This window comes from Ralstonia sp. PBBBR1 (assembly GCF_002256165.1).
GTDB lineage: Bacteria > Pseudomonadota > Gammaproteobacteria > Burkholderiales > Burkholderiaceae > Ralstonia > Ralstonia thomasii.
The window spans coordinates 57672-109370 of the sequence record NZ_NKIL01000016.1; the positions used below are offsets into that span (position 1 = coordinate 57672).

Sequence of the window (51699 nt, forward strand, 5' to 3'; positions counted from 1 at the left end):
TATATCTGGTCGAAGCGCTGCGCACGCTGCGCTTGCTGCACTACAGCGCCTGGTTGGCGCGTCGCTGGAACGATCCGGCGTTTCCTGCAGCGTTTCCGTGGTTCAACACGCAACGCTACTGGCAGGACCGGGTGTTGGAGTTGCGCGAGCAGATCGCGCTGTTGGACGAACCGCCGCTCTGGTGAAACCGAGCGGCGGTTTTTCTTTGAGGCTTGGGCTTAGGCGAACTTGCCGGCCTGGAAGTCCCGCACGGCCTGGAAGATCTCTTCTTGCGTGTTCATCACGAACGGGCCGTATTGCGCGATCGACTCGTTCAGCGGTTTGCCGGCCACCAGCAACACACGCGCCTCAGCGTCGCCTGCACGGATCACTACCCCGTCACTGCCTTCCGTGTTGGCGAGGATGGCCATCTGCTTGTCTTCCACGCGCTGCAGCCCCGCGTCGCCAGACGCTTCGGCGTCACCGACCAGCGCGCTGCCACGGAACACGTAGACGAACGCGTTGTGTCCGGCCGGCAGCCGCTGTGCAAACGATGCACCGGCCGGCAGCGTGATGTCGAGGTACAGCGGCTGTGTCGCTTCACGCGTCATCGCGCCTTGCACGCCGTGCGACTCCCCAGCGATCACGCGTACGGCCACGCCGTCTTCCGTCGTGAACTCGGGAATCTCGTTCGACGGAATGTCGCGGTACCACGGTGTCGTCATCTTGTCGCTGGCGGGTAGGTTCAACCACAGCTGGAAGCCTTCCATCACACCATCTTCCTGTTCCGGCATTTCCGAGTGCACGACGCCGCTGCCGGCCGTCATCCACTGCACGCCGCCGTGTTGCAGCAGGCCTTCATGGCCGGCACTGTCGCGGTGGCGCATGCGGCCCGCGATCATGTACGTCACCGTTTCAAAGCCGCGGTGCGGATGATCGGGAAAGCCGGCCAGATAGTCGTTCGGGTCGTCACTGCGGAATGCGTCCAGCATCAGGAACGGATCGAGCCGGCGTTGCAGGTTGTTCGTCAGCACGCGGGTGAGCTTCACGCCCGCGCCGTCCGAGGTGGGGCGGCCCGTGATGATGCGCTCGACGAGGCGGGCACGCTGCACTTGCGGTTGCACGAGGGTTTCCATGCGGTTCTCCTGAAATTGGGCATTTGTCATACACCAAATGTAGGGTAGTTGCCTCGTTTGCACTAGTCGGTTATGGTGGGAAAAAATGTTGCTCTATACGAGACAATAACAATCCGGCTGGCGCGCATCACGATAAGAGGAGGAAACCATGGATCTGAACCAATTGGCGTTGTTCGTGCGCGTGGTCGAAGCGGGGAGCTTCACGGCAGCGGCAACGCGGCTCGATTTGCCTAAATCGTCCGTCAGTCGCGGCATCGCTGCGCTTGAACAGGATTTGAACGTGCGACTGTTACAGCGCACCACGCGCACGCTCCATCTGACGGACGCGGGCCAAAGCCTGTATCAGGTGGCGTCGCACGCACTGGAAGACATTGAGCGCGCCACGACCTGCGCAGGCGAGCTGCAGGACCTGCCGCGCGGCAAGGTCCGGATCACGTCTTCCGAAGACGTCGGCCGTCTGCTGGTAGCGCCGGTGGCGGCGCGCTTCATGCAGCTGTATCCGGAGATCGATCTGGACGTCGTCCTGACGCCGCGCAATGTCGATCTCGTGCAGGAAGGTTTCGACCTTGCCGTCCGCGTTGGACGCCTGGCCGATAGTTCGCTGGTGGCGCGGTCGCTTGGCGTGTTGCGCATCGGCTTGTTCGCGTCGCCCGATTACCTGCAGCGCCGCGGTGCGCCAGACACCGTACAAGGCCTGGCCGACCATTGCTGCCTCGATTTTCGCGGCACCGGACGCGGCGAAACGCAATGGCGCCTCGTCGGCCCCGATGGGCTGAAAACCGTGGCAGTGCGCGCGCGCCTGAATGCCGACAGCCTGATTTACCTGGAAACGTTGATTGCTTCAGGCGCCGGTATCGGCCCGCTGCCGCTGTATGCGAGTGCCGTGGCGCGCGCCAACGCACCGCTGCCGCGACTCGTTCGCGTGCTGCCGGACTATGCGACCAGCGGTGAGCCGATCAACCTCGTCACACCCTCTGCTCGGTTCGTTCCCAGGCGCGTTCGCTTGCTGATCGACATGCTGACCGAGTCGATCCGGCAAGAGCTGGAAAACGCCGATCCCACCTGACGTGTCGCCGCAAAGAAGCTGGGCACGTTAAATGTTGTCACGACTGCTCCCGTTGCACGTATCGCACGGCATCATGCGCTCCACGTGTGCCGGACCAGTACGTCGGACCCTACATGACGTCACCCCCGTAAGCGTTGCAGTGCTTCCCCCCGGTGCACTGCGATGTGTCTGGCACATGCGACCCTTGGGTGTTTCTGATCCCGTCACATTGTTGTGGGAAGCACCGCCGCCCGGACATCATTGTCCGGGCTTTTTTTTCCGTTTGACGAATGCATGTCGCAACCGTGTTTCAACGGCCTTCACAAATTAGGACTCTTCTCATGGTTCGTACCAAACCTCGCCATGAAAATTGCAGCCACGTAACACATGCAACGGAATGCGCTGAACGCGCTTGAATAAGCGCCATCAATTCCGGCACCCACCCCCTACGCATGTGCGAATTTTCATGGAGCCGAACATGCGTATCGCCTTGCTTGAAGACGATCCCTTCCAAAGCGAAGTCATCGTCCAGATCCTGTCTCAGTCCGGCCACGACGTGGTGACCTACACCGACGGCTCAACCTTGCTGCGCATGCTGGGCCGGTCGTCGTACGACATGCTGATCCTCGACTGGCATACGCCTGGCATGCTCGGTATCGACGTGCTGAGCGTCGTGCGCAGCCGCCACAAGGATGTGTTGCCGGTCCTGTTCGTCACGGCTGAAGAGGGCGAGAAAAGCCTTGTGCGCGCGCTCACGCATGGCGCCGATGATTACATCGCCAAGCCGTTCCGCATTGCCGAACTGCGTGCGCGCGTCGACGCGCTGCTGCGCCGTGCATATCCCATTCCGTATGGCCGCCTGCCATTCGCGGTAGGGCCCTATCACTTCAATCCCCAGCGCCAGCAGGTCACCCTGCACGGCGAGCCGGTTACGCTGACGGGCATCGAGTTCCAGCTGGCGCTGCTGTTGTTTTCGAACGTGGGCCGCACACTATCGCGCGACCACATCTTCGGGCAGGTGTGGGGCCGCAACTCGTCGGAGTACACCCGCACGATCGATAGTCACGTATCGCGCATCCGCATGAAGCTGAATGTCGAACCGGTGAACGAGGTGCGCCTGGTGGCGGTGTACAAGCACGGCTATCGGGTGGACCACCTGAGGCCTGCGGACGACATGAATGCGCTGTCGGACATGGACGCTGCGTTCTACAGCACCTAAGCCCGGGTGGATCATTCGCACAGAATGGGGCGCCACCGCAGGAATGCGGCGGCGCCGTTTTTGTTGCTCATCGACTGGTATGCTCAGGGCTTCTCATATCTTGGGCGAGGCCGGCGTGCCGCTTGTCAATCTCAATGCCGAGGCCGACGCGCTGCCGCGCGCATGGTCGTCTCGCGTGCTGGAACGTTTTGGTGGCGGCAACTTCAAGGTGCTGCGCATGGATGGCACGCCGTATCCCAACGAGGTGCACGGCTATGCCGAAGGGTTCCTGGTCATCGATGGGCAACTGCGTTTGCGTATCGGCGACGAAGCGGTAACCGTTTCGCGCGGCGAGCTGTATGTGGTGCCTGCCGGCGTGTCGCACAGCGTGGACGCCGGCAGCGCCGGCACGCTGGTTATTCTGGACGTGCAAGAGGAGCGTCGTCTGCCTCCGCAAGCTGTTTGATCCGCTGCAGCATCATCCGGCGGATCAGCCCGCTGGGCATGCGGATCAGTATCCAGTAAGGCGTGAAGCGGCGCAGCGCCGTTGTGCTGGAGCAATGCACGCACGTGCGCGTGGTCAGCAGCGTGTCGGCGCCCTCGGGCCGAGCGACGAACGTCATGACCAGCTTGGCGATATCGGGTTCGGAGAACGTGCGAAATGCACTGGCTTCAACGTGGATGAGCCCGCCGGCCGATTCCCAGAAGCGACCCACCAAGCCGAGGGCGAATTCGTGATCTCCATTGCGGCCGAGCACCGTGAAATCGTGCAGGCCGAATCCAGCGTCGATCCGTCGCGCACTGGGCTTGCCCAGCGCGGCGGCGATGCGCGCCGGGATGGCGCGCAGATGCAGGAACAGCCTGGCTACCGGGAAATCCGTGACGTGAAGTTGCGAGGCCATGTCGAGCAAGCGCGCGGGCGATGCATTGACCCGTATGTGGTGCTGCTCGCAGAACTGATGCTCGGGAAGGAAGGTGTGCAACAGGCTCATGCTGATGGATGGCGTGGTGTCATGCCTGTGGCTTTTCGCTCGCGGCCGTGGAAGCCGCAGCCGGAGCGAATGCGGCGTCGCGTGCCGGCGGCTCTGCCAGGCTGCGTTTCATCAGCCAGGCGACACCCGGCACGCGCAAGCCGGTGGCAAACACCAGGTCTCGCATCCAACCGCCGTATTGCGCCTGGAAGCACGGTGTGAGCGCACGGCTCAGTGTCTGGTAGGCCTGCACGGTCCGCAGACGACGGGCGTGGTAGGCGAGGGCGCCATCAGCGGGGCCATGCACTTGCACGCACGCGGCGAGTGCCAGGGCATCTTGGGCGGCCAGGGTGGTCCCCAGGCCGAGTTGCGGGCTCATGGCGTGCGCGGCATCGCCGATGACGCAGTAGGGCGGTTTGGCCAGCGCGCGTGGCCATGTGTGGCGATAGACGGCGAAAGGCATATCGTCGTGTGAGCCGATCTGCTCCACCATGGGCGCGGCTTGCGGCCACAGGCTGAGGACATGCGCCTTCCACTGTGTGATGTCGGTCTGGCGCCAGGCGTCGACAGCATCGCCGGGCAGGCTCCAGAACATCGACAGGCGCGTGCAGTTGCCGTCCACTTCGGTGGGCAGCAGGCCCATCATCTCGCGCGTGCCGCGAAAGCGCTGCTGCAGCACACGTGGGTTCCACCCATCCACCCATCCTTGAAACCACAGCGTGCCCCATCGGTAGGTGCTCGACGGGCCGGCCAGGCCTGCGGGCTCACGCAGCGCAGAGGCCGCGCCATCGGCAATCACAAACAGGTCGAAGATCGATTCGCCCTGTGCGTATGTGACCCGCGCTCGCGGCCCATCGAGAAGCAATTGCTGGATTGCACAACCAAAGTGGAATGCTGCGCCTGCGTGCAAGCCGGCGTCGTACAGCATGGACGACAGCCCGTGGCGCGTGACGGCGCGGCCGGGCGTCTCGGCGTAGTCGATGTCGAGCAGACGCCAGCCGCGATGGCTCAGGCCGATCAGCCGATCGATCGGCGCGCCGATGCCCTCAAGCTCGCGGCACATGCCGAGTGCCTCCAGTGCGCGGATACCCTGCGGCTGGATCAGCAGGCCTGCGCCCATGGCGGTCAGCTGCGGGTGCTTTTCGAAGACGTGCACGTCGTGCCCCTGGCGAGCAAACGCGATGGCGGCGGCGAGGCCAGCGTTACCGGCGCCGGCAATGCCGATGGACAGCGGGCGGGGTGCGGACATGAAGGCGTGGCGGATCGTTTGCTCAAGATGATAACGATACGGCACGCACGTTAAGGCTGTTCGCGCAGGCTGCGGAGATAATGCGCAGACCTCACGCTCACCACAAAAGACCGGACGCGCCATGCAGATCAAATGGCTGGAAGACTTCAAGGAACTGGCCAAGACGCGCAGCTTCAGCCGCGCCGCCGAGAACCGCAACGTCACGCACCCCGCATTCGGCCGCCGGATCAAGGCCCTGGAGGAATGGGTGGGCACCGCACTGGTCGAGCGCAGCGAGCATCCCGTCACGCTTACCGCGGCAGGGCGCTTGTTTCTGGATGCGGCCGCCAATGCCGTCGACGGCCTGAACGATGCGCGCTTGCTGCTGCGGGAGGCGCAACTGCCCGTGGCGCTCAGGATCGGCACCGGGCGCACGCTGGCGCGCACGTTCGTCCCCGGCTGGTACGAAACGCTGGCGCGTCAGCGCGGTGTGTTTCCGCTCAGCGTGACGACGGGTGGCACGCAGGAAGGCGTGCTGGCCCTTGCCGATGGCACGGTCGATTTGCTGATCGCCTACGCCAGCCCACAGGCCGATGCGCTGCTCGATCCGCGCAAGTACGACCATTGCCTGCTGGGCAGCGAGACGCTCGTGCCGGTGAGTGCGCCCGACAAGCGCGGCCGCCCGCGCTTCACGCTGCCGGGCTCGGCTGCCGCACCGCTTCCATGGCTGGCCTTTGCGCGTGGGCTGACATTGCGGCAGATGCTCGACAGCCATCTGGCTGCCGCCGATCGCAAGGCGCATCTGCAGCCCGTGTTCCAGGCGGATTTTTACGAAGCGGTGGAAGAGATGGCCCTGCGCGGATTCGGCATGGCGTGGCTGCCGTATCGCCTGGCCAGGCCGCACCTGAACGCGGGTGAACTGCGCCCCGCTGGTGACGACGCCTGGCACATCCACGTCAACATCCGCATGATGCGCGTGCGCAGCAACCAGAGCGCGCTGCTCGACGAGGTGTGGCAACGGGCGGTCGACAACGCCAGCGGTAACGGCCGTAACGATCTCACCTGAGGCGCATCGCAAAAAGCCCAACCTTGTGCCGAAACGGCACAAGCCGCCTCGGCGCGGCACCTAGACTCCTCCGCAACCTTCGCCCGCCAGCGCCGTTCGGCAAAACAGGCGGATCGGCACAGACCACGGGGAGACAACCATGCCAGCCCACACCCTCAACGCGAGCAGCGCAGGCGCGCGCGCCGCCGACGCACATCGACATCCCGCACCCTGGCGAGCCGTTCTGGCCGCCAGCATCGGCAACGCGCTCGAATACTACGATTTGCTGATCTACGGCTATTTCGCCATCACCATCGGCAAGCTGTTCTTCCCCACGGGCGATGCGTGGAGTTCGCTGATGCTCTCCGTCGGGACGTTTGGCGTGTCGTTCATCATGCGCCCGCTCGGCTCGATGGTGCTTGGCAGTTATGCAGACCGCGTGGGGCGCAAGGCCGCGCTGACCTGGTCGATCCTGCTGATGATGCTGGGCACGGCGATGATCGCGTTTGCACCGACCTACGCGTCGATCGGCCTGTGGTCGCCGGCCATCGTGATCGTGGCGCGACTGCTGCAGGGCTTTTCGGCCGGCGGAGAATTTGGGTCGGCCACGGCGTTCATGATCGAACACGCCAGCGGCAAGCGCATGGGCTACAACGCGAGCTGGCAGGCCGCCACGCAGGGTCTTGCCACATTGCTGGCAGCGGGCTTGAGCGCGTGGATCACCTACGCGCTGCCCACCGCGCAGGTGGAGTCGTGGGGCTGGCGCGTGGCGTTCCTGTTCGGCTTGCTGATCGGCCCGATTGGCGTCTACATCCGCCGCCATACGCCGGAAACGCCGGAGTTCGTCGCCATGCAGGCGGAAGCGCCGGCTGCGCTGCAAGCGCGCTCGCCGCTGCGTGACACGCTCACGCAAGGTTTGCCAGGGCTGCTGCTGGGCGCGGGCGTGGTCGTGGCCGTCACCGCATTCAACTACGTGCAGAAGGTCTATATGCCGACCTATGCCATCAATCAACTCCACATCGCGACCAGTGCGTCGCTGGTCTGCACGATGATCACGGGCGCGATGCTGATGGTGATGGCACCGGCGTTCGGCCTGCTGGCGGATCGTTTCGGCAGCATCCGCGTGGTGTCGATTGCGATGGTGGTGATTGCGCTGTCGACGTATCCGATGTTTGCCACGCTGGTCGCACAATCGACGTTCTGGACGTTGCTGGTCATGCAGGCGATTGTGGGCGTGCTGTTGGCCGCCATCCTGGCGCCGCTGCCTGCGCTGCTCGCCGATATCTTTCCGACGCGTACGCGCGGCACGGGCTTGGCGCTGAGCTACAACCTGTCGGTGACGATCTTTGGTGGATTCTCGCCGCTGATCGTCACGTGGCTGATCGGTGTCACACACATCAAGACGTCGCCAAGTTTCTATGTGTTTGCGACCACGCTGATCAGCCTGGCCTCGCTGTGGATGCTGCGCGGGCGCGCTCGTGCGGATCGAACCTGAACAGACTTCTCGTCACACCGAAGGATTTCGTATGATGACCCTGGAGGCGCTGCGCGCCACGCTGCCGGTCTACCCGATCGAGTTGCACAAGCCTGATATCCGCCGTTGGAAGACCGGCACACACGGCATTGACTACGTCCATACGTCCGACAGCGGCGTGCCGGGCCCGCACGTCATGATCAACGCGCTCACGCATGGCAATGAGCTGTGCGGCGCGATTGCGGTGGATGCGCTGCTGGCGGCCGGCGTGCGCCCGGCACGTGGCCGGCTCACGCTGTCATTTGCCAACGTCGAGGCGTATGAGCGCTTCGATATCAACGACCCGGATGCCACGCGCTTCATCGACGAAGACCTGAATCGCGTGTGGTCTGCAGACAAGCTTGATGGCCCCGGCAACTCGCTGGAACTGCGCCGCGCGCGTGAGCTGCGGCCAGTGATCGACACGGTCGATTACCTGCTCGATATTCACTCGATGCATGAGAAGGCCGAGCCGCTGATGCTGACCGGACCGCACGCCAAAGGCGTCGCATTGGGCCGCCTCGTTGGCGCGCCTTCGCATCTGATGATCGATGCCGGCCATGCTGCCGGTCGCCGCTTGCGCGACTACGGCGGCTTTGGCGATGCCGCCAGTCCGAAGAACGCGCTGCTCATCGAATGCGGTCAACACTTCGAACGCGTGAGCCGGGATGTTGCGCTGGACGCGTGTGCGCGTTTTCTGGTGGCGCTGGGCACCGTCGATGCGTCAGCAGTATCGGAATGGCTGGGCATGGCGCCTGCGCTGGAGGTGCGTTGCATTCGGGTGACCGATCCGGTGGTCGCCAAATCCACGGCGTTCCGTTTTGCGGACGACTATCGCGGCATGGAGACCATCGCCCGTGCCGGCACCGTCATCGCTACCGATGGAGCGCTGCAGATCGTCACGCCGTACGACAACTGCGTGCTGCTGCAGCCATCGCTGCGGCATCTGGCCCCCGGCGTGACCGTGGTTCGACTGGGCAGGCTGGAAGGACCGGCCTAAACGCCCAGCATGGCGCGCAACGTGCCGAGCACGACTTGCCGGCAGTTGCGCACCATCTTCTCTTCGGGATCTCGATAGCCGGTCAGAAGCCACGCCGCCCCTACGTTGGTCAGGGCACCCACGAGTGCCAAGCCGAGGATGCGTTGGTCGGCGCGCTGTTCGGCGTCGTCGTCAAGGGGGGTGCCGGGCAGTTCGGCATTCGCCATGATCTGCTTGCCGAACTCCAGCAGGTTGCGCTGGTAGGTCGCGTCCGTTTCCGGGCTCACGCCCATCACTTCCAGCAGCAGCACGCGCGCCGCACACGGTTCACGCAAGAACACGAAAAACGCGTGCAGGCCGGCGTCGATACGAGCTTCCAGCGTGCCTTCCGCAGCGGCGGTGGCTTCATACACCTGCGCGCGCAAGTCTTCGGCATGCTGCTGATAGGTCGCACGCAGCAGGGCTTCGGTGCTGTCAAAGGCGGCGTAAAAGTACCGGTCGTTGAGCTTCGCTTCCTGGCAGATTGCGCGTACGGTGGCCTTGCGAAAGCCCACCGTGCCGAAGACGCGCGTGCCAGCACGGATCAGCGCATCGCGGCGCTCCGCTGCACGTGCCTCCGGCGCCACGCCGCCATACGGGCGGCCTTTTCTGACGGGGGCGTCGTCTGTTTCAAGTGTTTTCTCCATTTCGCTATTTGACGTCAGGACGCCTGAAAATTAAAGTGGTGACGAATCACACCACATTTAGAGCGAAATTTGCCACGCCTGCCCGCAAGGCTGCAAACAGGAGACCGCATGAATACGACGATGGAGCGAAGCGCCAGCCCCGGCGTGCCCCGCAACCGGGCAGCCGCGCCGGATACCGACCTCGACGTGCTCATCGTCGGCGCGGGCCTCTCGGGCATTGGCGCGGCGTATCACCTGCGCGAGCGCTGCCCGTCGGCGCGTTTCACCATCCTCGAAGGGCGCGAATCCATCGGCGGCACGTGGGACTTGTTCCGCTATCCGGGCATCCGATCGGACTCCGACATGTTCACGCTCGGCTACAGCTTCCGGCCGTGGCACAGCAACAAGGCCATCTCCGACGGTCAGACGATTCTCGATTACATCCGCGACACCGCACGCGTGTTCGGCATCGACAAATCCATCCGCTTCCGCCATAAGGTGACGGGTGCGAGCTGGGATTCCGCCGCCGCGCGCTGGACCGTGCAGGCGCTACGCTGCGATGGCTCGCGCGAGGAACCGGTGCTGTTCACCTGCAAGTTCCTCTACATGTGCAGCGGCTACTACGACTATGAAGAGGGCCACGCCCCGACGTGGCCCGCGATGGACACGTTCCAAGGCCGCATCGTCCATCCGCAGCATTGGCCGAACGATCTGTCGTACGCCGGCAAGCGCGTGGTGGTGATCGGCAGTGGCGCCACGGCGGTCACGCTGGTGCCCGCGATGGCCGGCACCGCGCAGCACGTGACGATGCTGCAGCGCTCGCCCACGTACATCGTTTCGCGGCCTGAGCAGGATGCCGTGGCCAACACGTTGCGCCGCTGGTTGCCGTCCGGCCTGGCTCACCGGCTGGTGCGCACGAAGAACGTGTTGCTGACGATGTACTTCTACAGCCTCGCGCGTCGCAAGCCGAAGGCATTCAAAGAGTTCATTATCGGCATGGCCGGCAAGCAGATCGGCCCCGGCTTCGACGTGCGCAAACACCTGACCCCACGCTACAACCCGTGGGACCAGCGCCTGTGCCTCGTGCCGGACGGCGATCTGTTCAAGACGATCCGCGCTGGCAAGGCGTCGATTGCGACCGACGAAATCGAACGCTTCACCCGCACCGGCCTGCAGCTCAAGAGCGGCGAGCATCTTGATGCCGATGTGATCGTCACGGCCACGGGGCTCAAACTAAAGGTACTGGGCGGGGCGGCCATCACTGTCGATGGACATGCCGTGAATCTGGCAGAAACCGTGTCGTACAAGGGCATGATGTACAGCGGTGTGCCGAACCTGGCGTCGTCATTCGGCTATACGAATGCATCGTGGACGCTCAAGGCTGAGTTGATCGCGCAGTACGTCTGCCGGCTGCTCAACCACATGCAGTCCAACGGCTTCGATACCTGCGTGCCGCGTCTCGATGACGAAGCCATGAGCCGCGAACCCGCCGTCGATCTGACGTCCGGCTACATCCAGCGTGCGGCGGCCATCCTGCCCAAGCAGGGCGACAAGCAGCCGTGGAAGTCATATCAGAACTACGCGCGCGATCTGATGATGCTCAAGTTCGGCACACTGGCCGACAGTGCCATGCAGTTCGAACGCCGTGCCCAGCCGACCGGCGCGGCGCAGCCCGCCTAACCGCCTCTCGCTTTGGGGACACTATGACCTACACCATTCTTGGCGTCATCGCGCTTGCCATCCTCGCGCCTGTTGCGTTCACGTTTTTCATCGCTCGCCGCGTCACCAAGTGGTTTCCGCCCGAAGGCAAGTTCATTGATATCGGCGGCGATCGCGTGCATTACACCGATCGCGGAACGGGCCCTGCCATCGTGTTCGTTCATGGCTTGTGCGGCAACCTGCGCAACTTCGCGTACCTGGATCTGGATCGGCTGACGCGCTCGCACCGCGTGATCGTGATCGACCGACCGGGGGCGGGGCGGTCTGTGCGCGGTGGGGATTCGCCTGCCAACGTCTACGCGCAGGCCCGCACGGTCGCGCAGTGCATCGAGCAGCTTGGGCTCGACAAGCCCGTGCTGGTGGGACATTCGCTTGGTGGGGCGATTTCGCTTGCGGTGGGGCTGAACCATCCGCACGTTATCCGCCGGCTCGCGTTGATTGCGCCGCTCACGCACGCAGAAAGCACGCCGCCGGGTGCGTTCAGGGGCTTGGTGTTGACGTCGCCGCTGGTTCGCAGGCTGGTGTCATGGACACTGGCGATCCCGCTGTCGATCATCAATTCCCGCAAGGCCATCGCTGCGGTGTTCGCGCCCGAGGCCATGCCGAAGGATTTCCCGTTCAAGGGAGGCGGCTTGCTGGGGCTGCGTCCGCACGTGTTCTATGCGGCATCGTCGGATCTCGTCGCTGCGCCGGAAGATCTGCCCGACATGGAGCGCCGCTATGCCTCGATGACGGTGCCTGTCGATGTGTTGTACGGCCGCGGAGACCGCATCCTGAACGTCAAGCGCCAGGGCGAAGCGCTCAAGCAGAAGCTCGACCGAGTGAACCTGCGCATCATCGACGGCGGCCATATGCTGCCCGTGACGCAACCGGTATTGACGACGGATTGGGTGTTGGCGGTGGCCGCCGAGGTGCCTGTGCTAGCCGAGGTGCTTGCGTAATGTGATGACCCTGGCGGTCGCCAGGGATGCAGCAGAAAAGCAAAAAGCCCTGCCGAAGCAGGGCTTTTTGGTGTTTGGTGGCGAATCAGGGATATACCTCCCCAGAACGCTCCAAGCCCCTGTTTACAAGGGTCTGCCAGTTCCGAGGGCTGGCAGGTGTCACGGTCAAAACGGGTCACCTAGCGTAACACGTTTGCCACCAAATTTAGTGTTACATGTGCCGCATACCGCCACTGTTGGTCGGGCGACGGGACATAATCGCTGGCCCAAAACGGGCAAGCCGTCACTGCAACCGAATCGCATTCATAACCTGCACCCCGAGCTGTCTAGTGTTCAAGTTGTTGCCGTTTGCATTCTGCAACGGAACACCCAGCTGCTCGGCAAGTTTCCGGAGGACGGGCTTCACCGGCTGTACCTGCGTACCGTCCTGCTCAACCTCAATAGCGCCACTTTCGCATTGGCGTATGAGGTACTCGCCATAAACGACTTCGTCCGTTAGCGCTGTAGCTGGCGAGTAGCTGACCAGCTCCTTGTTCGGCATGAGGCGGAGGATGTTTTCTATTGCTTCGAGGGTTCGTGCGCCCCACTGATTCGAGAGAGCGTATGTATTTCCGTCTACGTGGAACAGATCGTCATCGGCGGTGAAATAGCGCAATCGTTTTGTCCCCAATACCGTTTGGAGCGCCGCCTCGTCGAGTTGACCATCTGCGGTCGCGAAGACATTTCCCCGCCACGGCACAGCTTCGGCAATTCCGGTCAGCGGTACCCTCTGCCTAAGTGCCTCCGCGACGATCTCGTAGATCAGGCGGCGCTTAGGCAAGCTACTGAATGAGGCATCACCTATTGAAAGGTCGTAGCGGGTGGTGTCTCGGTCGGATACGCGTGCCGCATCCTGCTCCATCGACTTTTCACGAACGGCCACTTGATATTGCGCTGCCTCCGGTAGCGGAATTACTTGGTGGATATCCAGTAAGACGCGATCCTCGATGAGGTGCGGTCGCATCTGTACGCACCGGATATCGAGCCCTTGTTTGTTGAGCCACAGGACGGTCGTCGTTAGCTCCTGTTGAAATTCGGATGAGGCCAAAACTATTCGCACCGTTTCAGACAGTGCTACCGGTCCTTCTTCATGGTCAAGGAATTCGCGGATCGCCTGCTCTGGATCGTCGGTCGATCCTATGGAGAGTAAATATTTTCGATGCGCCTCGACTGCTTGGTCAAACCGCATGGTCGACACCATCGCCGCATACCGTAAAGCTTGTAATTCCATGTGAGCAGAATCGTCACGTTTCAGCTCAACAACGACCAGACGAGCATTCTCGTCAAGGCATAGTAAGTCGATGCGCCTGTTCGCTCCAACCCAGTCGCCGAACTCTTCCGCGAGAACCATTGTCTTGACGCCAGGTGTGATCGCTGCGATATGGGTACGGACCGCGCGTTGAATATTTGCTCGCTCTAGCAGCCCCAGCGACGTGAAGGTTTTCCGGGTAATTGGCTTAAGGCTTTCACCGGTGATTTCATAGAGGGCCATCTGGTTTCACCCGACGTGCAAACGAGATGACGAGCATATCAGTGAAAGACAGCTACGAGCCGACCGCTATACCGACTACTCCGCCTGCTCCGCGTAGACGGCCGGATATGGCGTTTTATTGCTCGGGATGACTTGACTTCGTCCAAAAAATTTTGTTTGTTGTGTACCGTCACAACGAACAAGAAGGATGGAGCAGGCACGATACGATTTTTACACTCACCTCAACGAAGCCGTCGTCACCACGAACGATTTTTCTGAAGGCACCAAATTCCGCAAGCGCGAGAAGGTCGATCAGTTCGCATACTGCGGCCTCAATCCAATGTATCGGAGCTATCTGAGCTTCGACCTCGACATGCCAGGTTCGGCATTCCGCTTCGAGGATGCGCATCTGCCTCCGCCCACGATCATCACGATCAATCCCGAGAACGCGCATTGCCACATGCTGTACCGTCTGGTGACACCCGTGGCTTTTACGAAGAACGCGCGGAGCGGTCCGCAGGATTATTTCGCAGCGATTCAGCGCGAGATGGAAAGACGACTCGGCGCTGACACCGCGTACAACCACACGATCACCAAGAATCCGCTGCATCCTCGCTGGAAGGTCATCACTCATCCTGCCGCGAAATACCATCTCGGCGATTTTCTCGAGTGGATCGATCTCCCGGGCACTCGTATCGCTGCTCCCAGCAACAAGGTCTACAAGGGTAGAAACCACCAGCTATTCGACACGCTGCTTCGTTGGGCATATGGAGCTGTCCATGCTCACGCCGACGAACAGCGCTGGTATGCCGCTGTGCAGGCGAAGGCTGAAGAGATCAACGCCATCTTTACACAGCCCCTTGGCTTCTCCGAAGTCAGGGCCACCGCTAGATCGACGGCCAAGCGGGTATGGCAGCGTCGTCACGAGCCACACCATTCCCGTCCACGCATATTGACGTTTACCGATGAATCGTCGGAAGAGCGCATGCGTGAGGGAGCAGCCTATACCAATGCACTTCGCCGCGAGAAATCGCTACAAACGCTGCAAGAAGCGTTCAATGCCTTGCGTATCGAGCATGGCGATCAGATCAGCGTCCGTCAGCTCGTGGACCACACGGGTATGAACATCAAGACCGTGCGCAAGTACCTTCCCCAGATCGTTCGATAGAGGCCGACGCCTCATTCCTGAGATGGAGGCTACCGTGTCGAGACCATTACGGCGTACAACAGGTAATTAGCCGATATCGCTGCCGACGCGATAGCGCGCCACAACCGAAAACATCATGCGCCAGCCAGATGATGGGCGATAGCCGATAGGCTCGGAAACAAGAAGAAGACCAAGGCGCAACCGTCAGCGCAGCGAACAAATCCACAAAAAGCGAAAAGAAGAAACAAAAATGGCGGCGAGCGATTTTCACGCATCAGCCGACCATGTTTGGGAACTGCTTGAGCTACATCGCCTTGGTAACCGACCATGCGGTAGACAACGGCTAAATCTTGAGTTGTTTTGCGGCAGGACGATTTACATTCAGTTTGGCTTCCAAAGCCGCACGCAGATTTTTCTTCTCAAGCGAAGTGAAGTACTCGTCGTCGCAGGGCGAGAGAACATCTCCTTCGTCAAGGTGAAGGAATACGGGTTCTTTAGGCCACTCGAATTCAAGGATAAATGAGCCCGACTCCTTGTATTGGGCGGACAGAATCAAGCGCCGCATCTTGGTATACGCATTGTTTCGCGTATATGCGCCGCGACCTGCCCGAAATCGTAACGTTGCGGCAAACATCTCGAACAGATGCTTGTCCTCCTCCTTGCAGTGAACAACAAAGTCAAGAACGCCTGGGGCAATGCCAGAAAATATGATTGGCACCTCGCAAGGGAATTTGCCCTTGATGATTTCGCGTTTTTTGTTTGTATCCATATCGATCTCCTCCTGTTATGCAATGACTACGCGTGGACGACCACCATGGCGAGGCGTGTCACTATCATCGTTGGCAGCGTCTGGCATGGCATCGGTATCGACCACAACCTCGACGCCAGCCTGCACGATCTCGCCATTGCCACATTCGTTGCCCCAGCCCGCCCAGCCAGTGCGAGGCTCGCCACGGCAGAACAGCTCGATCTTGTTAAGCTCTGGATACATCGCCTCGATCATTTCATACGCGCAGTCAGGCTTACGGCTGTGCTCACGGCGTTTTTCTGTAAACACGGAAGCGAAACGAACCGTGCCTGGAACCTCGGGAATATTGCCGCGCGTAGCGATCATCAGATGCTCGTGTTGGATGCGGAAATACGACCCCATGCCCGGATTCACCTTGTCCCAGATTGCCTGCGTCTTGAAGGTGAATCCCCATGCCTTGATCACGTCAAGCGCCTCTTGTGGGAGAGAAGCCGAGCACCAAAGGAACAGCACCGCGTCTTCGGCAGCAAGCTCGTTGACAGGCATCTCGCAAATTGCTTCGAGCGTCATGGTGGTATAGCCCAACTGCTCCTCACGGATGTAGTCCCATGGTGGGTCAGCGTAGATCACACTGAATGGCCCTTTGGTTGGGTCGAGTGGCTTGCTGTTGGCACGCTTGACTGCAAGTGCTTCGAGACATTGCTCACGGCGTTCGGCAGCGATGGCTTTGCGGATCTCCTTGGCCTCCTTCAGAATGCCCTTCTCGACGTCAGACATGACTTTGCGTTGAGATGGATGAGGTAGCTTCGCCAGATCGGCACCATTGCTGACATCGACCTTGCCTGCATCCACGGCCTGGATCAGCTCGTCCGTACCGCGAGCGAGAACAGACTTGGCGCGCTGCACGGAAGGGACGGAAACATCCAGATCGTCAGCGGCTTGTTGCTGTGATAACCCGCCCGTATGCTGGTTGCCCCCAAGGCTGATGTTGGCAAGGCGGGCTGCAATCATGGCACGCTGGCTCTCGATCAGATGGCGGCGGTGCTGGTTAAGGCTGATGACCAGACGCTCGATGGATTGCTCAACTGGTACCTCTTCCATTTTGGGTTCAATGCCCAGCTCGCAGCAGGCACGATAGCGGTGACGGCCATCGATCAGTTGCCCGTTCTGTACGAGAATGGGAACCTGCTGCCCATTCTGGCGGATGTCTTCCTTGAACTCCTCGAACTCGGCGTCGTTCATGGCAGGAAACAGATTGGCGGCAGGATGAATGGCGAAGCCGCCGCCAAGTGTTGTTGTGTCGATTGGTGTATTCATAGCGGCTTCTCCTTGTTATTGTTTGTCGGTCACGTTAATTCCAAACACGGCGTAACCCTTGCGGCCAAGCATTTCAGGATGGTGAAGAGCGATCATCATGAACGCAGCTAGGTGAGGTGGAACCTCCACACCCTCGTAGTACTCTGGCTCTTCAACGATCTCAAGTTCGCCAGGAGAGGCATGAAGTGCCTCAAGGGTATGTAAGTGCTGCTTTGCAACGATGCCGATGCCAGTCATCTCACGCGTATTGGCCACAAGGATCGCCTCGAATTTGGCAGTTGGCGTGATGTAATGAGCAATCGAGAAGGCGTTGTCGCCGATTTTTGCCTTAATCTTGTACTGAATGACAGTACGGTTACCGAAATTTTCGTCCTTTGAAAAAGGGATAACTGATTTGAATTTTTTCATCGTGATTTCTCCTTTAAGTGATGAATTGTTTTATCGAATTAACTTCGTGTTGCGTTTGATTCGATAATGCCATTTTATATAATTGGTATTTTTTTAAAACGGACACTTATTTCGAATTCCGAGACGGACGATGGGTATGGCAGAACGGAACGAGGCAACTGAGAATGGCGGCGAAGGTGAGGCAGCAAACAAGCCCAAGAGCAACGCAGGAGCGCCAGAGCGGCCGATCCTGAGCATCATGCGTTCGCGTGCCTATATCTACGAGCTGATCCGCCGCAGAGGTGTGCCGACGCCCAATGCACTCGCAAAGGTCATGTACCCAAAGATCGATTACGGGAAACCTGAGTCGCGTGGGACAGACACCGTGCCCGACCTCAGCAAGCATTTGCGAGGGGAGCGTGCGGTTTCGGAGCAGATGCTCAATATGGCATCTCAGATTCCGGTTCAGGCGACGGCGCGGCGGGTGTTTGAGATCGGCCCGGAAGAGGGCGGCAACAACGTTCCGCTCTGGTCCATTTTCGAGGATCGGTTCTCAGAATTCGAAGACATCATCGAGTCAGGGCTGCGGCAATCGCGCCAAGGGGCAGACACTGGACTGAAGCGCGCTGATCGCGTCGCGCTGCTATTTCTCCCTGCCGATCAATGGCATCAGCTTCAGACAAATTCCGACGTGGCGGCTGGCCTAAACCTCGCTCAGCAGGCGCATGGCGCGGGCTATTTCAAGGCTGACGTTCGAAGGCTCGCAGCCATGCTTGCCTGCTGGCGTCTATGCCTGCAAGGGCCTGAGGAGTGGGGACCCACGGAGACGCTGCTCGATTGGTTGATTACCGGGCCGTATGCCCAAGTACTGGCGAACCTGGGCATCAGTGTGGAAATGCGCGATCTGCTGCGTGCAATTGCGGAAGATCACCACCTCGGGCGAGGTAACGTCGCCGCTGCGGCACGAGCACTGACCCGTTTTGGGGGAGGCGACAAGCGGATCGATCCGTTTGGCTAGGCGGGTTGCTTGCGGGGCTTTGCAGCCTTGCTGTCGAGCGTGCTTTCCAGCTTGCTGCGCAATGTGTGGGTGTTGAGCACGCCACAGAATTCGCTTCCTGTTGAATATTTTCCCTGCACAACCTCGCCGATGCCCAAGGCGGTCAGCCCGCCGTAATTCTCGATCTCTACATCGAGGCCTCGCTCCAGCAGGCCGCAAAGCAGTTGCTCGTAGATCGGCATGCCAAAACCCACTCGCAGATTCAGCCTGAAGTGATCGCCATACGTGTCGGCCAGCAGATGTGCCGACGTGCCGTTGAAGACCGGATAGCCAAAGGAATCCTTGTACCCCTTGACGGTATTGATGCTGATGTCTTGCTCACCGGCGAACGTGAAAGCGGACAGAAGCGTGTCGGCGTTCAGATTGCGGAATTCGTGATTGAGCAGAAGCTCCCAAAGCCAGCAGCCAAGATGCCATCGACTGCGCAGAAGCGCCTCATCCAAGCTGGCGAGGATTTCCATCGCTACGTCGTAGTCGTGGCCGATGGCGGCGAGGAAGAACTGCAATGCCAAGTCGGGTGAGATCTCATCACGGATGCCACGCCAAGTTGCCATGGCCTGACTCGGTGACGTGGAAAGCTGTTTGGCGAAGACCGCCAGCGCCTGATAGCCCGCCATGAGATTGGCGGATTGTCTGGGCGTGAGTCGTGCCGTCTCAAGCGCGCGCAAATCGTCGCCTTGGACGATCACGTACCCTTGAGGCTCCATCTCAAGATGGAGGCTGCGGAAGAACCCGATCAGGTGACCATCGACTTCCAGTGCTGGGATCAGGCTTGTCCTGCATGCTGCCGCAATGCGGGCGACATCCTCATCGGTGTCCGCTTCGGAGCCCATGAGCGTGACCATATGTTCGTCCAGCCAGTCAACCACAGCCCCAAGGCGATATGGCTGCTTGCTGGTGGCACCCAGCCGCCAACCTTCTACGGTGCCGACAGGCTCGCCCAGCCATTGCGCCAAGACGGCTTCGTCGGTCCATCGCTCACGTTGCCCAACATCACCATTTGGTTGGCGAGCCAGAACGCTCGACAGCATTTCAAGCGCGGCAGCGACGTGTGGCAGGCTCAGCGGCGTCGATGCAGGAAGCTGGCGAAGTCTGGCCAGGAATTCAAGCGCAGTCATGGGAGATCGAGAGATTCATGTCCACAAGCCTGTTGGCATAGTGGGGAGCATGGCAATATACAGCCTGCCCACTGCCTACAGCATCTGTAATCAAAATGACAGCCGAAAATCGGGTAGAGCAAGATCTTATCTCCAAGCTCAGCGACCTAAAATACACTTATCGGGCAGACATTCGGGATCGCGCCGCACTGGAAGCGAACTTCCGCGAAAAGTTCGAGGCCCTCAACCGGGTGCACCTGACCGACAGCGAGTTCCAGCGCCTTCTGGACAGCGTGATCACGTCGGATGTCTACAATGCTGCCCAGACGCTGCGGAACATCAACAGCTTCGAGCGCGACGACGGCACGCCGCTGAATTTCACGCTCGTCAACATCCGCGACTGGTGCAAGAACGACTTCGAGGTGGTCAACCAGTTGCGCATCAACACCGACAACAGCCATCACCGTTACGACGTGATGCTGCTGATCAACGGTGTGCCTGTTGTGCAGATCGAACTGAAGACACTGGCCGTCAGCCCTCGCCGGGCTATGCAGCAGATCGTCGATTACAAGAGCGACCCTGGCAATGGCTACGGCAAGACGCTGCTCTGTTTCATTCAGCTCTTCATCGTCAGCAACCGCACCGACACCTGGTATTTCGCTAACAACAACGCGCGCCACTTCAGCTTCAATGCTGACGAGCGGTTCCTGCCTGTTTACCAGTTCGCAAGCGAGGACAACAAGAAAATCACGCAACTGGATAGCTTCGCCGAGAAGTTCCTCGCCAAGTGCACCTTAGGCCAGATGGTCAGCCGCTACATGGTGCTAGTAGCCAGCGAGCAGAAGCTGCTCATGATGCGGCCGTACCAAATTTATGCCGTCAAGGCCATCGTGGACTGCATTCATCAGAACTGCGGCAACGGCTACATCTGGCACACCACTGGCAGTGGTAAGACACTCACCTCGTTCAAAGCATCCACCTTGCTCAAGGACAACCCGGACATCGACAAATGTCTGTTCGTGGTGGACCGCAAGGACCTGGACCGCCAGACCCGCGAGGAATTTAACCGCTTCCAGGAAGGCTGCGTCGAAGAGAACACCAACACCGAAACGCTGGTGCGCCGCCTGCTGTCTGACGACTACGCGGACAAGGTTATTGTCACCACCATCCAGAAGCTGGGTCTCGCTCTAGATGGCACCAACAAGCGCAACTACAAAGAACGCCTGGAGCCGTTGCGCAACCAGCGCATGGTGTTCATCTTCGACGAATGCCACCGTTCGCAATTCGGCGAGAACCACAAGGCCATCAAGGAGTTCTTCCCCAACGCCCAACTGTTCGGCTTTACCGGCACGCCCATCTTCGAGCAAAACGCCAGCTATCAACAGATCGAGGGGCAACAGGCCAGCTACCGCACCACGGACGACCTGTTCCAGCGCTGCCTGCACCAGTACACCATTACCCACGCCATCGAAGACCGCAACGTTTTGCGCTTCCACGTGGACTACTTCAAGCCCGAGGGCAAGAATCCGCCCAAGCCTGGCGAAGGCTTGGCCAAGGCCAAGGTCATCGAGACCATCCTCGCCAAGCATGATGCCGCGACCAACGAGCGGAAATTCAACGCCGTGCTGGCCACTGCTAGCATCAACGACGCTATCGAGTATTTCGAGGCGCTGAACACCCTTCAAGCTGAAAAACAGGGTGAAGATGAAACCTTCCAGCCCCTGAACGTAGCCTGCGTGTTTTCTCCGCCCGCCGAAGGCAACAAGGATGTGCAGCAGATTCAGGAAGACCTGCCGCAGGAAAAGGAAGACAACCAGCAGGACCCGGAGGGCAAGAAGGACGCGCTCACGCGCATCATTGCCGACTACAACGCTCGCTTTGGCACTAACCACCGCATTGGCGAATTCGACCTGTACTACCAGGACGTGCAAAAGCGCATCAAGGATCAGCAATATCCGAACGCCGATCTGCCCCACACCGAGAAGATCGACATCACTATCGTCGTTGACATGCTGCTCACTGGTTTCGACTCCAAGTACCTGAACACCCTGTACGTGGACAAAAACCTCAAGCATCACGGTTTGATCCAGGCTTTTTCGCGCACCAATCGCGTGCTGAACGATAGTAAGCCATACGGCAACATCCTCGACTTCCGTCAACAGCAGAAACCTGTGGAAGATGCCATCGCGCTCTTCTCTGGCGAGAAGATCGACAATCCGCGCGAAATCTGGCTGGTAGATCCGGCACCCAAGGTCATCGATAGCCTGCAAACCGCCACCCAGAAGCTGGCCGATTTCATGAAATCACAGGGGCTGGAAAACGCCCCTGAAGAAGTGGCTAACCTCAAGGGAGACGCTGCGCGCAGCCAGTTCGTCAACCTGTTCAAGGAAGTGCAACGCCTCAAGACCCAGCTCGATCAATACACCGACCTGAGTGAGGAGCAGAAAACGCAGATCACGCAGATTGCGTCGCCCGACCAGTTGCAAGGCTTCAAAGGCGTGTACTTGGAGACCGCCAAGCGGCTCAAAGAGCAACAAGACAAGCAAGGTGACCAGGCTCCCCTTGAGGTACAGCAGCTCGATTTCGAGTTCGTACTTTTTGCTTCCGCTGTCATCGACTACGACTACATCATGGGGCTGATTGCTCGCATGACGCAGCAAAAGCCCGGCAAGCTCACGCTCAACCGTGAGCAGCTCATCGGCCTGATCCAGTCCGACGCGAAGTTCATCGACGAGCGGGAGGACATTGCCGAGTACATCCGTGGTTTGCCCGTGGGTGAGGCTTTGGACGAAAAGCAAATCCGTGCTGGTTACGAGCGCTTCAAGGCTGAGAAGAAAACCCGCGAACTCACCGACATCGCCGTCAAGCATGGGCTGGCCGCCGATGCACTACAAATCTTTGTGGATGAGGTCCTGCGCCGCCGCATCTTCGATGGAGAAGCTTTGAGCGAGCTAATGACCCCGCTGGGCTTGGGCTGGAAGGCGCGTACGCAGAAAGAACTGGCGTTGGTGGAAGACCTGACGCCGCTGCTGCACAAGTTGGCCCAGGGGCGCGAGATTTCGGGGCTGAGTGCGTATGAGCAATAAGTATTCGAGCGCAATGAACGAAGCGAACAATGAGAAAAAGGTGATGGTGCCACGGCTGCGGTTTCCCGAGTTTCGGGATGCTGGTGAGTGGGCTGTCCCCGAGCTTCAAGAGATTTCTATGCCAGTCGATGAGCGTGTGGGCGATCGACAGCTTACTCCCGTAAGCATCTCTGCCGGAATCGGTTTCGTGCCGCAGGCAGAGAAATTCGGGCGAGACATCTCAGGAAATCAGTATCGGCTATACACCTTGGTTCGGGATGGGGATTTCGTTTACAACAAAGGTAATTCCCTCAGGTTCCCGCAGGGATGCGTTTATGATTTGCAAGGCTGGGGTGAAGTCGCTGCGCCCAATGTATTCATCTGTTTTCGCCTGAAATCAGGGTACGAGAACGTTTTTTTTCGGTATTGCTTCGAAAAGAACGCTCATGGCCTGCAACTCAAGAAACACATTACAAGTGGCGCGAGAAGCAATGGACTGCTGAATATCAGCAAGGAAGCATTTTTCGGCGTTAGGATCCCGACCCCGAAACGCAAAGAACAAAAAAAAATCGCCGACTGCTTGTCTTCCCTCGATGAGGTGATCGCTGCGGAAAGCCAGAAGCTAGATTCCCTCAGGGCCTACAAGAAAGGCCTGATGCGGCAGCTTTTCCCCCGCGAGGGCGAAACTGTTCCCCGCCTGCGGCTCCCTGGGTTCCAACGTGATCCTCAATGGACTTCAGCTACGCTGGGGGATATCGCGAACGTTCAATCTGGTGGCACGCCGGCTCGCACCAACCCCGCGTATTGGAACGGGGATATTCCTTGGGTGACTACTTCACTTATTGATTCGAGCATCATCCTCAAGGCGGATGAATATATTACTAAGGCCGGTCTTGAAGAGTCGTCAGCAAAAATCTTCCCGAAGGGTACCTTATTGATGGCTATGTACGGGCAGGGAAAGACGCGGGGTAGAGTTTCGGTGCTTGGCATTGATGCAGCCACAAATCAGGCTTGCGCGGCAATTATTTTGAAGGGTCGTGGAATTTCGACAGATTTCGTTTTTCAGAATTTGGCTTCAAGATACGAGGAAATACGAAAGATCAGTAATTCGGGGGGGCAGGAAAATTTAAGCGCTGGACTTATCGAAGGTATTTCCTTCTCATTCCCAGAGAACGAAAGCGAACAAGAGTGTATCGCTAACACCTTGTCTTCGATCGATGGGTTGATCACTGCTCAACGCCAGAAGATCGACGCCCTTGAGATCCACAAGAAGGGCTTAATGCAGCAGCTTTTCCCGGTCATGGCTGAGGCGCTGGCATGAAACCGGGCCAAGCTTTTACCGACCTGTCCGCATTGGCCATGCAGTTGCGGCAGGAACTGGAGACCAAGAAAACCATCCTGCTCTATGCCTACAATGGTACGGGCAAGACGCGGCTTTCGATGGCGTTCAAAGACATCGGCAAGCAGGGCGATGCTCGCGACACGCTCTATTTCAACGCCTTCACCGAAGACCTGTTCCACTGGGACAACGACCTAGATGGTGACAGCGACCGACGACTCACGCTCAATGCGACCTCGCGCTTTTTTGTTGGTTTGGCCGAGCTAGAGATGGACAACCGCATCCGCCCGTTGCTGCAACGCTATGCGGATTTCGATTTCCGAATCGACACCCAGGAATGGGTAGTGCGCTTTTCCCGCGCTGTGAGCGGGCAAACCGTCGACAACATTAAGGTGTCGCGCGGCGAGGAAAACATCTTTATCTGGTGCTTCTTCCTTGCCATCGTCCAGTTGGTGCTGGATGGTGCGGAAGCTTACCAGTGGGTGAAATACATCTACATCGACGACCCCATTTCGTCGCTTGATGAGCACAATGCCATCACCGTAGGCAATCACCTGGCGCAATTGTTGAACAAGGCGGACAACCCGTTGAAGGTGGTGATCTCATCGCACCACCCTCTGTTCTTCAACGTGATGCACAACGAGCTGGATGCGCGCAAGTCAAGGAAGGTGTCAGCGTATTTCCTGTCGCGCTCCAAGGCTGATGGCTCTTACTCACTGGCCTATACCGGCGCAACACCGTTTTTTCACCACGTGGCCGTGTTAACCGAACTGTACAAGGCTGAACAGTCGGGCGAGTTGTACACCTACCACTTCAACATGCTGCGCTCGGTGTTGGAGAAGTCGGCGAGCTTTCATGGCTTCTCGAATTTCTCGGCCTGCATCCCAACGGCGGATGCGGACGACCCGGACGGTGTGTTGCACGCACGGCTCATCAATATCCTCAGCCATGGCAACTATTCCTTGTTCGAGCCCCAGCCGATGCTGGAAGAAAACAAGGCTTACTTCAAGAAGATTTTGGACGCTTTCCTGAAGCGCTACCCCTTCAACACCGATTTATTCCCTCAGCCCGCTGGGGCAGCAGCAGGCACACCATGACCGATCTCGAAAAACAAAAGCTGGGTAAGACCCTCTGGGCGATTGCTGACCAACTGCGCGGCGCCATGAACGCGGACGACTTCCGCGACTACATGCTGGCGTTCCTCTTCCTGCGCTACCTGTCCGACAACTACGAGGCTGCTGCAAAAAAGGAGTTGGGGGCAGACTACCCGCAGCAGATCGATGGCTCGGTGTCCACGCCTCTGCAACTCTGGTACGAGGGCAACCTGGGTGATGTCCCGGAATTCGAGAAACAAATGCGTCGCAAGGTGCACTACGTGATCGAGCCGCAGTTCCTATGGGGCAACATTGCCGAGATGGCACGGACGCAAGATGCAGCGCTCCTGAAAACCTTACAAAGCGGCTTCAGCTACATCGAGAACGAATCCTTCGCCAGCACCTTTCGGGGGCTGTTCTCGGAGATCAACCTAGCATCCGACAAGCTCGGCAAAACCTATGCCGAGCGCAATACCCGCCTATGCAAGATCATCAAGGAAATTGCTGACGGACTGAAGCAGTTCTCTACCGACAGCGACACGTTGGGTGATGCCTATGAGTACCTGATTGGTCAGTTTGCGGCTGGATCGGGTAAGAAGGCAGGCGAGTTCTACACTCCGCAGCGCATTTCGGACATTCTATCGGCCATCGTGACGCTCGATAGTCAGGAGCCTGCTACGGGTAAGCGTTCCCATCTCGACAGCGTGATGGATCTGGCCTGCGGTTCAGGTTCCTTGTTGTTGAACGTTCGCCACCGTATGAAGGAAGCAAAGGGCACGATCGGGAAGATTTATGGTCAGGAAAAGAACATCACGACCTATAACCTGGCGCGCATGAACATGCTGCTGCACGGGGTGAAGGATTCTGAGTTCGAGATTTTCCATGGTGACACCCTGCTCAACGAGTGGGACATGCTGCGTGAAACCAACCCGGCCAAGATGCCGAAGTTCGACGCGGTCGTAGCCAATCCCCCCTTCAGCTACCGGTGGGAGCCTACTGAGGCACTGAGTGAGGACGTGCGGTTCAAGAATTACGGCTTGGCACCCAAGTCGGCTGCGGACTTTGCTTTCCTGCTGCACGGCTTCCATTTCCTGAAGCAAGACGGGGTAATGGCCATCATCCTGCCCCACGGCGTGCTGTTCCGTGGCGGTGCCGAAGCACGCATTCGTACTAAGCTGCTAAAGGACGGCCACATCGATACGGTGATCGGTCTGCCTGCCAACCTATTCTTTTCCACCGGCATTCCTGTGTGCATCCTGGTGCTCAAGAAATGCAAGAAGCCCGACGACGTGCTGTTCATCAACGCAGCCGAGCATTTCGAGAAAGGGAAGCGACAGAACCAGATCCTACCTGAGCACATCGATAAGATTATCGACACCTACCAGTTCCGAAGGGAGGAGGCTCGCTATTCGCGGCGCGTGGGCATGGAAGAAATCGAGAAGAACGATTTCAATCTGAATATCTCGCGCTACGTGAGCACGGCGGAAGCTGAGGAGCAGATCGATCTCGCGGCAGTGCATGCGAAACTGGTTTCGTTGGATAAGCAAATCAAACTGGCTACCGAGCGGCACAACGAATTCCTCAAGGAGCTGGGACTGCCACTGCTGCCATGATGAGCATAGCCAAGGCCAAGACAGGTCTTGGCTCCCAGCCTAGATGAGGGAAGATTCACACACTTGCCTCAATCTCGAGACGTACCCACGATGCGTGTCTCCGTTTATCCGTCAAATTGGCCGTCTATCCAAACGACCTTGCTATCTATCGGCTTTGCGGTAAGGTAGACAAAGCTGAAGAGCAAAACACAAGCAAGGTTAACCTGGCGCCGTATAACGCGGTCAGGATATTCTGGGGCTCGCCCCAGTCCCCTTGAGAAAGCGCATCGCTGCGCGACACGTGTCGCCTCGGCCCAATAAAAACAAGAACAAGGAGCCGTCATGGAACAACAATTCGAGCAGGCCGTACCTGCCACATCATCAAACACCAATCAGACCATCGCCGAGCAACGACGCAAGCAGCGTATCGAACTGCGCGTGACCTCCATTGAGCGCGCGCAACTGGAAGCGCTTGCATTGACATCAGGCTATACCAATCTCGCACAGTATCTTCGTGAAACCGGGTTGCATACCGGTCGAGCTTTGCCACCCACCGCCGACTATCAGTTGCAATTGCAATGGCTACAAGCCATCAATCGCATTGCCGATCATGTCCGAGAAATCGCGGATCAGATCGTCGGTGGCCGTCAGCCTGACGACGACATGCTCTATTACGTGCTCCAGGTCCACGAGATAGCCGAGGACATCTGGAAGGAGGCCAGGCAGGACAGCAAGCCAGCAGGTGATGCATGATCGTGCGCATCTTCAAAAGCGGAACCTCGGGTGGCGAGTCTCCAGTCCGCTACCTGTTGAATGACACCGACCATGCCGGGCAGAAGCGTTCCGTCGATCCTGAAGTGCTGAGCGGCAGCCCTGATCTGACGATTGCCGCGATCAACACCATAACGCGCAAGCACAAGTACGTGTCCGGTGCCATCGCCTTCCGCGATCAAGAGCAGCCCAGCCACGAGCAGATCATGAACATCATCGGCCGGTTCAAGGAGACTGTCTGCCCTGGTCTTGATGCGCGCCACTACAACAGTCTGTTTGTTCTGCATCGAGACAAGGGCAACACCGAGATCCATTTCGTGGTGCCCAGCCTTGAGCTGACTACGGGACGCCGACTATCGATTCATCCGCCTGGCCCCCGCAATATCGCACTCTACGATGCGTTCACCAAGGTCACGAATCATGAGTTCGGTTATGACCAAGTCATCCCCGATCCATTGAAGCTGGCGTTGTCGGATTTCGAGCGCAAGGTGCCAGAGGGGCAGCGAGACCGCAGCAACAAGCTGCATCTGCACAAGCATCTTGCCCGCTCCATTCGTCGCGGCGAGATCACGAACCGCGATCAGCTTTGCCAGCACCTCGAAGAGCAGTTCGGCGTGACCATCACCCGCAAGGGGGCCGATTACATCTCGGTCAAGTTTCCCGACAGTCAGAAGGCCAAGCGCATGCGCGGGCCGCTATATCGAGCCGATACCGACTATGCGCAACTGCTGGAACAATACCGCCGTCCGCCACCTGCCAAGCTGACAGATACCGAGTACCGCCAGCACAAGAGCGTGCTCGCCGAACTCGTTGCCGAACGTAAACAGTTTTTCGCGGCGGCGTATCTGCAACCCAGGCAACTGCGTGCTCATAAGGCCAGAGTCGCGTTACGCCCAAGTCCAATGCGACATCGCCCATCAACACCCCATAACTACAAGGAGACCAAAACCATGCACCTAGAACTGAATGCCATCAAGCGCATCGTGTCCAATTCCCTATCCGTTGCACGCCAAATCCGTGCGGAGCGTCCTGTATTCACACCAGCCCATCGTGGTGCCGTTGCCGGCCGCATCCGACATCTGCGTGATCAGGCATACCAATCCAGCAAGAGCGATCTCAGCGAATATGTGGCCATGAATACAGTCCATGAAGTCGAGGGTGCGTTGGGCGAGATTGAATCCGATATCAGTGCAGCTACCGCCGACGTGAACCATGCCAAGACACCCGAACAGCGCAGAAAGGCCGAAGAGCGCGTGTCCAAACTGATTGCGCAGAAGAACCGCTTGTTGCAGCAGCTTGCGCAGGCCAAGCTTCGTCAAATCAACGCTAGCGCGAAGCGTCAGCGTATCTGACGCGACATATCCGGGTATCTGTTGTCCTCCTGCATTGGCATAGATATACGAGCTTTCGGTGTATTCGACATTCCGCGAGGCAGTTTCCGTAGCGATACCGAAGCCGGAAACATCACGGAAGGCGAGGCGACCTTCTCCTCCGCCAAAAACCGTCTTGCCGCGCTTGTTGAAGATGATGCCCTCCGGCTTGACGGTGATACTCGTCGTTTTGCTGAACAGCTTCTTGTACAGGAACACGACGCCGCCCATAAGGAGGATGCCCGCCACCATGCCGACTGTGAAGTCTTTCGCAATTGCGCCAATGACGAGGAAACTGATGAGCCAGCCGAAGAACACGATCCCCGTGTTGAAGACCAACATGGCAGCCTTGAAGTGCGCTCCATGACGAGATCCTTTGTAGGTCAGCTTGATGGAGCCGTCGGGTAGAGTTTCTTTTTCGTACTGGCGTTTGAACGTGCTTTCCATATGCTGCCATTCCAATGAACTGATTTTTCGGCTGCGATGCGGACATGCGTTGTCCGGCTGTCTGCTATTGAACTGTGCTGACTACCCACAGGCGGTTCTCGTGGAGATAGTCGACAGTCAAATCGAGCCCCATGCTCATCAGAAGATGGGCAAACATGAAGCTTGCTCGTGAGTTCGCCGTGTCGATGATGATCGACCGGGACGGGAATGATTTCAGCGGCGGATTTGGCCCGAATGTCCTTGAGGCTCCGGTGTTTTTTCCACCGTTCTTCGGCATCTGTGCCCACCCGAGCAGCGTGAAGGTGTAGTCGTCGGTGATGTCGCGGACCTTGGCATCACGCCCGCAGTAAGGAATGTGGTCGAACCGTTGCGAGGATTTTTCGCTCTTCCAGACCACGGCAGAGATCGTGATGCAGTAATTGGCGGGCGCGACCGCAACGCTTGCTGCGGGGACCGGAGCGGCACGCCATTCAAACCAATTGTTCTGCGCATCTGCCGGCATGTTGTCGATGGTCAGCGCAACGCGAGGCCATTTGCTGGCCGGGTCGGTTCCTTTGAATACGTTGGCCAGTCCTGACTGGCTGAATGCGGAAGGGCCGCTCGGGACCAAGGGGCTGGAGACACTCTGGCCGAGCTGTCGCAGGTTATCGGCAACCTGATCCATTTGCTGGGGCAATCCGGCGCAGGCGGTGAGCATCGTGCAGGCTGCCGCCAGTACGGCGGCGCGATATGAATGGCGCATGGAGGGTCAATCTCAAGAGGGAGGCTCACGGGATGCGCAGCACCCCGTGCATGGCTATTGAACGATCAGCGGCAGGTGGCGACCGACTGTGCGGCGTCGCGCTCGACAACAAACATGCTGGACGACAGCGGCAGCAGGATCACGCCTGAGCTGGGGGCTTGGCCATTCACGACCGAGGTCGCAGCGCCATTGACCGCAACCAACCCGGTGTTGGTGCTGATGTCGTTGAAGTACAGCGTTTCTGCCGTGGAGACACCAGAGGTGTCTGCGGTCTTCACTGTGGTTCCGTTGATCGTCACCGTACCGATGGTTGTGCCATGGTCGGTACACGTCCACGAACCGTTGAGTTCGGTGCCCGCGAGCACCTGCTGCTTGCTTGCGTAGATCACCCCGGTGCGCAGGACCGGCGTCGCCGACTGGCTGTAGCCAAAGCGGTCGATAACCAGCACCGGGCCACGGTCACCTGCCTGGAAGCTCAGAATGCCGAGATCCGAGCCGCTCCCTTGAACGTGCGTCAGGCCATCGGTGGTGTTCTTCACCAGCTTGAACGCGAACTGCTGGCTCGGCGAGCTCGAACCTGCAACGGCATTGCACGTGCCCGATGCGTTGATCAGGCCGCTGTCGCACCACGTGACGTCCGTGCCGTTGGCCGCTACACGGAACGTGCCGCCCAAGAACGACGGCGAGCCGCCATCGCTGGCATTGCGGGTTGCGCCGATATAGAAGTAGTCGCCGGCCAGCGTGGCCGTGTTGGCAGGAACGGAATAGCCCGAGCCTGCAACGCTGGAGCTGCGCGTGCGGAGGACAACGTTACCGCCCATGATATGGGTGCGCGTGTCCAGCTTGAGTGTGAAGCTGCCGTTCGTGCTGGTGCCCGTGTACGTCGTGAAGCTACCGCTCGTCGATTGGGTATAGGTGCCCGAGATGTCGGTCAGACCGTATTGCGTCGACAACACCTTGATCGTGAATGAGCCGTCCTGGTTCAGCACCAGACGCCACGTGTCGCCGATATCCGCCGTGAGATCGAAGGCTTGTGCAGTGGAGGTCGTTCCGGGCACGGCAGTTGCACCGGTCTGAGCGACAAGCGCGGTTGAAGATTGGCTGACGGCATCCTGTTGCGGCGTTGTGGTTGTGGAGCCCCCTGACGTCGACGTATTGCTGCTGCCGCTTCCATCACTGCCGCCACCGCATGCCGCCAAGGCGATCGCAACGGTGCTGAGGGCAACGATGTTCTGGAGGGAGAGCGCGCGTTTCTTGTAGGCCAAAATCGTTTTCATGTGGTTGGTTGCCTATGACGGACGTGTGGTTAAAGGTGCGCCAAGTAGTCTTGGTGTTCTAAAATGGGTCGTAAAGACCGTGGCCGTAAACTGATCATAGCGTGACGATTCCGTCATGCCAAGGGTCTCTTTCAAAACGGATAAGGACGGTCAGCTCGCGCTGATCGGCGCGGCAGTGCGTGCCCGGCGCAAGGCCATTCCACTGTCTCAGGAGGCATTAGCCGACCTCGCCGAGATTGATCGTTCTCATATGGGTAAGATCGAACGCGGGGAACGCAACGTGACGATGCTCAACGTCCTGCGCATTGCGCAGGCGCTCGGCTGCCAGCCGTCCGAATTGCTAGCTGACGCCGGTCTGTAAGCGGATTGGTTGCATGCTGACTTCCCCCGAAGAATGTGTTGATTTGGGGGAGATTGTCGCGGCGAGCTCCCGGGGGAGGTAGCTGTAAGAAGTTATAGGGTGCTCAAGGAGCAATCAGGCGAAGACTGATTGCACGAGCCACCGCCTGACGACGGTTTGTGGCACCGAGCTTCTTCGTCGCATTCCCGATATGGAAGATCACCGTCCGTTCGGAAACGGAGAGGATGTGTGCGATTTCCCACGAGGTTTTGCCCGCCGCTGCCCATTGCAGGCATTCTTTCTCGCGTGACGTCAGCGAAGGGATCGGGGCGTTGGACATCGACGCATCAAGTCGCCGTACCGCTTCATGCAAATGCAGGGCAGTCAGTACCGCGAGGCCGGATATCGCGTCGGTGTGGCGTTGCGAACGTTCTGGAGCCTGATCGGACGTCACGCTAAACAAAGCCCGAGTGTGGTCGAAACCGTTGATCGGTATCGTGATACCGGTTGCCAGCCCGTGCTCACGGGCCTCATCAAACACGGGACTCCGCGCTGCCTGCAAATCGTCGGCATCCCAGTGAATCGGGAGGTTGCTGGTCGTGATTAGCTTGACGACAGGATCGGCGGCGACATGTCCGGCTTCCTGATAGCGGCGTATCCAGGAGGCCGGGTAGGTCGAGAAGATATTTTTCGTGTACAGCATTTCTGCTGCGACGACGTTGTGATCGTCCTTGAAAAAGTGCCGGGCATCACCGGCGACGAGCAGCGGCGAGTAGAAGAATCGGCCATAGCCGAGGTTGCCCGCATGGCGTTCCATGAAGGCTGCGATCTCCGCATGTGAGCCGGCAGTTAGCAAGCCCTCGAACGTGTAGAGCGGCGATACCATGACCTTATTTCAGAATCCCGGATAACGCCTTGATTGCGCTGTCGAGGGAGTTCTGGGCATCCAGTTTCCGGTCTTTCAGCAGCGGAAAGACCTTGTCGAGCTGAGACATCGCCCACCAGAGGCTGTCTTCTTTCAGTTCATCGACGGCCTTCCAGTAATGCCGCCATACTTGATCGTCCTCATATTTCAGTTGGACGCTGTACTTCTCATCTTGGTATCTGACTCGGCAGCACCGCAGATAAGTCGACGGATAGTACAGACCCTTGTGATTCGGGGGATCGGCGTTGATCGAGACGAGCACGAGCTCGCCAAAAATTTCCACCTGCGGCCTGATCTCCTCGAACAGGTCTTTTCCCCATTTGCTGCGGTATTTCACCTCGACCAGGAATTTGTCGTCCTGGTCCTTCGTCATGACGGTGAAGTCTGGCAGACGGCTCATGGCATCCGGGTAGGCCAGCTTCGCATACTCGAAGCTGGACATGCAGGAGAGCTCCCGAATGACTTTCTCAATGCCCGAGTCGATCACGCGATACCCCGCGTCTTCGAGGATCGCCTTGACGATGCCCTCGGTCATTTCCTTTTTTATTCGGTTCTCGAAATCCATGGCACGAAAGCGGGCAGGGCACAACGGTAATATTCTGCCGACTGCGTTATCTCCAGTCAGTGGAACTGCTGCCGAGGGGCAGGGCGGTGAAGCGTTACCAGAAATGCTTGATCGGGAATTCCAGCCGGTCAATGGTCTGCTTCAAAACGGATAACGGCTTCTCGTGCTGATAATTGACGACGTGCGGCGCAGAAAGATCCACCTTCGCCTGCGCATAGTGCCCCACCATGGACATGACCAGCACCGGGTGGACGTTCAATTCCGTCATACGAGTAATGAACGTGTGGCGGAACGAGTGAAACACCTTGCGGGAATCGCTGATCTTCAGCGAGTCGAGGTAAGCCCCGAATCGGCGCGACATATTCTTGCTGTAGCCGTTCTTGCCCGCTGTCAGGTGGGGAAACAGCATCGTCGCACCTTGAGCGCGCACGCTGTCCACGTAGGCCAGGAATCCCGAGGTTTCGATCTGCCGGTGTAGCGGGATTTTGCGGATCGAATTGAGGTTCTTGGCTTTCTCGATCTCGAAGTAGTGAATACCGCCATCCTTCTTGATCTGGTTCAGCGACAGGCTTGCCAGCTCCTCGACCCGAGCACCCGTGTAGAGGGCAAGCAGCGGCAACCAGTGATAGTCGGGCTTGTTCATGAACTCCCGATACGGTGCCTCGGCGAAGATCAGCTTGAGATCGTCGTCCGTGAATTCTCGATAGGATTCCACTTGTTGTTTTAGCTTGGTTTTGCTCGAGACGCGGACCTTCTCGAACGGGTTGGTGGTGAAGTACAGGTTATTGTTGATTGCGTATGCGAAGAGATCCCTCAGGAACGAGGTCTTCGCATTGATTCGGCTGGCCGACGCATTGGCGGCGAGCAGCCGGTTCTTGTAGGCGATTGCGGTATCGGCATCAAAGGCGTTGATATCGCTGTCCTGGAAGAACCCCTGGAACTCGGCAAAGGTGCGCTCCTTGTCCTCCAGCGTTTTCGCCACGTTGTCGAGCTTCTTCTCAGCGAGGTAGAGCGCAATGACGTCGGAGAGGGGTTTACTCTTCGGCTTCGGTGGCTCCATGCGCTGGGGCTCTGGGCCAGCGAGCAACCTGGCAACTTCCGCAGTCGGCATCGCGGCAAGCTGTTCACCTGTCACGCCGAGCTTGTCCAGAATGTCGAACAGAATGCCCTTGTCCTCGGGCTGGATATTCGTGAGCTTGACCCCGTTCGGCAGCGCGATATCGAGGTGACGGAACATCTCAGCATCAAGGCGCGACTTGCTCATCTCAACGTGCACGTTCAGTAACAAAGCGGACAGTTTAGCCCGCTGGAAATCTTTTGTGCCGAGAGAGCGACGAGTGTCGGTTTTGCCGTGCGTGAGGCGCAGGTAGTAGACCCCATGACGGGAGCAGGTCAGGCGGGGGATTTTGTGCATGGTCGGGTATCTGGGACACCGACCGGGACACCACAAGAAAAAAGCCCTTGAACTTCTCGCGAAGTATCAAGGGCTTACAGCATTTGGTGGCGAATCAGGGACTCGAACCCCGGACCTGCGGATTATGATTCCGTCGCTCTAACCGACTGAGCTAATTCGCCGAAGAAGCGGGATTCTACCGTCTTCGGCGAATATGTCAACCCCCTGCGTCAGTCGTTGCGATAAATATCCACATCCTTGGTCTCGCGCACGAACAGCACACCGATCACGAAGGTGATGGCCGCGATCCAGATCGGGTACCACAAACCGTGATAGATATTGCCGTTCTGGGCCACGAGGGCGAACGAGATGGTCGGCAGCAGGCCGCCGAACCAGCCGTTGCCGATGTGATACGGCAGCGACATCGACGAGTACCGGATGCGCGTCGGGAACATCTCCACCAGCATCGCCGCGATCGGGCCGTAGACCATGGTCACGTAGATCACCAGGATCACCAGGATCACCAGCACCATGATCGTGTTCATCTGGGCGGGATCGGCCTTGGCCGGGTAGTTGGCCGCCTTGAGCGACTCGCTCACCTGCTTCTTGAAGTCGGCGATCTTGGCCTTGCTGTCGGCGTCGAAGTTCTGGCCGTCTGCCGTGCGCGTGGCGTTGAGCGAGCTGATCTGCTTACCCGCGATCGACACCGAGGCCACCGTGCCGGCCGGGCCTTCGACCGTCTCGTAGCTGGCCGACGCCTGCGCCAGCGTACGCTTGGCGATGTCGCACGACGAGCGGAAGTCCACCTCGCGGGCGATCGGGCTGCCCTGGAACGAGCACTCCTTCGGATCGACCGTGATGGTGATCTGCGCGGTCTGCTGGGCGCGCTCCAGCGCCGGGTTGGCGTAGTGCGTGAGCGCCTTGAACAGCGGGAAGTAGGTCAGCACCGCCAGCAGGCAGCCGGCCATGATGATCTTCTTGCGACCGATGCGGTCCGACAGCGAGCCGAAGAACACGAAGAACGGCGTGCCGATGGCAAGCGCCACCGCAATCAGCACGTTGGCCGTGAATGCGTCGACCTTCAGCACCTGCGTGAGGAAGAACAGTGCGTAGAACTGGCCCGTGTACCACACCACAGCCTGGCCGGCGGTCAGGCCGAGCAGCGCCAGGATGACGATCTTCAGGTTGCGCCATTGGCCGAATGCTTCTGTCAACGGGGCCTTGGAGGTCTTGCCTTCGGCCTTCATCTTCTGGAATGCGGGCGATTCGCTCATCGACAGGCGGATGTACACCGACGTGGCGAGCAGCAGGATCGAGACCAGGAACGGGATGCGCCAGCCCCAGTCGTCGAACGCCTTGCCGGTCAGTTCGCGCACGGCCAGGATGACGACCAGCGAGAGGAACAGGCCCAACGTAGCCGTCGTCTGGATCCACGATGTGTAGGCACCGCGGCGGCCGTGCGGGGCGTGCTCGGCGACATACGTGGCGGCGCCGCCGTACTCACCGCCCAGTGCCAGACCTTGCAGCATGCGCAGCGCGATCAGGATGACCGGCGCAGCAACGCCAATCGTGCCGTACGACGGAAGCAGGCCGACGATGAACGTCGACGTACCCATGATGACGATGGTGACCAGGAACGTGTACTTGCGCCCGATCATGTCGCCCAGACGGCCGAACACCAGCGCGCCGAACGGGCGCACCAGGAAGCCGGCGGCAAAGGCCAGCAGGGCAAAGATGAAACCCGCCGTGGGGTCCAGGCCCGAGAAGAACTGCTTGGCGATGATGGCCGCCAACGAGCCGTAAAGATAAAAGTCGTACCACTCGAACACCGTCCCCAGCGACGAGGCAAAGATGACCTTCTTCTCCTCCCTCGTCATGGGCGCGGGCTGCACACGCCCGACGGGCGCGTTCGGTGCACTCTGCACGGTTGCCATGTTGTCTCCTGTTTTTTTTCGTAGGTCGTCCCGCTGGGCACCGACATGACAACGCAAACGCTTTTCGCCCGCGGAAGTGTCACCGATTGTGGAAGCCGAAACTTACGGCGTTCTGACGGGCATGTGCCTTCCGATGCACGCGATTGGCGGTGACGATTTCAACGAAATCAAGCCCTTGGGTGCGCGCGGCGCATTGATCCGGCCGTTGCCGGCTGCGTGCGCTGCATCATCCAACCGCCCGTTTGTATATGCAGTGCCAGACGGCATGCGCACCTTCTGCGAATGTGCATACGCACAAGAGGCAGGCGGTTACCGACGTCGTTTTGGGCGATGGCTGTCGCTTCACGGCCGATTTGCCGCTGGATGTCGCGCACCGTTTCTTACGTTGTTGTGCGGCGCTAGGGAAAACCACTATCGCAGTAAACCGCCGCGGACGGCCTGAGTAAGAGTTCAGTCAGTTTCGCTATCCAGAATCGCCGCACACATTCCAAGAGCAAACCAGGAGACAGGCGATGCAGGATGGATTGGTAGGAAAAATCGAAGCGCATCCGAAATATGCGCAGCTCAAACAGAGACGCAACAGGCTTGGCCTCGTTCTGACAGTGCTGATGCTGGCCGTGTACTACGGCTACATTGCGCTGATCGCCTTCGATAAGGCATTTCTCGCCAAGCCCGTGGGTACAGGCGTGATGAGCGTGGGCATGCCCGTCGGCATGGCGGTCATCATCTTCACCGTCGTCATTACCGGCATCTACGTGCGCCGCGCCAACAGCGAATACGATCAACTGACGCAGGACATCCTGAAGGACGTCGCCAAATGAAGAAGATGCTTTCGATCCTGCTGGTGGCGCTACTGGCCGCTGGCGCCTGCGGGGCGGCTCTGGCTGCCGGCGGCGATGTCGGACAGACCGCCAAGCAGGAAACCAACACCACGGCCATCGTTCTGTTTGCTCTGTTCGTGGCCGGCACGCTGTGGATCACGAAGTGGGCGGCCAAGCGTACGCGGTCCGCGGCCGATTTCTACACGGCGGGCGGCGGCATCACCGGCTTCCAGAATGGCCTGGCCATTTCGGGCGACTACATGTCGGCAGCGTCCTTCCTCGGTATTTCCGCGGCCGTGATGACCTCCGGCTACGACGGCCTGATCTACTCCATCGGCTTTCTGGTCGGCTGGCCGATCATCACGTTCCTGATGGCCGAGCGGCTGCGCAACCTTGGCAAGTTCACCTTTGCAGACGTGGCAGGCTACCGGTTCGAGCAAGGCCCGATCCGCAGCTTTGCCGCGGTTGGCACGCTGGTGGTGGTGGCGTTCTATCTGATCGCTCAGATGGTGGGTGCAGGCCAGCTCATCAAACTGCTGTTCGGGCTGGATTACTGGATCGCGGTGGTCATTGTCGGCGCGTTGATGATGGTCTACGTGCTGTTCGGCGGAATGACCGCAACCACCTGGGTGCAGATCATCAAGGCGTGCATGCTGCTGGCCGGCGTGACGTTCATGGCCATCATGGTGCTGGCGCAGTACGGTTTCAGTCTGGAGGCGTTGTTCGCCAAGGCTGTGCAGGTCAAGACCGCCATTGCAGCCAATGCCGGCAAATCGCCCGATGAGGCCGCCAAGATCGGTCTGTCGGTGATGGCGCCGGGTGGCTTCATCAAGGACCCGATCTCGGCCATCTCGTTCGGCATGGCGCTGATGTTCGGCACCGCCGGTCTGCCGCACATCCTGATGCGTTTCTTCACGGTCCCGGATGCCAAGGAGGCGCGCAAATCGGTCTTCTGGGCGACCACCTGGATCGGCTACTTCTACATCCTGATCTTCATCATCGGCTTTGGTGCGATCACGCTGGTGTTGACGAACCCCGAACTGTCCGACGTGGCCAAGGGTGTCATCAAGGGCGGCGCGGGCACGGCCAACATGGCTGCGGTGCTGGTGGCCAAGACGGTGGGCGGCGATGTGTTCTACGGCTTCATCTCGGCCGTGGCGTTTGCCACGATTCTGGCGGTGGTGGCAGGGCTCACGCTGTCGGGTGCATCGGCGGTGTCGCATGATCTTTACGCCACGGTCTTCAAGCACGGCAAGGCCAACAGCGCCGACGAGCTGAAGGTCTCGCGCATCACCACGCTGGTGCTGGGCGTGATCGCTGTGCTGCTGGGCATCGCTTTCGAGAAGCAGAACATCGCGTTCATGGTGTCGCTGGCGTTTGCGGTGGCGGCATCGGCCAACTTTCCGGTGTTGTTCCTCTCGATGCTGTGGAAGGGCTGTACCACGCGTGGTGCGGTTATCGGCGGGTTCCTGGGGCTGATCTCGTCGGTGGGTCTGACGATCGTTTCGCCGTCGGTGTGGGAGGCCACGCTCGGCTATCCGAAGGGCTCGGCGTGGTTCCCGTACACGTCGCCCGCGCTGTTCTCGATGACGATCGGCTTCGTGGGCGTGTGGCTGTTCTCGGTGCTGGACAGCAGCGTTCGCGCCAAGAACGAGAAGGCGTCGTTTGCCGCGCAGCAGGTCCGCTCGGAAACGGGCCTCGGTGCGGCTGGCGCATCGGGCCACTGATCGGCCACTGCCCACGCTGACCGGAGGCGGGTGACGCATTGCATCGCCCGCCTTCAGGCAACCATGCCCAGCGCTTTCAACGTCGCCGTCTGGCCGTTCGATTGCCTCAATCAGGACGAGCAGCGCCTGGTGCGCGATGCGGTCGACATCGGCTATTACCCAGAAGGGCAGACCATCCTCGATGCAGGTGCCGCACCGCTGCACCTGTTCGTGATCATCAAAGGCCGTGTTGCCCAGTATGACGGCGACGATCTGATCGCCACCTTTGGCCCCGACGATTGCTTTGACGGCCGGGCGCTGGTGGCCGGCAAGGCAAGCAGCCGCTTCGTCGCTGCTGAAGAAGTGGTGGCTTATCAGGTGGCACGTCAGGCGGTGCGCGACCTTATTGCCGCCAACGCCACCTTCGGTGCGCTGCTTTTTTCCGATCTCGGCAGCAAGCTCAGCGCCATTGCTCAGCGGCAGAGCATGGAGACGATGCAGTCGCTGGCTGTCTCGCACGTGAGCGATGCCTTCATCCGGCCTGCCCATTTCGTTGATGCCGGCACAGACGTAGTCTCCGTGGTGAAGCTGTTTCAGGCACAGAACACCTCGAATGTGCTCGTGCGCGATGGCACCGCCAGCCCGCCGCGCGTGGGCATCTTCACACGCAGTTCGTTGCAGCGCGCCGTCCTGCAAGGCACTCCGCTGGATCGTCTGCCGGTTGGGCAGATGAGCCAATTCTCGCTCATCACCGTACCAGCCTCTGCGCAGATCGGCGACGCATTGACGCTGATGCTGCGCCATCGCGTTCACCGGCTGGTCGTCACGCGCGGAGATGAGATTCTCGGTTTGCTCGAATCACTGGATGTGTTCAGCTTCCTGGCCAACCACTCGTATCTGCTGACAGTGCAGATCAACCTGGCGCAGGACTTGGACGCGCTCGCCCAGGTGGCAGCGCAGATTACGCGGATGGTCGCGTTGCTCACGCGTGGCGGCTCGCGCATTGACCACGTCGCCAGTCTCGTGCGCGAAATCAACGCGTGCCTGTTTGAACGCGCCTGGCAGATGATTGCGCCCCCCGAACTCGTTGAAAACAGTTGCCTGTTCGTCATGGGCAGCGAAGGGCGCGGCGAGCAACTGCTCAAGACCGATCAGGACAACGCGCTGGTACTGCGCGATGGTTACGTGCCACCCCCCGACCTGCAGCGCATCGTCACGCGCTTCTCCGATGCGCTCGCCGCATTCGGCTACCCGCCTTGCCCCGGCGGCATCATGCTCAGCCGGCCCGAGTGGTGCATGACCGCGAGCGACTTCGCGCGGCGCATTCGCGAATGGCTGATCCTGCCGAGCCCCGAGGGCTTGATGCATCTGGCCATCTTCTTCGATGCCCATGCGGTGTGCGGCGATGCCGCCTTGCTCAAGCAACTGCGGCGGACGTTGCTGGAGCTGACGATCGACAATGACGCCGTACTCGGCCGCTTCGCCGCAGCCGTTGAAGCCTTCAGTGCCGCGCCGGGCTGGCGCGATCGCCTGCTCGGGCTTGGCGATCCCGATCCGGTGCTCGACGTGAAGAAGGAGGGCATCTTCCCGATTGTCCACGGCGTGCGCAGCCTCGCGCTCGCCCATCACATACTCGACGAGACCGGCACCGTGCCGCGCCTTAATGCACTGGTGCGCGCCGAGGCTCTGGACGCCCACATGGCTGCCGAGTTGAGCGAGAGCCTGCACTTCCTGATGACGCTGCGGCTCAAGGCCGGGTTGGCGGAGATCGATGCGCATCAACCGGTGTCGTGTGACGTGCATCTGTCGCGCTTGTCGTCGCTGGAGCGAGATCTGCTCAAGGATGCACTGAGCGCGGTCAAGCGGTTCAAGGCGTTGCTGCGGCAGCGCTGGCGGACCGAGTGGATGTGATCATGGGCGGGTGGTCATGAGCGGGAGGCTCTCCGACTGGCTGCGGGCACTGCAAAGGCGGCGCCTGCTGCGCAGGTTGCGCGATCCGGCGTTCCGCTTCCTGTTTGAGGTACCGCCCCCGGACGAGTGGGTTGCGCTTGACTGCGAGACCACCGGCCTGGACGTACGCACCGACGAGATCATCTCCATCGGTGCCGTCCGTATTGTCGGCAATCGTATCCTGACCAGCCAGCGCCTTGAGTTGCTGATCAGACCGCAAGGGGAGATGCGCCCGGAAAGCATCTGCGTGCATCGTCTGCGCAATCGCGACCTGGACAGCGGTGTATCGATCGAGCAGGCGGTTCATACATTGCTGCACTTCATCGGCAGTAGGCCGCTGGTCGGCTATTACCTTGAGTTCGATGTGGCGATGCTCAATCGGGTGGTGGTGCCCATGCTTGGCATCGGCTTGCCGCAGCCCAAGATTGAAGTGTCCGCCTTGTACTACGACCATCAGTTCGCCCTGCTGCCGCCATATCGGCAGCAGGGCGATCCCGATCTGGACCTGCGCTTCGCCACCGTCATGAAGGAACTGGACTTGCCGACGTGGGACGCGCACGACGCGCTCAACGACGCGGTGATGGCCGCGTTGGCCTTTGTGAAGCTGCGCCATCTGGGTGCAGCGTAACGTCCAGGTCAGATGGACGGCGGCAGGTGGGATGACTCCGACGCATCGCGCTGCGCCGCTTCGTCGTGTTGTGCGGCTGCATCTGCAGCACGGTTCGTGCGCCACGCATACAGCACGGTAATCAGCACATAGACGATGGGCGCCCCCTGCGCGCCGACCCAATAGGCGAAGGTCCAGTCCGAGTTGAAGAAGTGCTGCGACAGGTCGCGCGCAAAGAACGCGACCACGAACGTCACCACAAACCACACCGCGAGCAGTGCCGCGATCCAGCGCATATTGGCGATCCACCGCCGGCGCGCGGGCGTTCCAGGCGTGATGCTCATGCGTTGGGTTCCTCGCTCGGCGAGCAGCGGTGCAGCGTGATGCGAAAGCGCGCCCCCGCCAGCCGCGGCGACACTTGATACACGTTGTCGAGCACCTCGATGTCCCCGCCGTGCTGCTGCACGATCTCGCGCACGATGGCCAGGCCCAGCCCGCTGCCCTCGGCTTGCGTGCCGAGGATGCGGTAGAAGCGCTGCATCACGCGTTCGCGCTCGGCCACGGGGATGCCGGGGCCGGTGTCATCCACGTCGATGAAGACGAACGGCTCGAACGGTGCGGTGGTCACGCGCACGGTGACATGTCCGCCGTCGGGTGTGTAGCGGATCGCGTTGTCGAGCAGGTTGTTGAGCATCTCGGCGAGCATCGTCGCATTGCCCGAAATCGTGACGGGCGGCCCCGGCTCCTCGAAGCCGAGGTCGATCTGCTTGGCCCACGCCTTGGGCAGCCAGTCGGCCACCACTCGGCGCGACAGCGCGCAGATATCCAGCGGCACCATACCGTCGGTGGCGCCCATGTTTTCCATGCGTGCCAGCGAAAGCAACTGCTTGACGAGGTGCGCGGTGCGATCCGAGCTGTCGGCGATATGTGCGAGCGTGCGGCGCAGCTCGTCGGGCGACTGCTCGCGCTGTGCCAGCTCTGCCTGCATGCGCAGGCCGGCCAGCGGCGTCTTCATCTGATGCGCGGCATCCGCAATGAAGCGCTTCTGCGTGTGCACCGATTGCTCCAGCCGCCCGAGCAGATCATTGAACGATGCCACCAGCGGCGTCAGCTCCTGCGGCGCCGCGCCTTCGTCGATGGGGCTGGTGTCGCCCGGGTTGCGAGCGCGGATGCGTTCCTGAATCGCATTGAGCGGCGCCAGCCCGCGCGTGAGGCCAAACCACACCAGGATCACCGCCAACGGCAGGATCACAAACTGCGGCAGGATCACGCCCTTGATGATTTCGTTGGCGAGTTGTGCGCGCTTGTCGAGCGTCTCCGCCACTTGCACCAGCGCGGGTTTGCCGCCGGAGCCCGGCCGCTGCACGAAGGTATACGCAACACGGATCTCCGCGCCATGGATGTGGTCGTCGCGCAGTTGCACGAGGCCGCCGGCGTTGGCGTCTTCTTCGGGCGGCAGCGGGAGGTCGCGGTCCCCGGAGACAAACTCGCCGTTGGTGCCGAGCACCTGGTAGTAGATGTTGTCGGTTTCGTCCGCACGCAGGATTTCGCGCGCCGAGATCGGCAGTTGCAGCGTCACGCGCCCATTCACCTCGCGCAGTTGCTGGCTGAGCACGATCGCGCTCGATTCCAGTGCGCGGTCATATGGCGCATTCGCAATCGACTTGGCGACCAGGTACGTCACCGCAATGCTCATCGGCCACAGCAACAGCAGCGGCGCAAGCATCCAGTCCAGAATTTCGCCGAAGAGGGATCGGGCGGCGGGCCGCGTGGCGTCGTCTTCGAGGTGGGGGAGGGTGTCGGCGAGGTCGCCGCCGCCATCGCGGCCATCGCGGCCGTCGGCTCCGGGCACCGCGTCGGTGCGTTCGCGCAGCGATGCGCGATGCCGACGCCACGGCCAGGCCAGCCGATCACCCATGGGCAGCGGTGGCGGTGGTGGTTGGGGTGGCCGTGCGTTCCAGGCAATAGCCCAGCCCGCGCACGGTGGCGATGCGGATGCCTTCCACTTCGATCTTCTTGCGCAGGCGGTGGATGTAGACCTCGATGGCGTTGTTGCTGACTTCTTCGCCCCAGCCGCACAGATGGTCGACCAGTTGCTCTTTCGACACCAGGCGGCCCACGCGCGCCAGCAGAATCTCCAGCAGCCCGATCTCGCGTGCCGACAGTTCCACCACCTGATCGTGGATATAGGCAATGCGCCCGACCTGGTCGAATGCCAGCGGCCCATGGCGCACGAGCGTGGCGCCGCCGCCCGTGCCGCGCCGCACCAGCGCACGCACGCGCGCTTCCAGCTCGGACAGCGCGAACGGTTTGGCCATGTAATCGTCGGCGCCAAGATCCAGCCCCTTGACGCGTTCTTCCACGCTGTCGGCGGCGGTCAGGATCAGCACCGGCAGCATGGCCCCGCGCGAGCGCAGGCGCTTGAGGACCTCCAGCCCCGACATACGCGGCAGTCCCACGTCGAGGATCAGCAGGTCATAGGTCTGGGCCGTTTGCGCGGACAGCGCCGCGTCGGCAGTCGCCCCATCGGAGGCTTGGTCGACGGCGTAGCCCGCCTGGCGCAGCGAGCGTGTGAGCCCGTCAGCCAGCGTGGCGTCGTCTTCGGCAATCAGGATGCGCATGCGTGTCTCCCCGCGATGCCGGGCAAGATATCTTGCCCATCCCGCCCGCTACATTGTTTTCGCGCGACATCTGTTCTGGAGACTTGTCAAAACCACTGGTTTTTTATACAGTACTCCGAATTCGCGGTGCTGTAGTCTTGGCGGCGCTAAAGTCATGGAATGGGTCGCGTCGGGGCAATCACCCATCGGCCCGTTGTTGCAGGCAACCGCTGGAATCGCAAGCCCTTGCGGCCCATTTATACACCAATTTGCACGAAGGACGACCATGGAAGACGGTAAGAAGGCAGCCACGATGAGCGCAGAAAAGCAGAAGGCGCTGGCTGCCGCGCTCGCGCAGATCGAAAAGCAGTTCGGCAAGGGCTCCATCATGAAGATGGGTGACGCCGAGGTCGAGCCGGTCCAGGTCGTGTCGACGGGTTCGCTGGGGCTGGATGTGGCGCTGGGCGTTGGTGGCCTGCCGCGCGGCCGTGTGATTGAAATCTACGGTCCGGAATCGTCGGGCAAGACCACGCTGACACTGCAAGTGGTTGCCGAGATGCAGAAGCTGGGCGGCACTTGCGCCTTCATCGACGCAGAACATGCGCTTGACGTCACTTATGCCGATAAGATTGGCGTAAGTGTCCCGGACCTGCTGATCTCCCAGCCGGACACGGGTGAACAGGCTTTGGAAATTGCCGACGCGCTGGTGCGCTCGGGCTCGGTTGATCTGATCGTCATCGACTCGGTGGCCGCTCTGGTACCGAAGGCTGAAATTGAAGGCGAAATGGGCGATGCGTTGCCCGGCCTGCAGGCCCGTCTGATGAGCCAGGCGCTGCGCAAGCTGACCGGCACCATCAAGAAGACCAATTGCATGGTCATCTTCATCAACCAGATCCGCATGAAGATCGGCGTGATGTTTGGTTCGCCGGAAACCACCACGGGCGGTAACGCGCTCAAGTTCTACGCTTCGGTGCGTCTGGACATCCGCCGTATCGGCTCAATCAAGCGGGGCGACGACGTGGTCGGCAACGAAACCAAGGTCAAGGTCGTCAAGAACAAGGTGGCGCCGCCGTTCCGCGAAGCCATCTTCGACATCCTCTACGGTCAGGGCGTATCGCGCGAGGGCGAGATCATCGACCTGGGCGTGGAAGCCAAGGTGGTCGAGAAGTCTGGCGCCTGGTACAGCTACGGCGGCGAACGCATCGGCCAGGGCCGCGACAACTGCCGCGAATACCTGCGCGAGAACCCCGACCTTGCCCGTGAGATCGAGAACAAGGTCCGCGAGCAACTGGGCGTGACGCCGATGGGCGCCGTCGCAGTGGCCGAGGAAGTCGGAGAAGAGTAATTGGGTTGGCCGTCGGCGCAGATCGATGGCTCTATCGAGCTTCATACGCCTGCCGTTCCCCAACGGTGGGCGTTTTTCTTTGGAACCCGCTTCTTGAACGTCAAATCCGCATGCCGTTGCCACGTCAACCGTTATCGCTGAAGGCACGTGCGCTGGGCTATCTGTCTCGGCGCGAGCACAGCCGCGTCGAATTGCGCCGTAAGTTGGTCCCGCACGCCGAGTCCGCCGAGGAGGTCGACGCGCTGCTGGATTGGCTGGAGGGCGAAAACTGGCTCTCCAACACGCGTTTTGCCGAAAGCATGGTGCACCGCCGCGCGGGCCGCTACGGTACAGCGCGCTTGATGCAGGAGTTGAAAACGCATCAGCTCGGCGAAGAGACGCTGGGCGAGGTCAAGGCGCAACTGCAAAGCACGGAAGCAGTCCGGGCGAAAGCCCTGTGGGAAAAACGCTTCGGCCGCCCACCGGCCGACCTGGCCGAACGGGCCAAGCAGGTGCGATACATGATGGCGCGCGGATTCTCCCGTTCCGTAGTGTCGCGCATCATCGCAGGGGCGGATGAGCTGCTGGAAGATGGCGACATGTCGGACTGAACATCGACGATCTCGCAACAATTCAGGCGGACAATCCTCTTGTGTGCAGATTACGTGGGTTGCGCCTCATGCGATCGTTGCAACCACTTTCACACTGCATTGCAGCACGCGACCAGTCCGGTCGTGACGACGTGTTAAAATCCTGGCCTTTGATATCGCCCTCAATTTCGGTTGCAGGGCGGTAGTGTTCGTGTGTGGCGGCTGATGCGCTGCCGCATACGTCCCGTAGGCGATGCACGCGATCTGCGTGCGCCGCCTCCATCGGTCCTATCGGTCTGTCTGGTCCATGCCTCTGTCTGCTCCCCTCCCGCGCGCCATGCGCCACCGCCGTGCCATCACGGTCGAGGCCTATTTGCGGGAAGACGGCCTGTGGGACATTGAAGCGCGCCTGACCGACATCAAACCTCGCGATATCCCCCTGGCCAGCGGTGGCGTGCGCCCTGAAGGCGAGCCGCTGCATGACCTGTGGCTGCGCGTGACCATCGATACCCGCATGAACGTCGTGGATGCCGAAGCGTGTTCCGACTGGGTGCCGTATCCCACCCATTGCGACACGATTGGCCCGGCCTACCGAAAGCTCATCGGCCTGAACCTGATGAAGGGTTTTCGAAAGGCCTCGCGTGAGAGACTTGGTGGCGTGGCGGGCTGTACGCACCTGACCGAGCTCTGTGGTGTGCTGCCGACCGCTGCCATCCAGGCCTTCGCGGGCGACGTCTTCCCGGTGCGCGATAACTCCAATGACCTGCGACCGATCGAGCCCGGCGAAAAGCCGCCGTACCAACTCCACGGCTGCCATGCCCTGCATCTGGAGGGCGAGGTGGTCCGCAAGCATTACCCGCGCTGGTTTGCATACCAGCCCGAAGCCAAGATCCAACCGCCACCCACCGAGCTGTCGCCTGAGCCCTCGTCCTGAAGGGCACCGCGCTGTTCGCGTTTTCAATACTCATCACACTCACTCTGCCTAGCAAAGGAAACACGCATGAATATCCATGAGTACCAAGGCAAGGAAATCCTGCGCAAATACAATGTGCCGGTTCCGCGCGGCATTCCGGCCTTCTCGGTCGACGAGGCCATCAAGGCTGCTGAAACCCTGGGCGGCCCGGTGTGGGTCGTGAAGGCGCAGATTCATGCGGGTGGCCGTGGCAAGGGCGGCGGCGTGAAGGTTGCCAAGAGCATCGAGCAGGTCAAGGAATACGCCAGCAGCATCCTGGGCATGACGCTGGTGACGCACCAGACCGGTCCGGAAGGCAAGCTGGTCAAGCGCCTGCTGATCGAAGAAGGCGCGGACATCAAGAAGGAACTGTACGTGTCGCTGGTGGTGGACCGTGTGTCGCAGCAAGTGGCGCTGATGGCCTCGAGCGAAGGCGGCATGGACATCGAAGAAGTCGCCGAATCGCATCCGGAAAAGATCCACACGCTGCTGATCGATCCGCAAGCCGGTCTGCAAGACGCTCAGGCTGACGATATCGCCCGCAAGATCGGCGTGCCGGATGCTTCGATCGCGCAAGCCCGCCAAGCCCTGCAGGGCCTGTACAAGGCGTTCTGGGAAACCGACGCTTCGCAAGCTGAAATCAACCCGCTGATCCTGACCGGCGACGGCAAGGTCATCGCGCTGGACGCCAAGTTCAACTTCGACTCGAACGCACTGTTCCGTCACCCGGAAATCGTCGCCTACCGCGATCTGGATGAAGAAGACCCGGCCGAAATCGAAGCCTCGAAGTTTGACCTGGCTTACATCTCGCTCGACGGCAACATCGGCTGCCTGGTGAACGGCGCTGGTCTGGCCATGGCGACGATGGACACCATCAAGCTGTTCGGCGGCGAGCCGGCCAACTTCCTCGACGTGGGCGGCGGTGCCACCACCGAGAAGGTGACCGAAGCCTTCAAGCTGATGCTGAAGAACCCGGACGTGAAGGCCATCCTGGTCAACATCTTCGGCGGCATCATGCGTTGCGACGTGATCGCCGAAGGCGTGATCGCGGCGGCGAAGGCTGTGTCGCTGTCGGTGCCGCTGGTCGTGCGCATGAAGGGCACCAACGAGGACCTCGGCAAGAAGATGCTGGCTGACTCGGGTCTGCCCATCATCGCCGCAGACACGATGGCAGAGGCCGCCGAGAAGGTCGTGGCCGCAGCCGCCGGCAAGTAAGCCGCCCGCTGACCCAACCATACGCGAACGCGGGCGGCGCCTCGAAGTACCCAACCGTACGACGGCGCGGCTCGCTGCAACCAAGGATTACAGCATGTCGATTCTGATCAACAAAGATACCAAGGTCATTACCCAGGGGATCACCGGCAAGACCGGCCAGTTCCACACCCGCGGCTGCCGCGACTACGCCAACGGCAAGAACTGCTTCGTCGCCGGCGTGAACCCGAAGAAGGCCGGCGAAGATTTCGAAGGCATTCCCATCTACGCGACCGTCAAGGACGCCAAGGCGCAGACCGGCGCGACCGTGTCGGTGATCTACGTGCCGCCCGCAGGCGCCGCTGACGCCATCTGGGAAGCTGTCGAAGCCGAACTGGACCTGGTGGTTTGCATCACTGAAGGCATCCCCGTGCGCGACATGATGATGGTCAAGGACAAGATGCGTAAGGCCGGCAGCAAGACGCTGCTGCTGGGCCCGAACTGCCCGGGCCTGATCACACCGGACGAAATCAAGATCGGCATCATGCCGGGCCACATCCACCGCAAGGGCCGCATCGGCGTGGTGTCGCGCTCGGGCACGCTGACGTACGAAGCCGTGGGTCAGCTCACCGCGCTGGGCCTGGGCCAATCGTCGGCAGTCGGCATCGGCGGCGACCCGATCAACGGCCTCAAGCACATCGACGTGATGAAGATGTTCAACGACGATCCGGAAACGGACGCCGTGGTCATGATCGGTGAGATCGGTGGTCCGGACGAAGCCAACGCGGCTTACTGGATCAAGGACAACATGAAGAAGCCGGTGGTGGGCTTCATCGCTGGGGTGACCGCGCCTCCGGGCAAGCGCATGGGCCACGCCGGCGCGCTGATCTCGGGCGGTGCCGACACCGCGCAAGCGAAGCTGGACATCATGGAAGAGTGCGGCATCAAGACCACCAAGAACCCGTCGGAAATGGCAGCGCTGCTCAAGGCGATGCTGTAATCGACAAGGTTTGAGGTTGTGCGAGAACGGGGGCTTCGGCTCCCGTTTTTGTTTGATCGCGATGCAGCATGCGATCCGGGCACGACATGTGTATAAGCGGGCGAGAGGCTGCAAACCGAATCACTTTCCGCCAACCCCCAAGGACATCCTCGACAACACTATGGCGCTCACCTCAAGCGCATTCTGGTTCGCACTCGGCTCCATCATCCTGACCAACATCGTGCTGTCGGGCGATAACGCGGTCGTCATCGCGCTGGCCGCACGCAACCTGCCGAAGCGCCAGCAGAAGCAGGCCATTTTCTGGGGCAGCGCCGGCGCCATTGTGCTGCGCGTGGTGTTGACCGCGCTGGCCGTCAAGCTGCTTTCCTTGCCGTATTTGAAAACGATTGGCGCGGTGCTGCTGGTCTACATCGGCGTGAAGCTGCTCACGGATGCCGAAGACGAAGCCGCCGATCGCCATCAGCGCGACGGCCTGTGGCCTGCCATCCAAACGATTCTCATCGCCGACTTTGTGATGTCGCTCGATAACGTCGTTGCCGTGGCCGCCGCGGCCGAGAAGGGGCCGCCAGGCACGACGTTTCTGCTGCTGGTGCTGGGGCTTGGATTATCAGTGCCGTTGATCGTATTTGGCAGCACGTTGCTGGTGGGCGTCATGGCGCGCTTTCCCGTCATCATCACGCTCGGGGCGGCACTGCTTGGATACCTCGCCGGCGACATGCTGGTCACCGATCCGATCGATGCGGCGTGGTTCGAGCGCGCGGTGCCGTATGCGGACGTGGTGGTGGGGTGCGTTGGGGCGCTGCTGGTCGTGGGCGTCGGCCGGTGGCTGAGCCGGCGAACGTTGCGCCAGGCCTAGTCCGAACGAATCCCCTCGGAAGTAGGTGATGACGGGTTCTGTCCGGAATTCTGTCAAGAACGGTCAGATTTACGCCAGAAGTTTCGACAAAGCGCGCCAGTTTTTCCCCCGAAATATGGTGTGTGCCTTGGCATGGTCCGTGCACAGTGGCCTTCCAACAACAAAATGCCTTTTTGGGGAGAGGTCATGGGCTTCAAGCACAGCAAGGGAACATGGCGTCGGTCGGGCGGTTTTACGCTGATCGAGCTGATGATCGTGGTGGCGATTGTTGGGATTCTGGCGGCGATTGCGCTGCCGGCTTACAACAACTACATGGTCAAGTCGAAGTTGACGGAGGCGACGACCATGCTGGATGCGTCGCGGGTGTCGATCACTGAGGTTTACACGTCAAACGGCGGTGTCTTTCCGTCGCAGTCCTCGCCTCCGATCATCGTGCAGGCAGTGGCGAGCAATGCTGCTTATGTCACTGCGGTTCACTACAACGTTTCGGGGTCCAACGCTTCCGTGATCTTGACCCTGGGCCATACCGGAGTCAGTCAGATCGACAATGCGTATCTTGGCATGTTTGGTACCGGCCAAGCCGACGGCACTGTGACTTGGACCTGCGCGACGGCTAACGGTCCGAACACTCCGACGTACGGGTCGGGTGTTTCCGTGTCATCGATGTACCCATATCTGCCCGCAAGCTGCCAGAACTGAGTGGGAACGCACTTGTTGCGATGCGTAATCGTCGCTAATGACGCAGACACCGTGATCGCCGCATCAAGACCAGGTTTTCTTGATCCTGATGCGGCGATCGCCGTTTGACGGATCGGGAAACAGCGCAATGGAGAGGGACCTACGAGGGCGCCGGATGTTTCATGTTGAATGGTGGACTTCGGGGGCAAGTGTAATGACCCAGTGAAAACCTGCTCACGTCACAATGGAAGAAAAGACGATGAGCACGAAGATGGAAGAAGACATCAAGCGGTGGACGGCCAAGCGCAAGAGCGCGTTGGTGCTGGACATCATTCAGGGCAAGACGACAGTGGCAGAGGCCAGCCGCGCCTATGACCTGTCGCCCTCCGAGGTCGAGGGTTGGGTGGATGACGGCAAGCGCGGCATGGAGAATGCGCTGCGGGCCAACCCGCTGGACCTGAAAGATCAGTACGAGCGGCAGATCAAGGACCTGCAGGAAGCGTACGGCGAAGCCATGCTGGAGTTGCGCGCAAGAAAAAAATTGCAGTCCCTGCTGGGCGAGGACGACAAGTGATCGAGATGATCCGCCAGGGACTGCAGGCTGACGGCATTACCGTCTCGATCTCGAAGCTGTGCCGGTGGTTTAACGTACCGCGTCGCAGCGTGTATTACCGGCCAGTCAAGGCAGAGCCGAAGGTCCAGGCCCGCTTCGCGGAGCCGATCAAGGCGATGATCGAAGAGTCGCCGTCGTTCGGTTACCGTACCGTCGCGTATCTGCTGGGGTTCAATAAGAACACCGTGCAGCGCATCTTCCAGCTCATGGGTTGGCAGGTTCGCAAACGTCCCGTCGGCTTCCGGCCGCGCATTCAAGCGATGCCGTCAGTGGCT

General features: G+C 60.1%; 49 protein-coding genes, 1 tRNA gene and 1 pseudogene (1 of these 51 cut by a window edge). 32 read left to right on the top strand and 19 right to left on the bottom strand.

Going from position 1 to position 51699, the window contains the following annotated elements:
• Positions 1-185, top strand: the final stretch of a protein-coding gene (locus CFE42_RS22635; protein WP_004635483.1) for a serine/threonine protein kinase. 850 nt of this gene lie to the left of the window's left edge; only the last 185 of its 1035 coding nucleotides appear in the window; its start codon lies off the left edge, out of view; the stop codon is at positions 183-185.
• Between the two features lie 33 nt (positions 186-218).
• On the opposite strand, the gene CFE42_RS22640 is transcribed toward CFE42_RS22635, so the two are convergent.
• Positions 219-1115 carry a pirin family protein gene (locus tag CFE42_RS22640; RefSeq protein ID WP_004635482.1) on the bottom strand — a complete coding sequence of 299 codons (897 nt, stop codon included), beginning with the start codon at positions 1113-1115 and terminating at the stop codon, positions 219-221.
• Between the two features lie 148 nt (positions 1116-1263).
• Here CFE42_RS22640 and CFE42_RS22645 point away from each other — a divergent pair, with 148 nt between their 5' ends.
• From CFE42_RS22645 to CFE42_RS22655, 3 genes are all read left to right on the top strand, one after another.
• Positions 1264-2181, top strand: coding sequence for a LysR family transcriptional regulator (locus CFE42_RS22645; protein WP_004635480.1), 918 nt, complete (start codon positions 1264-1266; stop codon positions 2179-2181).
• Positions 2182-2638: 457 nt separating this feature from the next.
• Positions 2639-3379 carry a response regulator transcription factor gene (locus CFE42_RS22650; RefSeq protein ID WP_004635478.1) on the top strand — a complete coding sequence of 247 codons (741 nt, stop codon included), beginning with the start codon at positions 2639-2641 and terminating at the stop codon, positions 3377-3379.
• Positions 3380-3458: 79 nt separating this feature from the next.
• Positions 3459-3824, top strand: coding sequence for a cupin domain-containing protein (locus tag CFE42_RS22655; protein WP_004635476.1), 366 nt, complete (start codon positions 3459-3461; stop codon positions 3822-3824).
• Here the strand turns inward: CFE42_RS22655 and CFE42_RS22660 are convergent.
• Both CFE42_RS22660 and CFE42_RS22665 read right to left on the bottom strand, forming a co-directional pair.
• On the bottom strand, positions 3775-4350 hold the full coding sequence (locus CFE42_RS22660) for a hypothetical protein (RefSeq protein ID WP_004635474.1): 576 nt from the start codon (positions 4348-4350) through the stop codon (positions 3775-3777). The genes CFE42_RS22655 and CFE42_RS22660 overlap by 50 nt on opposite strands.
• Before the next feature lie 19 nt (positions 4351-4369).
• Entirely contained in the window at positions 4370-5578 is a 1209-nt protein-coding gene (locus tag CFE42_RS22665) for an NAD(P)/FAD-dependent oxidoreductase (RefSeq protein WP_004635473.1), read from the bottom strand.
• 121 nt (positions 5579-5699) lie between these two features.
• On the opposite strand from CFE42_RS22665, the gene CFE42_RS22670 reads away from it, so the two are divergent.
• The 3 genes from CFE42_RS22670 to CFE42_RS22680 all read left to right on the top strand — a co-directional run bounded on the left by CFE42_RS22670 (position 5700) and on the right by CFE42_RS22680 (position 9115).
• Entirely contained in the window at positions 5700-6623 is a 924-nt protein-coding gene (locus CFE42_RS22670; RefSeq protein ID WP_004635471.1) for a LysR family transcriptional regulator, read from the top strand.
• A gap of 139 nt (positions 6624-6762) precedes the next feature.
• A complete protein-coding gene (locus tag CFE42_RS22675; RefSeq protein ID WP_004635470.1) occupies positions 6763-8097 on the top strand; it encodes an MFS transporter in 1335 nt (444 codons plus the stop codon).
• Between the two features lie 31 nt (positions 8098-8128).
• Positions 8129-9115 carry a M14 family metallopeptidase gene (locus CFE42_RS22680; RefSeq protein ID WP_024973607.1) on the top strand — a complete coding sequence of 329 codons (987 nt, stop codon included), beginning with the start codon at positions 8129-8131 and terminating at the stop codon, positions 9113-9115.
• On the opposite strand, the gene CFE42_RS22685 is transcribed toward CFE42_RS22680, so the two are convergent.
• The gene (locus CFE42_RS22685; protein ID WP_004635466.1) at positions 9112-9780 is read right to left on the bottom strand and encodes a TetR/AcrR family transcriptional regulator; all 669 of its coding nucleotides are present in this window, start codon (positions 9778-9780) and stop codon (positions 9112-9114) included. The genes CFE42_RS22680 and CFE42_RS22685 overlap by 4 nt on opposite strands.
• A gap of 120 nt (positions 9781-9900) precedes the next feature.
• On the opposite strand from CFE42_RS22685, the gene CFE42_RS22690 reads away from it, so the two are divergent.
• Positions 9901-11439 carry an NAD(P)/FAD-dependent oxidoreductase gene (locus tag CFE42_RS22690; protein WP_086003693.1) on the top strand — a complete coding sequence of 513 codons (1539 nt, stop codon included), beginning with the start codon at positions 9901-9903 and terminating at the stop codon, positions 11437-11439.
• Positions 11440-11462: 23 nt separating this feature from the next.
• Entirely contained in the window at positions 11463-12419 is a 957-nt protein-coding gene (locus tag CFE42_RS22695; RefSeq protein WP_004635462.1) for an alpha/beta fold hydrolase, read from the top strand.
• Positions 12420-12702: 283 nt separating this feature from the next.
• Here CFE42_RS22695 and CFE42_RS22700 read toward each other — a convergent pair whose 3' ends face one another.
• Positions 12703-13950 (bottom strand): hypothetical protein, encoded by a 1248-nt coding sequence (locus tag CFE42_RS22700; protein ID WP_004635460.1) that lies wholly within the window; start codon positions 13948-13950, stop codon positions 12703-12705.
• A gap of 187 nt (positions 13951-14137) precedes the next feature.
• Here CFE42_RS22700 and CFE42_RS22705 point away from each other — a divergent pair, with 187 nt between their 5' ends.
• Positions 14138-15097: a replication initiation protein gene (locus CFE42_RS22705; protein ID WP_004635456.1), complete on the top strand. Its 960-nt coding sequence runs from the start codon at positions 14138-14140 to the stop codon at positions 15095-15097.
• Positions 15098-15419: 322 nt separating this feature from the next.
• Here the strand turns inward: CFE42_RS22705 and CFE42_RS22710 are convergent, their stop codons facing one another.
• Genes CFE42_RS22710 through CFE42_RS22720 form a run of 3 tightly spaced genes read right to left on the bottom strand, consistent with a single transcriptional unit; the run spans position 15420 to position 17549 of the window.
• Positions 15420-15845 (bottom strand): hypothetical protein, encoded by a 426-nt coding sequence (locus tag CFE42_RS22710; protein WP_004635455.1) that lies wholly within the window; start codon positions 15843-15845, stop codon positions 15420-15422.
• Positions 15846-15860: 15 nt separating this feature from the next.
• Complete coding sequence (locus CFE42_RS22715; protein ID WP_004635453.1) at positions 15861-17141, bottom strand: MT-A70 family methyltransferase; 1281 nt, start codon at positions 17139-17141, stop codon at positions 15861-15863.
• A gap of 15 nt (positions 17142-17156) precedes the next feature.
• A complete protein-coding gene (locus tag CFE42_RS22720; RefSeq protein ID WP_004635452.1) occupies positions 17157-17549 on the bottom strand; it encodes a hypothetical protein in 393 nt (130 codons plus the stop codon).
• Positions 17550-17679: 130 nt separating this feature from the next.
• Here CFE42_RS22720 and CFE42_RS22725 point away from each other — a divergent pair, with 130 nt between their 5' ends.
• Complete coding sequence (locus CFE42_RS22725; protein ID WP_004635449.1) at positions 17680-18546, top strand: hypothetical protein; 867 nt, start codon at positions 17680-17682, stop codon at positions 18544-18546.
• Here CFE42_RS22725 and CFE42_RS22730 read toward each other — a convergent pair.
• A complete protein-coding gene (locus CFE42_RS22730) occupies positions 18543-19703 on the bottom strand; it encodes a hypothetical protein (RefSeq protein WP_004635448.1) in 1161 nt (386 codons plus the stop codon). The genes CFE42_RS22725 and CFE42_RS22730 overlap by 4 nt on opposite strands.
• Positions 19704-19798: 95 nt before the next feature.
• On the opposite strand from CFE42_RS22730, the gene CFE42_RS22735 reads away from it, so the two are divergent.
• From CFE42_RS22735 to CFE42_RS22765, 7 genes are all read left to right on the top strand, one after another.
• Positions 19799-22768, top strand: coding sequence for a type I restriction endonuclease subunit R (locus CFE42_RS22735; RefSeq protein ID WP_004635445.1), 2970 nt, complete (start codon positions 19799-19801; stop codon positions 22766-22768).
• Positions 22758-24068 carry a restriction endonuclease subunit S gene (locus CFE42_RS22740; RefSeq protein ID WP_004635444.1) on the top strand — a complete coding sequence of 437 codons (1311 nt, stop codon included), beginning with the start codon at positions 22758-22760 and terminating at the stop codon, positions 24066-24068. Before CFE42_RS22735 ends, CFE42_RS22740 begins: the two co-directional genes overlap by 11 nt.
• Entirely contained in the window at positions 24065-25183 is a 1119-nt protein-coding gene (locus tag CFE42_RS22745; protein ID WP_004635441.1) for an AAA family ATPase, read from the top strand. The genes CFE42_RS22740 and CFE42_RS22745 overlap by 4 nt, the downstream gene beginning before the upstream one ends.
• Positions 25180-26793, top strand: a complete 1614-nt coding sequence (locus CFE42_RS22750; protein ID WP_004635440.1) for a type I restriction-modification system subunit M — start codon at positions 25180-25182, stop codon at positions 26791-26793. The genes CFE42_RS22745 and CFE42_RS22750 overlap by 4 nt, the downstream gene beginning before the upstream one ends.
• Before the next feature lie 321 nt (positions 26794-27114).
• A complete protein-coding gene (locus tag CFE42_RS22755; RefSeq protein WP_004635437.1) occupies positions 27115-27525 on the top strand; it encodes a hypothetical protein in 411 nt (136 codons plus the stop codon).
• Complete coding sequence (locus CFE42_RS22760; RefSeq protein WP_004635436.1) at positions 27522-28895, top strand: relaxase/mobilization nuclease domain-containing protein; 1374 nt, start codon at positions 27522-27524, stop codon at positions 28893-28895. The genes CFE42_RS22755 and CFE42_RS22760 overlap by 4 nt, the downstream gene beginning before the upstream one ends.
• A gap of 21 nt (positions 28896-28916) precedes the next feature.
• Positions 28917-29321 carry a hypothetical protein gene (locus CFE42_RS22765; protein ID WP_152458859.1) on the top strand — a complete coding sequence of 135 codons (405 nt, stop codon included), beginning with the start codon at positions 28917-28919 and terminating at the stop codon, positions 29319-29321.
• 103 nt (positions 29322-29424) lie between these two features.
• Here CFE42_RS22765 and CFE42_RS22770 read toward each other — a convergent pair whose 3' ends face one another.
• Both CFE42_RS22770 and CFE42_RS22775 read right to left on the bottom strand, forming a co-directional pair.
• Positions 29425-30102 carry a hypothetical protein gene (locus tag CFE42_RS22770; RefSeq protein ID WP_004635431.1) on the bottom strand — a complete coding sequence of 226 codons (678 nt, stop codon included), beginning with the start codon at positions 30100-30102 and terminating at the stop codon, positions 29425-29427.
• 65 nt (positions 30103-30167) lie between these two features.
• Positions 30168-31379, bottom strand: a complete 1212-nt coding sequence (locus CFE42_RS22775; RefSeq protein WP_004635430.1) for a hypothetical protein — start codon at positions 31377-31379, stop codon at positions 30168-30170.
• A gap of 115 nt (positions 31380-31494) precedes the next feature.
• Between CFE42_RS22775 and CFE42_RS22780 the strand changes: the two genes are divergently transcribed.
• Positions 31495-31740: a helix-turn-helix transcriptional regulator gene (locus tag CFE42_RS22780; protein WP_004635428.1), complete on the top strand. Its 246-nt coding sequence runs from the start codon at positions 31495-31497 to the stop codon at positions 31738-31740.
• Positions 31741-31843: 103 nt separating this feature from the next.
• On the opposite strand, the gene CFE42_RS22785 is transcribed toward CFE42_RS22780, so the two are convergent.
• From CFE42_RS22785 to CFE42_RS22805, 5 genes are all read right to left on the bottom strand, one after another.
• On the bottom strand, positions 31844-32605 hold the full coding sequence (locus tag CFE42_RS22785; RefSeq protein WP_004635427.1) for an autoinducer binding domain-containing protein: 762 nt from the start codon (positions 32603-32605) through the stop codon (positions 31844-31846).
• Positions 32606-32609: 4 nt separating this feature from the next.
• Positions 32610-33209, bottom strand: coding sequence for a hypothetical protein (locus CFE42_RS22790; protein ID WP_004635424.1), 600 nt, complete (start codon positions 33207-33209; stop codon positions 32610-32612).
• A gap of 94 nt (positions 33210-33303) precedes the next feature.
• Positions 33304-34623 carry a site-specific integrase gene (locus CFE42_RS22795; RefSeq protein WP_004635423.1) on the bottom strand — a complete coding sequence of 440 codons (1320 nt, stop codon included), beginning with the start codon at positions 34621-34623 and terminating at the stop codon, positions 33304-33306.
• An 84-nt stretch (positions 34624-34707) separates the two neighbouring features.
• Positions 34708-34784 (bottom strand) — tRNA-Met (locus tag CFE42_RS22800).
• 48 nt (positions 34785-34832) lie between these two features.
• Entirely contained in the window at positions 34833-36536 is a 1704-nt protein-coding gene (locus CFE42_RS22805) for an MFS transporter (RefSeq protein WP_004635420.1), read from the bottom strand.
• 512 nt (positions 36537-37048) lie between these two features.
• Here CFE42_RS22805 and CFE42_RS22810 point away from each other — a divergent pair.
• The 4 genes from CFE42_RS22810 (at position 37049) to CFE42_RS22825 (ending at position 41641) form a co-directional block, all read left to right on the top strand.
• Positions 37049-37357, top strand: coding sequence for a DUF485 domain-containing protein (locus CFE42_RS22810; RefSeq protein WP_004635419.1), 309 nt, complete (start codon positions 37049-37051; stop codon positions 37355-37357).
• Positions 37354-39084 (top strand): cation acetate symporter, encoded by a 1731-nt coding sequence (locus tag CFE42_RS22815; RefSeq protein ID WP_004635416.1) that lies wholly within the window; start codon positions 37354-37356, stop codon positions 39082-39084. Before CFE42_RS22810 ends, CFE42_RS22815 begins: the two co-directional genes overlap by 4 nt.
• A gap of 63 nt (positions 39085-39147) precedes the next feature.
• Positions 39148-40974 carry a DUF294 nucleotidyltransferase-like domain-containing protein gene (locus CFE42_RS22820; protein WP_004635413.1) on the top strand — a complete coding sequence of 609 codons (1827 nt, stop codon included), beginning with the start codon at positions 39148-39150 and terminating at the stop codon, positions 40972-40974.
• A 16-nt stretch (positions 40975-40990) separates the two neighbouring features.
• The gene (locus tag CFE42_RS22825; RefSeq protein WP_004635412.1) at positions 40991-41641 is read left to right on the top strand and encodes a 3'-5' exonuclease; all 651 of its coding nucleotides are present in this window, start codon (positions 40991-40993) and stop codon (positions 41639-41641) included.
• Between the two features lie 8 nt (positions 41642-41649).
• Here the strand turns inward: CFE42_RS22825 and CFE42_RS22830 are convergent, their stop codons facing one another.
• From CFE42_RS22830 to CFE42_RS22840, 3 genes are read right to left on the bottom strand one after another with little or no spacing between them, the layout of a single operon-like run.
• Positions 41650-41964 carry a sodium/substrate symporter small subunit gene (locus CFE42_RS22830; protein ID WP_004635409.1) on the bottom strand — a complete coding sequence of 105 codons (315 nt, stop codon included), beginning with the start codon at positions 41962-41964 and terminating at the stop codon, positions 41650-41652.
• Positions 41961-43538 (bottom strand): sensor histidine kinase, encoded by a 1578-nt coding sequence (locus tag CFE42_RS22835; RefSeq protein WP_004635407.1) that lies wholly within the window; start codon positions 43536-43538, stop codon positions 41961-41963. Before CFE42_RS22835 ends, CFE42_RS22830 begins: the two co-directional genes overlap by 4 nt.
• Positions 43531-44241 carry a response regulator transcription factor gene (locus CFE42_RS22840; RefSeq protein WP_004635405.1) on the bottom strand — a complete coding sequence of 237 codons (711 nt, stop codon included), beginning with the start codon at positions 44239-44241 and terminating at the stop codon, positions 43531-43533. Before CFE42_RS22840 ends, CFE42_RS22835 begins: the two co-directional genes overlap by 8 nt.
• A 265-nt stretch (positions 44242-44506) precedes the next feature.
• Here CFE42_RS22840 and recA point away from each other — a divergent pair, with 265 nt between their 5' ends.
• From recA to CFE42_RS22885, 9 genes and pseudogenes are all read left to right on the top strand, one after another.
• Positions 44507-45565 carry a recombinase RecA gene (recA, locus tag CFE42_RS22845; RefSeq protein ID WP_004635402.1) on the top strand — a complete coding sequence of 353 codons (1059 nt, stop codon included), beginning with the start codon at positions 44507-44509 and terminating at the stop codon, positions 45563-45565.
• 110 nt (positions 45566-45675) lie between these two features.
• Entirely contained in the window at positions 45676-46155 is a 480-nt protein-coding gene (recX, locus tag CFE42_RS22850) for a recombination regulator RecX (RefSeq protein WP_004635401.1), read from the top strand.
• A gap of 286 nt (positions 46156-46441) precedes the next feature.
• Positions 46442-47068 carry a DUF2889 domain-containing protein gene (locus CFE42_RS22855; RefSeq protein ID WP_004635399.1) on the top strand — a complete coding sequence of 209 codons (627 nt, stop codon included), beginning with the start codon at positions 46442-46444 and terminating at the stop codon, positions 47066-47068.
• Positions 47069-47134: 66 nt separating this feature from the next.
• On the top strand, positions 47135-48301 hold the full coding sequence (sucC, locus tag CFE42_RS22860) for an ADP-forming succinate--CoA ligase subunit beta (protein WP_004635396.1): 1167 nt from the start codon (positions 47135-47137) through the stop codon (positions 48299-48301).
• Between the two features lie 94 nt (positions 48302-48395).
• Positions 48396-49277, top strand: a complete 882-nt coding sequence (gene sucD / locus CFE42_RS22865) for a succinate--CoA ligase subunit alpha (RefSeq protein WP_004635394.1) — start codon at positions 48396-48398, stop codon at positions 49275-49277.
• A 160-nt stretch (positions 49278-49437) separates the two neighbouring features.
• Positions 49438-50133, top strand: coding sequence for a TerC family protein (locus CFE42_RS22870; RefSeq protein ID WP_037044874.1), 696 nt, complete (start codon positions 49438-49440; stop codon positions 50131-50133).
• A gap of 186 nt (positions 50134-50319) precedes the next feature.
• On the top strand, positions 50320-50832 hold the full coding sequence (locus CFE42_RS22875; protein WP_004635390.1) for a pilin: 513 nt from the start codon (positions 50320-50322) through the stop codon (positions 50830-50832).
• A gap of 238 nt (positions 50833-51070) precedes the next feature.
• Positions 51071-51385 carry a DUF1153 domain-containing protein gene (locus CFE42_RS22880; protein WP_004637757.1) on the top strand — a complete coding sequence of 105 codons (315 nt, stop codon included), beginning with the start codon at positions 51071-51073 and terminating at the stop codon, positions 51383-51385.
• Positions 51386-51390: 5 nt separating this feature from the next.
• A pseudogene (locus tag CFE42_RS22885) lies at positions 51391-51699 on the top strand (IS3 family transposase); the annotation flags it as partial.

What these genes read in the sequence shown, in the direction of transcription:
- CFE42_RS22760 (WP_004635436.1), top strand. Translation starts at nt 27,522, where the DNA reads ATGATCGTGCGCATCTTCAAAAGCGGAACCTCGGGTGGCGAGTCTCCA.
- CFE42_RS22815 (WP_004635416.1), top strand. Translation starts at nt 37,354, where the DNA reads ATGAAGAAGATGCTTTCGATCCTGCTGGTGGCGCTACTGGCCGCTGGC.
- CFE42_RS22790 (WP_004635424.1), bottom strand. Translation starts at nt 33,209, where the DNA reads ATGGATTTCGAGAACCGAATAAAAAAGGAAATGACCGAGGGCATCGTC.
- sucD (WP_004635394.1), top strand. Translation starts at nt 48,396, where the DNA reads ATGTCGATTCTGATCAACAAAGATACCAAGGTCATTACCCAGGGGATC.
- CFE42_RS22825 (WP_004635412.1), top strand. Translation starts at nt 40,991, where the DNA reads ATGAGCGGGAGGCTCTCCGACTGGCTGCGGGCACTGCAAAGGCGGCGC.
- CFE42_RS22640 (WP_004635482.1), bottom strand. Translation starts at nt 1,115, where the DNA reads ATGGAAACCCTCGTGCAACCGCAAGTGCAGCGTGCCCGCCTCGTCGAG.
- CFE42_RS22750 (WP_004635440.1), top strand. Translation starts at nt 25,180, where the DNA reads ATGACCGATCTCGAAAAACAAAAGCTGGGTAAGACCCTCTGGGCGATT.
- CFE42_RS22720 (WP_004635452.1), bottom strand. Translation starts at nt 17,549, where the DNA reads ATGAAAAAATTCAAATCAGTTATCCCTTTTTCAAAGGACGAAAATTTC.
- CFE42_RS22840 (WP_004635405.1), bottom strand. Translation starts at nt 44,241, where the DNA reads ATGCGCATCCTGATTGCCGAAGACGACGCCACGCTGGCTGACGGGCTC.
- CFE42_RS22710 (WP_004635455.1), bottom strand. Translation starts at nt 15,845, where the DNA reads ATGGATACAAACAAAAAACGCGAAATCATCAAGGGCAAATTCCCTTGC.
- CFE42_RS22770 (WP_004635431.1), bottom strand. Translation starts at nt 30,102, where the DNA reads ATGCGCCATTCATATCGCGCCGCCGTACTGGCGGCAGCCTGCACGATG.
- CFE42_RS22730 (WP_004635448.1), bottom strand. Translation starts at nt 19,703, where the DNA reads ATGACTGCGCTTGAATTCCTGGCCAGACTTCGCCAGCTTCCTGCATCG.
- CFE42_RS22660 (WP_004635474.1), bottom strand. Translation starts at nt 4,350, where the DNA reads ATGAGCCTGTTGCACACCTTCCTTCCCGAGCATCAGTTCTGCGAGCAG.
- CFE42_RS22775 (WP_004635430.1), bottom strand. Translation starts at nt 31,379, where the DNA reads ATGAAAACGATTTTGGCCTACAAGAAACGCGCGCTCTCCCTCCAGAAC.
- CFE42_RS22680 (WP_024973607.1), top strand. Translation starts at nt 8,129, where the DNA reads ATGATGACCCTGGAGGCGCTGCGCGCCACGCTGCCGGTCTACCCGATC.
- CFE42_RS22725 (WP_004635449.1), top strand. Translation starts at nt 17,680, where the DNA reads ATGGGTATGGCAGAACGGAACGAGGCAACTGAGAATGGCGGCGAAGGT.
- sucC (WP_004635396.1), top strand. Translation starts at nt 47,135, where the DNA reads ATGAATATCCATGAGTACCAAGGCAAGGAAATCCTGCGCAAATACAAT.
- CFE42_RS22685 (WP_004635466.1), bottom strand. Translation starts at nt 9,780, where the DNA reads ATGGAGAAAACACTTGAAACAGACGACGCCCCCGTCAGAAAAGGCCGC.
- CFE42_RS22670 (WP_004635471.1), top strand. Translation starts at nt 5,700, where the DNA reads ATGCAGATCAAATGGCTGGAAGACTTCAAGGAACTGGCCAAGACGCGC.
- CFE42_RS22870 (WP_037044874.1), top strand. Translation starts at nt 49,438, where the DNA reads ATGGCGCTCACCTCAAGCGCATTCTGGTTCGCACTCGGCTCCATCATC.
- CFE42_RS22785 (WP_004635427.1), bottom strand. Translation starts at nt 32,605, where the DNA reads ATGGTATCGCCGCTCTACACGTTCGAGGGCTTGCTAACTGCCGGCTCA.
- CFE42_RS22715 (WP_004635453.1), bottom strand. Translation starts at nt 17,141, where the DNA reads ATGAATACACCAATCGACACAACAACACTTGGCGGCGGCTTCGCCATT.
- CFE42_RS22810 (WP_004635419.1), top strand. Translation starts at nt 37,049, where the DNA reads ATGCAGGATGGATTGGTAGGAAAAATCGAAGCGCATCCGAAATATGCG.
- CFE42_RS22740 (WP_004635444.1), top strand. Translation starts at nt 22,758, where the DNA reads ATGAGCAATAAGTATTCGAGCGCAATGAACGAAGCGAACAATGAGAAA.
- CFE42_RS22645 (WP_004635480.1), top strand. Translation starts at nt 1,264, where the DNA reads ATGGATCTGAACCAATTGGCGTTGTTCGTGCGCGTGGTCGAAGCGGGG.
- CFE42_RS22830 (WP_004635409.1), bottom strand. Translation starts at nt 41,964, where the DNA reads ATGAGCATCACGCCTGGAACGCCCGCGCGCCGGCGGTGGATCGCCAAT.
- CFE42_RS22745 (WP_004635441.1), top strand. Translation starts at nt 24,065, where the DNA reads ATGAAACCGGGCCAAGCTTTTACCGACCTGTCCGCATTGGCCATGCAG.
- recX (WP_004635401.1), top strand. Translation starts at nt 45,676, where the DNA reads ATGCCGTTGCCACGTCAACCGTTATCGCTGAAGGCACGTGCGCTGGGC.
- CFE42_RS22700 (WP_004635460.1), bottom strand. Translation starts at nt 13,950, where the DNA reads ATGGCCCTCTATGAAATCACCGGTGAAAGCCTTAAGCCAATTACCCGG.
- CFE42_RS22780 (WP_004635428.1), top strand. Translation starts at nt 31,495, where the DNA reads ATGCCAAGGGTCTCTTTCAAAACGGATAAGGACGGTCAGCTCGCGCTG.
- CFE42_RS22835 (WP_004635407.1), bottom strand. Translation starts at nt 43,538, where the DNA reads ATGGGTGATCGGCTGGCCTGGCCGTGGCGTCGGCATCGCGCATCGCTG.
- CFE42_RS22805 (WP_004635420.1), bottom strand. Translation starts at nt 36,536, where the DNA reads ATGGCAACCGTGCAGAGTGCACCGAACGCGCCCGTCGGGCGTGTGCAG.
- CFE42_RS22855 (WP_004635399.1), top strand. Translation starts at nt 46,442, where the DNA reads ATGCCTCTGTCTGCTCCCCTCCCGCGCGCCATGCGCCACCGCCGTGCC.
- CFE42_RS22875 (WP_004635390.1), top strand. Translation starts at nt 50,320, where the DNA reads ATGGGCTTCAAGCACAGCAAGGGAACATGGCGTCGGTCGGGCGGTTTT.
- CFE42_RS22820 (WP_004635413.1), top strand. Translation starts at nt 39,148, where the DNA reads ATGCCCAGCGCTTTCAACGTCGCCGTCTGGCCGTTCGATTGCCTCAAT.
- CFE42_RS22675 (WP_004635470.1), top strand. Translation starts at nt 6,763, where the DNA reads ATGCCAGCCCACACCCTCAACGCGAGCAGCGCAGGCGCGCGCGCCGCC.
- CFE42_RS22665 (WP_004635473.1), bottom strand. Translation starts at nt 5,578, where the DNA reads ATGTCCGCACCCCGCCCGCTGTCCATCGGCATTGCCGGCGCCGGTAAC.
- CFE42_RS22880 (WP_004637757.1), top strand. Translation starts at nt 51,071, where the DNA reads ATGAGCACGAAGATGGAAGAAGACATCAAGCGGTGGACGGCCAAGCGC.
- CFE42_RS22755 (WP_004635437.1), top strand. Translation starts at nt 27,115, where the DNA reads ATGGAACAACAATTCGAGCAGGCCGTACCTGCCACATCATCAAACACC.
- CFE42_RS22650 (WP_004635478.1), top strand. Translation starts at nt 2,639, where the DNA reads ATGCGTATCGCCTTGCTTGAAGACGATCCCTTCCAAAGCGAAGTCATC.
- CFE42_RS22795 (WP_004635423.1), bottom strand. Translation starts at nt 34,623, where the DNA reads ATGCACAAAATCCCCCGCCTGACCTGCTCCCGTCATGGGGTCTACTAC.
- CFE42_RS22695 (WP_004635462.1), top strand. Translation starts at nt 11,463, where the DNA reads ATGACCTACACCATTCTTGGCGTCATCGCGCTTGCCATCCTCGCGCCT.
- recA (WP_004635402.1), top strand. Translation starts at nt 44,507, where the DNA reads ATGGAAGACGGTAAGAAGGCAGCCACGATGAGCGCAGAAAAGCAGAAG.
- CFE42_RS22705 (WP_004635456.1), top strand. Translation starts at nt 14,138, where the DNA reads ATGGAGCAGGCACGATACGATTTTTACACTCACCTCAACGAAGCCGTC.
- CFE42_RS22655 (WP_004635476.1), top strand. Translation starts at nt 3,459, where the DNA reads ATGCTCAGGGCTTCTCATATCTTGGGCGAGGCCGGCGTGCCGCTTGTC.
- CFE42_RS22690 (WP_086003693.1), top strand. Translation starts at nt 9,901, where the DNA reads ATGGAGCGAAGCGCCAGCCCCGGCGTGCCCCGCAACCGGGCAGCCGCG.
- CFE42_RS22735 (WP_004635445.1), top strand. Translation starts at nt 19,799, where the DNA reads ATGACAGCCGAAAATCGGGTAGAGCAAGATCTTATCTCCAAGCTCAGC.